Annotated in this window: 49 protein-coding genes and 2 pseudogenes (1 of these 51 running past the window's edge); 35 read left to right on the top strand and 16 right to left on the bottom strand. The window is 63.9% G+C overall.

All coding sequences use genetic code 11. The features are described from left to right. Positions 1-457 (bottom strand): SDR family NAD(P)-dependent oxidoreductase (locus tag DRF71_RS19120; RefSeq protein ID WP_157971168.1); only part of this gene is annotated, 457 nt, incomplete at its 3' end. A 95-nt stretch (positions 458-552) separates the two neighbouring features. On the opposite strand from DRF71_RS19120, the gene DRF71_RS19115 reads away from it, so the two are divergent. Further along, entirely contained in the window at positions 553-1,455 is a 903-nt protein-coding gene (locus tag DRF71_RS19115) for a LysR family transcriptional regulator (RefSeq protein ID WP_112312083.1), read from the top strand. A 41-nt stretch (positions 1,456-1,496) separates the two neighbouring features. Here the strand turns inward: DRF71_RS19115 and DRF71_RS28750 are convergent. Then, a pseudogene (locus tag DRF71_RS28750) lies at positions 1,497-1,971 on the bottom strand (IS5/IS1182 family transposase); the annotation flags it as partial. Between the two features lie 23 nt (positions 1,972-1,994). On the opposite strand from DRF71_RS28750, the gene DRF71_RS19110 reads away from it, so the two are divergent. Beyond that, entirely contained in the window at positions 1,995-2,375 is a 381-nt protein-coding gene (locus DRF71_RS19110) for a hypothetical protein (protein WP_112312082.1), read from the top strand. A 109-nt stretch (positions 2,376-2,484) separates the two neighbouring features. Here the strand turns inward: DRF71_RS19110 and DRF71_RS19105 are convergent, their stop codons facing one another. Next, on the bottom strand, positions 2,485-3,399 hold the full coding sequence (locus tag DRF71_RS19105) for a LysR family transcriptional regulator (protein WP_198672275.1): 915 nt from the start codon (positions 3,397-3,399) through the stop codon (positions 2,485-2,487). Positions 3,400-3,506: 107 nt separating this feature from the next. Between DRF71_RS19105 and DRF71_RS29500 the strand changes: the two genes are divergently transcribed. The 5 genes from DRF71_RS29500 (at position 3,507) to DRF71_RS19080 (ending at position 7,250) form a co-directional block, all read left to right on the top strand. Further along, a complete protein-coding gene (locus DRF71_RS29500; RefSeq protein WP_112312080.1) occupies positions 3,507-3,935 on the top strand; it encodes a transporter substrate-binding domain-containing protein in 429 nt (142 codons plus the stop codon). Between the two features lie 63 nt (positions 3,936-3,998). Next, positions 3,999-4,307: a substrate-binding periplasmic protein gene (locus tag DRF71_RS29495; RefSeq protein ID WP_157971165.1), complete on the top strand. Its 309-nt coding sequence runs from the start codon at positions 3,999-4,001 to the stop codon at positions 4,305-4,307. 1 nt (position 4,308) lies between these two features. Further along, on the top strand, positions 4,309-5,109 hold the full coding sequence (locus DRF71_RS19090; RefSeq protein ID WP_112312078.1) for an amino acid ABC transporter ATP-binding protein: 801 nt from the start codon (positions 4,309-4,311) through the stop codon (positions 5,107-5,109). Positions 5,110-5,111: 2 nt separating this feature from the next. Further along, the gene (locus tag DRF71_RS19085; protein ID WP_112312077.1) at positions 5,112-5,786 is read left to right on the top strand and encodes an amino acid ABC transporter permease; all 675 of its coding nucleotides are present in this window, start codon (positions 5,112-5,114) and stop codon (positions 5,784-5,786) included. Between the two features lie 3 nt (positions 5,787-5,789). Next, complete coding sequence (locus DRF71_RS19080) at positions 5,790-7,250, top strand: MmgE/PrpD family protein (protein ID WP_112312076.1); 1,461 nt, start codon at positions 5,790-5,792, stop codon at positions 7,248-7,250. 254 nt (positions 7,251-7,504) lie between these two features. Here the strand turns inward: DRF71_RS19080 and DRF71_RS29490 are convergent. Both DRF71_RS29490 and DRF71_RS19070 read right to left on the bottom strand, forming a co-directional pair. Next, a pseudogene (locus DRF71_RS29490) lies at positions 7,505-8,379 on the bottom strand (alcohol dehydrogenase catalytic domain-containing protein); the annotation flags it as partial. A gap of 80 nt (positions 8,380-8,459) precedes the next feature. Beyond that, a complete protein-coding gene (locus tag DRF71_RS19070; RefSeq protein WP_269814385.1) occupies positions 8,460-8,906 on the bottom strand; it encodes a transposase in 447 nt (148 codons plus the stop codon). Between the two features lie 4 nt (positions 8,907-8,910). Between DRF71_RS19070 and DRF71_RS29485 the strand changes: the two genes are divergently transcribed. From DRF71_RS29485 to DRF71_RS19050, 5 genes are all read left to right on the top strand, one after another. Then, the gene (locus tag DRF71_RS29485; RefSeq protein WP_408634552.1) at positions 8,911-9,141 is read left to right on the top strand and encodes an endonuclease toxin domain-containing protein; all 231 of its coding nucleotides are present in this window, start codon (positions 8,911-8,913) and stop codon (positions 9,139-9,141) included. Positions 9,142-9,176: 35 nt separating this feature from the next. Further along, on the top strand, positions 9,177-9,641 hold the full coding sequence (locus tag DRF71_RS19065; protein ID WP_112312074.1) for an ABC transporter permease subunit: 465 nt from the start codon (positions 9,177-9,179) through the stop codon (positions 9,639-9,641). Continuing rightward, the gene (locus DRF71_RS19060; protein ID WP_198672273.1) at positions 9,605-9,874 is read left to right on the top strand and encodes a hypothetical protein; all 270 of its coding nucleotides are present in this window, start codon (positions 9,605-9,607) and stop codon (positions 9,872-9,874) included. Before DRF71_RS19065 ends, DRF71_RS19060 begins: the two co-directional genes overlap by 37 nt. A 187-nt stretch (positions 9,875-10,061) precedes the next feature. After that, positions 10,062-10,994, top strand: coding sequence for an ABC transporter ATP-binding protein (locus DRF71_RS19055; RefSeq protein ID WP_112312176.1), 933 nt, complete (start codon positions 10,062-10,064; stop codon positions 10,992-10,994). Next, positions 10,949-11,476, top strand: a complete 528-nt coding sequence (locus DRF71_RS19050; protein WP_157971164.1) for a hypothetical protein — start codon at positions 10,949-10,951, stop codon at positions 11,474-11,476. The genes DRF71_RS19055 and DRF71_RS19050 overlap by 46 nt, the downstream gene beginning before the upstream one ends. Before the next feature lie 118 nt (positions 11,477-11,594). Here the strand turns inward: DRF71_RS19050 and DRF71_RS19045 are convergent, their stop codons facing one another. Further along, positions 11,595-14,384 carry a bifunctional aconitate hydratase 2/2-methylisocitrate dehydratase gene (locus DRF71_RS19045; protein ID WP_112312072.1) on the bottom strand — a complete coding sequence of 930 codons (2,790 nt, stop codon included), beginning with the start codon at positions 14,382-14,384 and terminating at the stop codon, positions 11,595-11,597. A gap of 266 nt (positions 14,385-14,650) precedes the next feature. Here DRF71_RS19045 and DRF71_RS19040 point away from each other — a divergent pair, with 266 nt between their 5' ends. The 13 genes from DRF71_RS19040 (at position 14,651) to DRF71_RS19005 (ending at position 22,342) form a co-directional block, all read left to right on the top strand. Beyond that, entirely contained in the window at positions 14,651-15,973 is a 1,323-nt protein-coding gene (locus tag DRF71_RS19040) for a 3-deoxy-D-manno-octulosonic acid transferase (RefSeq protein WP_157971163.1), read from the top strand. Next, the gene (locus tag DRF71_RS19035; protein ID WP_112312070.1) at positions 15,970-17,313 is read left to right on the top strand and encodes a 3-deoxy-D-manno-octulosonic acid transferase; all 1,344 of its coding nucleotides are present in this window, start codon (positions 15,970-15,972) and stop codon (positions 17,311-17,313) included. The genes DRF71_RS19040 and DRF71_RS19035 overlap by 4 nt, the downstream gene beginning before the upstream one ends. A gap of 282 nt (positions 17,314-17,595) precedes the next feature. After that, the gene (locus tag DRF71_RS19030; protein WP_112312069.1) at positions 17,596-17,886 is read left to right on the top strand and encodes a c-type cytochrome; all 291 of its coding nucleotides are present in this window, start codon (positions 17,596-17,598) and stop codon (positions 17,884-17,886) included. Continuing rightward, complete coding sequence (locus DRF71_RS28165; RefSeq protein ID WP_198672272.1) at positions 17,883-18,446, top strand: NAD(P)/FAD-dependent oxidoreductase; 564 nt, start codon at positions 17,883-17,885, stop codon at positions 18,444-18,446. The genes DRF71_RS19030 and DRF71_RS28165 overlap by 4 nt, the downstream gene beginning before the upstream one ends. Beyond that, entirely contained in the window at positions 18,430-19,119 is a 690-nt protein-coding gene (locus tag DRF71_RS28160; protein WP_198672271.1) for an FCSD flavin-binding domain-containing protein, read from the top strand. The genes DRF71_RS28165 and DRF71_RS28160 overlap by 17 nt, the downstream gene beginning before the upstream one ends. A 183-nt stretch (positions 19,120-19,302) precedes the next feature. Beyond that, the gene (locus DRF71_RS29085) at positions 19,303-19,704 is read left to right on the top strand and encodes a YeeE/YedE thiosulfate transporter family protein (protein WP_269814384.1); all 402 of its coding nucleotides are present in this window, start codon (positions 19,303-19,305) and stop codon (positions 19,702-19,704) included. After that, the gene (locus DRF71_RS29080) at positions 19,637-20,170 is read left to right on the top strand and encodes a YeeE/YedE thiosulfate transporter family protein (protein WP_198672282.1); all 534 of its coding nucleotides are present in this window, start codon (positions 19,637-19,639) and stop codon (positions 20,168-20,170) included. Before DRF71_RS29085 ends, DRF71_RS29080 begins: the two co-directional genes overlap by 68 nt. 143 nt (positions 20,171-20,313) lie before the next feature. After that, positions 20,314-20,445 (top strand): hypothetical protein, encoded by a 132-nt coding sequence (locus DRF71_RS29075; protein ID WP_269814383.1) that lies wholly within the window; start codon positions 20,314-20,316, stop codon positions 20,443-20,445. Between the two features lie 99 nt (positions 20,446-20,544). After that, a complete protein-coding gene (locus tag DRF71_RS28145; RefSeq protein WP_198672269.1) occupies positions 20,545-20,787 on the top strand; it encodes a hypothetical protein in 243 nt (80 codons plus the stop codon). Between the two features lie 65 nt (positions 20,788-20,852). Further along, positions 20,853-21,041, top strand: a complete 189-nt coding sequence (locus tag DRF71_RS28140; RefSeq protein ID WP_198672268.1) for a hypothetical protein — start codon at positions 20,853-20,855, stop codon at positions 21,039-21,041. Between the two features lie 33 nt (positions 21,042-21,074). After that, entirely contained in the window at positions 21,075-21,422 is a 348-nt protein-coding gene (locus DRF71_RS28135; protein WP_198672267.1) for a hypothetical protein, read from the top strand. 96 nt (positions 21,423-21,518) lie between these two features. After that, positions 21,519-22,004, top strand: a complete 486-nt coding sequence (locus DRF71_RS19010) for a thiosulfate oxidation carrier protein SoxY (protein WP_198672266.1) — start codon at positions 21,519-21,521, stop codon at positions 22,002-22,004. Between the two features lie 119 nt (positions 22,005-22,123). Next, positions 22,124-22,342, top strand: coding sequence for a hypothetical protein (locus DRF71_RS19005; protein ID WP_198672264.1), 219 nt, complete (start codon positions 22,124-22,126; stop codon positions 22,340-22,342). 98 nt (positions 22,343-22,440) lie between these two features. Here the strand turns inward: DRF71_RS19005 and DRF71_RS19000 are convergent, their stop codons facing one another. Both DRF71_RS19000 and DRF71_RS18995 read right to left on the bottom strand, forming a co-directional pair. Beyond that, positions 22,441-22,812 (bottom strand): HIT domain-containing protein, encoded by a 372-nt coding sequence (locus DRF71_RS19000; protein ID WP_112312067.1) that lies wholly within the window; start codon positions 22,810-22,812, stop codon positions 22,441-22,443. Between the two features lie 32 nt (positions 22,813-22,844). Next, positions 22,845-24,422: a DUF5928 domain-containing protein gene (locus tag DRF71_RS18995; RefSeq protein ID WP_112312066.1), complete on the bottom strand. Its 1,578-nt coding sequence runs from the start codon at positions 24,420-24,422 to the stop codon at positions 22,845-22,847. A gap of 233 nt (positions 24,423-24,655) precedes the next feature. On the opposite strand from DRF71_RS18995, the gene DRF71_RS18990 reads away from it, so the two are divergent. Both DRF71_RS18990 and DRF71_RS18985 read left to right on the top strand, forming a co-directional pair. Further along, positions 24,656-25,474, top strand: a complete 819-nt coding sequence (locus DRF71_RS18990) for a sulfotransferase family protein (RefSeq protein WP_112312065.1) — start codon at positions 24,656-24,658, stop codon at positions 25,472-25,474. Positions 25,475-25,506: 32 nt separating this feature from the next. After that, positions 25,507-26,517: a hypothetical protein gene (locus DRF71_RS18985; protein WP_112312064.1), complete on the top strand. Its 1,011-nt coding sequence runs from the start codon at positions 25,507-25,509 to the stop codon at positions 26,515-26,517. 35 nt (positions 26,518-26,552) lie between these two features. On the opposite strand, the gene DRF71_RS18980 is transcribed toward DRF71_RS18985, so the two are convergent. The 4 genes from DRF71_RS18980 to uraH all read right to left on the bottom strand — a co-directional run bounded on the left by DRF71_RS18980 (position 26,553) and on the right by uraH (position 31,364). Continuing rightward, positions 26,553-27,782 carry a hypothetical protein gene (locus DRF71_RS18980; protein WP_157971162.1) on the bottom strand — a complete coding sequence of 410 codons (1,230 nt, stop codon included), beginning with the start codon at positions 27,780-27,782 and terminating at the stop codon, positions 26,553-26,555. 121 nt (positions 27,783-27,903) lie between these two features. Next, positions 27,904-29,139 carry a urate hydroxylase PuuD gene (locus tag DRF71_RS18975; RefSeq protein ID WP_112312062.1) on the bottom strand — a complete coding sequence of 412 codons (1,236 nt, stop codon included), beginning with the start codon at positions 29,137-29,139 and terminating at the stop codon, positions 27,904-27,906. A 184-nt stretch (positions 29,140-29,323) separates the two neighbouring features. Continuing rightward, the gene (locus DRF71_RS18970) at positions 29,324-30,838 is read right to left on the bottom strand and encodes a DUF2125 domain-containing protein (RefSeq protein WP_112312061.1); all 1,515 of its coding nucleotides are present in this window, start codon (positions 30,836-30,838) and stop codon (positions 29,324-29,326) included. Between the two features lie 169 nt (positions 30,839-31,007). After that, a complete protein-coding gene (gene uraH, locus DRF71_RS18965; protein ID WP_112312060.1) occupies positions 31,008-31,364 on the bottom strand; it encodes a hydroxyisourate hydrolase in 357 nt (118 codons plus the stop codon). Between the two features lie 169 nt (positions 31,365-31,533). Here uraH and puuE point away from each other — a divergent pair, with 169 nt between their 5' ends. The 3 genes from puuE to DRF71_RS18950 all read left to right on the top strand — a co-directional run bounded on the left by puuE (position 31,534) and on the right by DRF71_RS18950 (position 34,399). After that, positions 31,534-32,949, top strand: coding sequence for an allantoinase PuuE (puuE, locus tag DRF71_RS18960; RefSeq protein ID WP_112312059.1), 1,416 nt, complete (start codon positions 31,534-31,536; stop codon positions 32,947-32,949). Beyond that, entirely contained in the window at positions 32,946-33,800 is an 855-nt protein-coding gene (locus DRF71_RS18955; RefSeq protein WP_112312058.1) for a bifunctional allantoicase/(S)-ureidoglycine aminohydrolase, read from the top strand. The genes puuE and DRF71_RS18955 overlap by 4 nt, the downstream gene beginning before the upstream one ends. Before the next feature lie 86 nt (positions 33,801-33,886). Continuing rightward, positions 33,887-34,399: an ureidoglycolate lyase gene (locus tag DRF71_RS18950; RefSeq protein WP_112312057.1), complete on the top strand. Its 513-nt coding sequence runs from the start codon at positions 33,887-33,889 to the stop codon at positions 34,397-34,399. 13 nt (positions 34,400-34,412) lie between these two features. Here DRF71_RS18950 and hisG read toward each other — a convergent pair whose 3' ends face one another. From hisG to hisS, 3 genes are read right to left on the bottom strand one after another with little or no spacing between them, the layout of a single operon-like run. After that, complete coding sequence (gene hisG / locus DRF71_RS18945; RefSeq protein WP_112312056.1) at positions 34,413-35,120, bottom strand: ATP phosphoribosyltransferase; 708 nt, start codon at positions 35,118-35,120, stop codon at positions 34,413-34,415. Next, on the bottom strand, positions 35,117-36,226 hold the full coding sequence (locus DRF71_RS18940) for an ATP phosphoribosyltransferase regulatory subunit (RefSeq protein WP_112312055.1): 1,110 nt from the start codon (positions 36,224-36,226) through the stop codon (positions 35,117-35,119). Before DRF71_RS18940 ends, hisG begins: the two co-directional genes overlap by 4 nt. Next, positions 36,223-37,707, bottom strand: coding sequence for a histidine--tRNA ligase (gene hisS / locus DRF71_RS18935; RefSeq protein WP_112312175.1), 1,485 nt, complete (start codon positions 37,705-37,707; stop codon positions 36,223-36,225). Before hisS ends, DRF71_RS18940 begins: the two co-directional genes overlap by 4 nt. Before the next feature lie 109 nt (positions 37,708-37,816). On the opposite strand from hisS, the gene DRF71_RS18930 reads away from it, so the two are divergent. The 4 genes from DRF71_RS18930 to DRF71_RS18915 all read left to right on the top strand — a co-directional run bounded on the left by DRF71_RS18930 (position 37,817) and on the right by DRF71_RS18915 (position 39,984). After that, on the top strand, positions 37,817-38,011 hold the full coding sequence (locus tag DRF71_RS18930) for a SlyX family protein (RefSeq protein ID WP_232831583.1): 195 nt from the start codon (positions 37,817-37,819) through the stop codon (positions 38,009-38,011). A 23-nt stretch (positions 38,012-38,034) separates the two neighbouring features. Further along, entirely contained in the window at positions 38,035-38,895 is an 861-nt protein-coding gene (locus tag DRF71_RS18925) for a hypothetical protein (RefSeq protein ID WP_157971161.1), read from the top strand. A gap of 193 nt (positions 38,896-39,088) precedes the next feature. Next, entirely contained in the window at positions 39,089-39,733 is a 645-nt protein-coding gene (locus tag DRF71_RS18920) for a hypothetical protein (protein ID WP_232831582.1), read from the top strand. Next, positions 39,706-39,984 carry a hypothetical protein gene (locus DRF71_RS18915; protein WP_112312051.1) on the top strand — a complete coding sequence of 93 codons (279 nt, stop codon included), beginning with the start codon at positions 39,706-39,708 and terminating at the stop codon, positions 39,982-39,984. Before DRF71_RS18920 ends, DRF71_RS18915 begins: the two co-directional genes overlap by 28 nt. Positions 39,985-39,987: 3 nt before the next feature. Here the strand turns inward: DRF71_RS18915 and dnaE are convergent, their stop codons facing one another. Further along, positions 39,988-43,488, bottom strand: coding sequence for a DNA polymerase III subunit alpha (gene dnaE, locus DRF71_RS18910; protein WP_112312050.1), 3,501 nt, complete (start codon positions 43,486-43,488; stop codon positions 39,988-39,990). A 252-nt stretch (positions 43,489-43,740) separates the two neighbouring features. On the opposite strand from dnaE, the gene xdhA reads away from it, so the two are divergent. Next, positions 43,741-45,016: the 5' portion of a xanthine dehydrogenase small subunit gene (gene xdhA, locus DRF71_RS18905; RefSeq protein WP_112312049.1), read on the top strand. The gene runs 131 nt beyond the window's last position; the window shows 1,276 of its 1,407 coding nt (coding positions 1-1,276); the start codon lies at positions 43,741-43,743; its stop codon lies off the right edge, out of view.

Below are 45,016 nucleotides of genomic sequence, written 5' to 3'. Positions count from 1 at the left end.
TATAGGCACCCAGCAGCGACGTCACGAGGGTGCAGATCGACCCGTTATCATTCACGGCCTTGCCCGCCTCTTTCAGGAAGAAGAAAGCCGCTTTGGCGTTCACCGCGCTCATCTCGTCATATTCGGCTTCCGAGATCGCGGCGATCGGCTTTTTCAGCACTTTACCCACGGTGTTGATCGCAATATCGGGGCGCCCGACGGCGGCAACAGCCTCTGCAAAGAGCCGCTCCACCGCGCCCGCGGTGGTCAGATCGGCCTGGATCGCAACGGCCTCGCTGCCCGCCGCCCTGACGGCGGCCAGGGTTGCCTCGGCATCCTTCGCGCTTGCCGCACTGTTATAGTGGATCACGATGGCCTTTGCGCCGAGGGATGCAAAGTCCCGCGCGAGCAGCCCGCCAAGGTTCTTGGCCCCACCCGCAATCAGGATGGTCTTCCCGGCAATGGTTCTACTGGTCATATCAACGGCTCCTCTTTGACAGGGCCTTGATATGTGTTCAGATCAGATCGAATAAATCCTTCCATTCTGACCTCACCTGTCGCACAGAACGAACAATGGATCAGATCACGCTTTATCGCATCTTCACCCGTGTCGTTGAGGCGCGCAGTTTCACCCGCGCGGCCGACACGCTGCAGATGCCGCGTTCCAGCGTCTCGACTGCAATCGCGGATATCGAGGCAAGGCTGGGCGTGCGGCTTCTGAACCGCACTACACGCGTGGTCGCGCCCACCGATGAGGGTGAAGAATTCTACGAGCGCTGTCTTTCCTGGCTGGCCGAGGGCGAGGAGATGGAGGCGATGTTCCGCAGCGCCAGCCACAGGGTCGAAGGCCGTATCCGGGTCGATCTGCCCGGTCGGATCGGTCGGCTGATCGTGGCGCCTGCCCTTCCGGAATTCCTGACGCTCTGGCCTGCGATCCGGGTGGAGTTGGGGATGACCGATCGCGCAGTCGATCTGCTGGGCGAAAGGGTGGACCTTGCTCTGCGGATCGGGCCGCTGGCCGATTCCGGCCTGAAGGCACGGCGCATTGGCGAGATCGCCCAGATCAATGTGGCAAGCCCGGCCTATCTGGCCCGGCACGGCACGCCCCTCACCCCGGCGGATATCGGCAAACATCTGCAGATCGCCTATGCCTCGCCCTCGACCGGTCGTGTCGCGGACTGGGAATGGCAGGAGGGCGGGCGGCTGCGCAGCTCCGCTGTCCCCTGGCGCGTCAGTGCCAACAGTGCCGAGGGCTATATCGCCTGCGCGCTGGCAGGATTGGGGCTGATCCAGATTCCGGCCTATGATGTTGCAAATCATCTGACACGGCACGAGCTGGTCGAGGTCATGCCCGATTACCGGCCGGCTCCGATGCCCATGACCCTGCTGTTTCCCGGAGCCCCCCGCATGCCGCGCCGCCTGACCGCCTTTGCGGACTGGATGGAGGATCTGCTGAAAAGGCGTATCTGCCGCTGATCGCCTGGTTGCGGGGCCCCATCCAGGCCATCCCGTGCGGGTCATGGTGACAAATGGCAGAGCCATATCCTGATACAGTCGATTGCAACGAAACCGGGAAACGGCCTGCGCTCTCGTCGTATCGGCTTGCCAGCCGACGGCTGTTCCTGAGCTTGCTGAAGCCGCGTTCAGCCCTATTTCTCAGGATGGAGATGGTCATGTCGCCCCCCTTGCGACCCTTTCGGATCTTGCGCATCGGTGTCATCGACAGGGTTTGTGTCTCTCATGTCTTCTCTGATTCTATCAGAACACAGCCCATGTCGGCGCCCATAACGATGGGCTGTGGCAGAGTGTCGGCCATCACCAGATCGTCGCCGGTATAGTCGCAATCCTGCCCCGGCGTGATCGCGGTCGCCATCGGGGGACCTGCGGCGTTGACGAAGGCCCCTGGTCGGGAACCCTCCTCCCGAACGGCCAGGAGCCTCTTGTCAGCAGCCTCCTTTTTGCGCCTGCCGAAGGATGATGGGGCCGAATCACCCTCACAGGTCTCGCCCGGGCCAATGGCGCTCGACCTGCCCGATATCGACAATCTGAAGCGTCTCGGGCGCAACGCCGGTATGGCTCACCACATCTCGGGTGCCGGTTTCATCCCAGATCGCCCAAATCCGGTGGTCCATGCCCGGTTCAACGCGGCCTGTGCTTTCGCCGCCGCGCTGGCGACAGGCGAAGTCCGCATCGCCACCTGCGCATCTGACAGGATCCGCGCCGCCGGCGCCGGTCTTGCGATGCGCCGCAATGCCCTGATTGATCCGGATATCAGCGGGACATGGATCGCGCCCGCAGGGATCGGCCTGCCCCTGCTGGATGGCAGCCGCCGCAAGCTTTCCCGCCGGCAATGCGTGTCCCGCCCGGGGATGATCCGATGCCGGAAGACGCGGTGACTGCCAATTTCCGCGCCGGTATCGTCTGGGGGGCGCGGCAGCCGGAGGCGGGTTTTGCAAGGCTCTGGCCCTGACCACTATGCGGCCCGCCTGGATCCGCACCCTGCCGTCAGCCGTTTTCGGCGGCCGGCGTCAGATCGGAACCCGGGAAAGGCACCGCTTTGATGATGTCGAGGATCTGCGCGACTTCGGGGCGCAGCGAGCGGATATCCGGCAGGGCAACCAGCAGCGAGACTTCCAGCGCGGGCGATAATGGCCGCCAGCACAGCCCCCGGCCCTCCTGGCCGAACATGGTGAATTCATCAACCAGCGTGACCCCAAGCCCCTGACGCACGAGGTTGATGGCAATATTGTAGCGGTTGGTCTCAAATCCGCGCGCAAAGCGGCTGTTGAAGACGGGGACATTGCCGGCAAGCATCGAAACGATCCCCAGATCGGTGGTGATCGCGATCAGGTCACGATTTTCAAGCTGTGCCGGTGAAACCTCTGCAAACCGGGCCAGCGGATCCGCCTCCTGAAAGACACAGACGATGCGGCCGCGCCTGATGGTCAGCGTATCAGGGGGTGGCTCTGCGCCCGCATGAACCATAAGCCCGATATCATATTGCCGCCGCGCAACAGCGGCGGCGATATCATGGTTCGGATGCATATCGAGGATAAAGCCCTGAGACCGCATCATTTTGCGATGCCGGCTGACGATCAGCGGCAGCAGCGACAGCGACAGAGACGGGGTCGAGGCCACCCGCACCACATTCGGCCGCAGCTGCCGGATCGCATCAATCTGACGGTCGAAACGGGCAAGTTCCTCATAGATCCTCGTGGCCTCGCCCACCAGTTGCTGCGCCGCCCCCGTGGCCACCAGCCGGCCCCGCCTGCGCTCGAAAAGCGCCATCCCGTGCCTGCGCTCGATCAGTGCAATCGCCTTGGAGACCGAGGGCTGTGCCATGTTCAGCGCCCGCGCCGCACCAGAGACGGATCCAAGCTGCATCACGGTCACGAAAACCTCGATCTCCCGGCGGTCCATGCATTCCCCGTGGCTATAGGTTTCGCAAAACAAAGCATTAGACAGCATGAATTCTGCAACCGCATAGTCAAGCGATAAAACCAATAAACTGTCCAACGGAGAGCCAAATGACCACGACCCTGAGCATTTCCCGGAGATCCCTGCTGATCAGCAGCGCTGCAGCTGCAATTGTGCCGACGCTGAGCCTTGCCGGTGACAGCACGGAATTTGACCGCATGATGGCAGAGAAGCGCATTCGCGCCGGTGCCGTCGAAGCCATGCCCTGGTTTGAGCGCGATTTCTCGACCGGCGAGTGGAGCGGCCTTGTCCCCGATATCCTGACCGCCATTTTCGAACCGCAAGGCATCCATGTGGAATATGTCGAGACCCAATGGGGCACGGCGGTGGCCGGTCTGCAATCGCAGCGGTTTGACCTGATGGGCGCCTATAATGAGACACCGGAACGCGCCGCGGCGATCGATTTCACTGATGAGATCGGCGGCTTGCAGCTTTCGATCCTGACGCTGAAAGGCAATGCCGAAAGTCTTGGAACCTGAGAGGCCATCAACACCCCGGATATCCGCCTTGCGGTGATCGACGGATCGGGGGCCGCGCGCATTTTGCAGCCCAGACTTCCCGATACCAATTGGGTGATCGTGCCGTCGAGCGATGCGATGTTTCTGGAACTGGAAAGCGGCCGGGCGGATGCCCTGGTGACCTCGGATGCGCAGATCGCCGACTATCTGAACAATCGCGGGCGTGGCACCATGATCATTCCCCAGCCGGTGGAACGGCAGCCGACCAATATCGGGCTGCGCAAATCGACCGATCAAAAGCTGCATGACTGGCTGGATGCAGAATTGCAGAAACTCGTGGCCAGCGGTGCCATGGATGAAATCTGGGCGCGCTATACGACCGTGGCCGGCTGAGATGGCCGGCCCTCAAAGCCCGATCCTGTCGATTCAGGATCTGAAGAAATCCTATGGCCCGGTCGAGGTGCTGAAAGGCATTTCCTTCGACGTCTTCCCCCGGCAGGTCGTTGGCCTGCTGGGGCGCAGCGGCTCGGGGAAATCGACGCTGCTGCGCTGCCTCAACTTCCTTGAGATCCCGAATTCGGGGCGGATCCTTCTGGAGAATGAAGAGGTCGGTGTTGACAGCAGCCAGGCCCGGCGCCGCCCGCATCCCGCCGGGGTTCTGGCCAGACAGCGCCGCCAGATGGCGATGGTGTTCCAGAATTTCAATCTCTGGCCCCATATGACCGTGATCGAAAATGTGATCGAGGGGCCGGTCAGGGTTCTTGGCCTGTCGCAGGAAGAGGCCCGCGCCGGGGCGATGCGGCTCTTGCGCGATGTCGGCATGGAGCACAAGGCAGATCAATATCCGATCCGCCTGTCCGGCGGTCAGCAGCAGCGGGTTGCCATCGCCCGCGCGCTGGCGATGCGCCCGAAGCTGATGTTGTTCGACGAGCCGACCTCGTCGCTTGATCCCGAGCTGGTCGCCGAGGTCTTGCGCGTGATGCGCGATCTGGCCGAAGCGGGAACCACCATGCTTGTCGTCACCCATGAAATGGCTTTCGCCCGCGATGTCTGTGACCGGGTGATGCTTTTGCATGAGGGCAGGCTGATCGAAGCCGGGCCGCCGCGTGAGGTGATGCTGGAATCGCAAAACCCGATTGCCGCCTCGTTCTTTGCCGGGCTGCGCGGTGAGGCCGCGATGTCCGAGGGAAGCTGATCATGGACTATGACTGGAATTTCGGCATCCTGTGGGAATATCGCGGGATGCTCTGGCAGGGCGTTCTGACGACCATGCGCATCGTTGGCCTCTCGGTGGTCCTGGGGATCGTGATCGGCATGTTGCTGACGCCGCTGCGGATGTCGGACCATGCGATCCTGCGCTGGCCCGCAACGGCCATCATCGAGGTCTTTCGCTCTGCGCCGCCGCTTGTGCTGGTGGTCTGGAGCTATTACTGCCTGCCGATCCTGACCGGCCTGACCCTGCCCGGATACTGGACCTCTGTGGTGGCGATTTCGCTCTATTCCGGGGTTTATTTCGCCGAGATCTTCCGCTCGGGGGTCCAGGCGGTGGACCGGGGCCTGATCGAGGCCGCCCATTCGGTCGGTATGTCGCGCCTCCTGATCCTGAAACGGATCATCATTCCGCTGGCCTTCCTGCGCATCATGCCGCCCTTTACCGGTCAGTGCATTATGGCGATCAAGAACTCGGTTCTGGGCAGCTATATTGCTGTCGGCGAGATTCTTTATGAGGGGCAAAGGCTCAGCACGCATACGTTCCGGCCGCTAGAGATCCTGACCTTTGTTGCGCTTTTCTTCATCTTCACCATCATGCCGCTATCCCTGGTTGCCGGTGCGATCGAGCGACGCGTCTACAGACGCTATTTCAGGCGCTGAGCCATGGCGGAAGACCTTGTGCCCTTTTCATCCTCTGATGTGACCGGGCGGATCGCTGCCTTCGCAGCCAGTGCAGGCCCTGGCGATATCCCCGAACCCGTGCGGGAGATCTGGCGCCAGCATATCGCCGATACCCTGGCCTGCGCAGCCGCAGGGGCGGCACTTCCCATCGCGGCAGAGCTGCGCCGGTTTGCTCTGGCCCATGGAAACCCCGGCGCCGGCGCGCCGGTGATCGGCAGCAATGCGACGACCTCGCCGATGCTCGCGGCGCTGAGCAATGCATTTGCGGCCAATGCGCTCGATTTCGATGACGGGTTTGAACGCGATGGCAAGGGCATGGGGCATCCCGGTGCCTCGCTGGTGGCGGCGGCGCTTGCTGCGCTTGGGGACAGTCCGGTCACCGGCGAGGCATTTCTTGCGGCGATCATCATCGGTGCAGAGGTGAACAACCGCCTGATCCTTTCGGTGCAGCCAAGCGCGGAACGCTTCCATGAGGTCTATGGCATAGGCCAGCATCAGTCGGTCGGCGCGGCCATTACCTATGCAAGGTTGCGCGGCCTGCCGGCGGAAGAGATGGAGAATGCCATCGGCCTTGCCGCCAGCCTGACCGCGATACCAAGCCTGCATAAGTATAACTGGTCTCATCGCCCGATCATCACCCTGAAGGATTTCGTCGCCCCGGCCGCCCAGGCCGGCGTCCAGGGGGTAGAGCTGGCTCTGCATGGCGTTCATGGCCCGCAGAGGGTTTTCGACGGACCTCAGGGCTATTGGCGCATGGTGGGCTCGGATCGCTTCGATCCCGTGCAAATGACCGCGACCCTCGGGACCGAATGGCTGGCCGCCGAGGGCGCGTTCAAGACCTATCCCGCCTGCCGCTGGATTGCGCCCGCTCTGGAGGCGTTCGAGATCGCCTGGCGCAAATCGGTCAGGGAACCCGCGCGCATCGAGAGGATCATCATTCACTCCTTTGCGGATGTGGGGGCGAAGATGGGACATTTCCCGCCGGCCAATGCGATTGATGCGCAGTTCAGCCTGCCGCATTTGCTGGGCTGTATCGCAACAGGGCGCACAGCCGGCGCGCCCTGGTTCGATGACCAGGCGCTCAGCGATGAAAAAATTCGCCACTTCGTGTCGCTGCTGTCCTTCGAAACCGATCCGGCGATGGATGCGGCGATGAAAGGAAGCCTCAGACGCCCCTCGGCAAGGGTTGAAATCTGCCAGACCGATGGGCGGAGAATATCGGCGATGGTTGAGTGCCCGCTTGGCGGGAGCAGAAGGCCGCTCCCGCCCGGGGCGATCTGGCAAAAAGTCGGGCTGCTGCTTGATCAGGCAGGGCTGGATCTTTCGGGAGAGCTTGAAGCGGCCTTGCGGCGCCCCGAGACCGAAACCGATCTTCGCAAGGCGCTCTCTGCACTGTTCCGGGACTATCGGTCCCGGAGAGCAAATGCTTCAGCGCGGAGTTAGGGAAATGGCGCAGCGGGGCCGCTCCCCCACGACGGGCCGGCCCCGGGTGGCTCTGTCGGGCCGGGAATGACAGGTGCGGAGACAGGCCAGTCCGGGCTCCGGCATCTGCCGCGCCCAGACCGATGGCGCAGCTGACGCAGCCTTTCCTGTTCTGGCGCAGAGGGCAACCCGGACCGGATCGCCATCTGGCCGGCAGCAGCGGCCAATGGCTCGTCAGCCGGCCTTTTCCTGCCTGGAGGCACCTGGCAGCCAGCGACCACTCGGCCCCTGATGCGCCCCTCAGGATCTCGGCCCCAGGGCTGGCAAATCGTTAAGCCGCGCCGGTTGTATCATCTCTTCAGGGAGACCCACGGGCAGATCGCGCGCGACCCGGCTCCATGCCTCGATACGGCGTGGCAGCGGGCACATGACGCAGTCGATCCCGGGGAGATCACCCCGCGCAGCAGGAAGGGGGATTACGGTTACACATCCGCCAGCCAGCCTCCACCGCTGCCACAGGGCCGCCATAGCCCATCTGCCCGAGCACCCGCACCAGAATCGGCCCGCCAACCGCATCCTCACAGCCCCGCCCGTGTCTCGCTTTCAGGCAGCCGCTTCACCGGCTCGGCGAAGTCGTCACGCGCAAGGATACGGCTTGCGCCCGGCCCGCGCAGACAGGCCTCGGTCCCGGCCCTGCCGGTCACGGAGGCGACCTCATGGCGAGGCCGCGACAGGATCGCCGTCGCGACCTGGCCTGTGCCGCCGGCCGCCGCCGCCACAGGCATAGGCCCCCCTGCCCCGGGTCAGCCCAGGCGCCTCAAGCGCCATCCCCCCGGCATCGCGGTAAAGTCTGAGGTTCCAACCGCCATCGCCTCACGGGTGCTCAGCCTTTCAGGCTGCGGAACCAGCCAGCCGGCCCTGTCCCTTGCGCGGGTGGCATAGCCACCCCACCGCCCCTCTCCGACGCGCCAGCCGGTCAGAACGCCCGGTCGCCCGGTTTGAAACCCGGATCTTCCGAATGTTCGACCCGGCCCGCGAAATCAATCCCCGGCACATGCGGATAAGTGCGGACCAGCTCACCGCCCGGCCCGCGACAAAGCCTGCCCTTGTAGTTCAGCGTCGAATATTCGACGGCGACCGTGAGATCCCCCCTCCGGCAGCGCCAAATCCGCCAGTTCCTGCAGCCAGGGCGACACACGCCATGCCGAAGAGAAAGAAGCACCCCGACCGTCAGAAGACGCCCGGGAGAACCCTGCCGCCGCCAGACCGGGCCAAATCCGGCATGCCGGGAACCTGTGGGATGTGGCAATGCGGCGGCAGCGGGACACCGCAGGCAAGCACCAGCCCGAGGGCCGGAAAGGCGTTGTGCCCGCCCAATGGTCCGAACCAGGCCCCGGCAAACCTCTGCCAGGCACGGCGTCTAGGGTGAATTGACCGCCCCCACCCTTGCCGTGCCGGCGCCCGCCATGCCGAAGCGTGGTTCGCTGGACCACCATGGGGCCGCGCGACAGCATCCTTCGTGGCACCCGGCCTCAAAGTCTCGGCCATGATCCGGGCCTTCGTCTCATCTGGCCATTTCCGGTTCGGGCGGCTCCGGGCATCTTGTCGATACGGGCGACCTTCGCCGGCTACGCGCCCCCTGTTGACCGAGGCCGCCCGGAGCCGCCGCCTTCCCACCGATGTGGACCGGGATACTGTCTCAAATCCAGGAATTCGCTGGGGTGTGCTGATCAGGGAACAGGGCGGACCCTGGCAGGATACTCCTGAACGGATGGGACATCTCGGGGAAAGGCGACCACCCAACTTCCAGACCTTCGATTTCTATGATCGCGCCCGAGAAATTGCCACCAGCGCGAAGACACTCGACAAAACGGCCCGGGGCTATGTGGATCCGCACCTATCTCGGCACTGATGCCTAACTGCTGGCCGGGGCCGCCTGATGGACTGGTGCGCATTTCTCTTGCCGTCGAGGTCGCGGTGGGCGGGGTGCTTTCGGGGGTGATGTCTGCCCTGGTCGCGATTGGTTTCGTACTGATCTGCAAGACCTCGGACGTGCTGAATTTCGCGCAAGGGGCGACGGCGCTTTTCACCGCGCTGACCTTTGTGCGCCTTGTCGAGCATGGGGTGCCCTTTGCGGTCGCGCGGATGATCACCCTGGGGATCATGGGGCTTCTGGGCCTTGTGACAGGGTGCGCGGTGCTGCGACCGCTGGCCAATCGCGCGACGATGACCTTGTTCATGGCGACACCGGGCCTTGCCCCGATGATCGAGGGCGGCGCACAGCTGATACGCGGCAGCCAGGTCCATGCGCTGGATCCTGGGTTTCCAACGCGCTCTTCGAGATCGACGGCCTTTTCATCTCGAATTTCGACCTGGTGGCCGCCGCCGCGCTGGCGCTGGTGGTGCTGCTGACCAGCTTCTTCCGCTTTACCCGCACGGGGCTCTCGTTCCGCGCGGCGATCCGCATCGCCCAGGCCAAATTCAGCAACCGGACACTCACCGGCGACGAGGTCCGCAGGGGCTTTGAACATCTGCAACTGAGCCCCGAACGGGTGAAGAAACCGGGCGCCGAGGGACTCTTCCACTCGATCAAGGCCCCCTGGGGCAACCATGAGTGTGAAGGCTGGGTCACCTTCCAGCAATGAGATGGCAGGAAGTGGAACGTGGTCTCCGACTGGATCGCGCCGGATCATCGAGGCATCGTCCGTGGCCTATGCCGCCGAGAAAGGCATTGCCATCCGCATCGAGGCTGATCGACACCGTTATCGGCCCGAACTGACCCCAAAGCGACCCCGGATCAGCCCGGGGTCGCCTGTCCCGAAAGGTGGCGCCATGTCAGACCCTATCCTGCAATTCGAAGATGTGTCGATGCGCTGTCCCGGCTCGATCACCACGCTGAGCGGGATCAGCCTGACCGTCCATAAGGGCGAGATCGCGGCGCTGCCAGGTGCCAATGGGGCGGGGAAGACGACGCTTCTGAATGCGGCCTTGAACCTGCTGCCTGCCGGGCGCGGCCGCATCACCTTCCGCGGTGAGGATGTCACGAGGAAATGCCCCGATGACCCTATCCGCAAGGGCCTGGTGCCGGTGCCGGAGGGGCGCCGGATGTTCCGCTCGCTGACCATCGAAGAGAACCTGATCGCGGGCGGCATCGGTGCCGGGTTGCACCAGGCCGAAATCCGGCGCGGGCTGGACCCGGTCTATGACGTCTTCCTCCGCCTGCGCGCGCGTCGCCAGTCGCGGGCCGGGCTGACCTCGGGGGGCGAACAGCAGAGGGCGGCGATCGGGCGCGGGCTGATGGCCAATCCTTTGGGTTTCCTGCCGGATCAGCCCTCGATAGGCCTTGCGCCGCTGGTGGAGGCCGAGATTTTCGCAACCCTGGCACGGCTCAACCGTGAGACCGGGCTGACGATCCTGGTGGCGGAACAGAATTCTTCGGGGGCGCTGAAACAGGCGCTGCATGCGGTGGTGATCGGGAACGGGCGCCCGACCCTCGCAGGCCTCGCCGCCGATCTGGCCAGCCGCGAGGCCTGCGAGGCCTGTCCGGGCGGCGCGGCCCCGGTTTCCCGACCGCCAGGACAGGCCCGGAGGCAAGCTGCGTCGGTTCCTGCCACCGGCGACCCGCAAAATCTCCCGGATCGCGGGGCACATGCGCAATTTCGGATGACAGCCGCCCGCCAGCGTCTACTCTGGACGGATCAGGCAAGAGAGAGAGCAGAATGCCCCATATACCCCGCCGTCGCGTCTCTGGTTTTGCGGCCATAGTCGCATTTGGCGCGCTCCTTGCCGGCCAGGCAGCGGCGTTTGACATGCGCGATTGCCCGCTCGACCGGGTCATTTTCGTCGATGCCTGGAGCAAGACCCGGTTCGCCCCGGAACGGATCGGTCTTGACGTCTATTACGCCTGCGGCCCGCAAGAGGCGTTGCAGGATGACAGCCCCGGCGTTCGCAGCGATTGCTATGGCCCCTATGGCAATATCATATTGCAAGGCAGCTATCCGGAAAACGGCGATGAAGGCCATTTCACAGCGGTCTATTCCTTGCTCAAGGGCACCTCTCCCTGCTGCGGCTGGAGCGTTTACCCCACTGCCGAGGCCGGTGAAATCGAGGCCGCCACCACCTGGCTGAACCCCGGAGAGGCGCCAAAGCTGGGGGACTGGCCCTTTGGCGGCATCACCAATGCCTGGGGCAGCAGCGAGGCGCTTGATGGCCTTGTCGCCCTGATCTGCCGGCCCGAGATCAGCTGACCGGAAGGCAAGGGAAAAGGGCAGAACCGGCGGCCGGTCCTGCCCTTCCCTGTATCATCCGGCCCGTCGGACGAAGGGCCCCTCGATCAAAAGGCCTGTCGGTCGAACGGTCGGCCGATCAGAAATGCACCGAGCGCGCGAGGCCCGGCTTTTCCAGCGGCGGGGCGAACCGGGTCAGGTCGATGCCTTCCACCGCCTCTTTATATTCCTCGGCCGAAGGGGTGCGGCCAAGGATCGCCGAAAGCACCACAACCGGGGTCGAGGCGAGCAGGCTCTCGCCCTTCTTCTCGGCGGTGTCCTCCACCACGCGGCCCTGGAAGAGACGGGTCGAGGTGGCCAGCACCGTATCGCCTTTTTCCGCCTTTTCCTGGTTCCCCATGCAGAGGTTGCAGCCCGGCCGTTCGAGATAGAGGATATTCTCATACTCGGTGCGGGCTTTGTTCTTGGGCAGCAGATCGTCGAATTCAAAGCCGGAATAGCGCTGGAGGATCTCCCAGTCGCCCTCGGCTTTCAGCTCGTCGATGATGTTATAGGTGGGGGCCGCGACGACCAGCGGCGCCCTGAACTCAACCTTACCCTTTGTTTTCTCGACGTTTTTCAGCATCTGAGCGACGATCTTCATATCGCCCTTATGCACCATGCAGGAGCCGACAAAGCCCAGATCCACCTTTTTCGTGCCGCCGTAATAGGAAACCGGGCGGATGGTGTCATGGGTATAGCGGCGCGAGACATCGGCATTGTTCACGTCGGGGTCGGCGATCATCGGCTCGTCGATGATATCCAGATCGACCAGCACCTCGGCGAAATATTTCGCATTATCGTCCGGGGTCAGCGCCGGTTTCTCGCCCGAGCGGATCTCGGCAATCCGCGCATCGGCCTTGTCGATCAGACCCTGCAGGACCTTGTTCGCATTATCCATGCCCTTGTCGATCATAATGCCGATGCGGTGCTTGGCGATCTCAAGGCTCTCGATCAGGGTCTCGTCCTGGCTGATGCAGATCGAGGCTTTCGCCTTCATCTCGGCGGTCCAGTCGGTGAAGGTAAAGGCCTGGTCGGCCAGCAGCGTGCCGATATGCACCTCGATGATGCGGCCCTGGAAGACATTGTCGCCATGCTGTTTCAGCATCTGCGCCTGGGTCGCATGGACCACATCGCGGAAATCCATCCAGGGCTTCATCTTGCCCCTGAAGGTCACCTTGACCGATTGCGGGATCGGCATCGTCGCCTCGCCGGTCGCCAGCGCCAGCGCCACGGTGCCGCTGTCCGCACCGAAAGCCACGCCTTTCGACATCCGCGTATGACTGTCGCCGCCGATGATGATCGCCCAGTCATCCACGGTGATATCGTTCAGCACCTTATGGATCACGTCGGTCATCGAATGATAGACGCCCTTCGGGTCACGCGCGGTGATCACCCCGAAATTGTTCATAAACTTCATCAGCTTCGGAATGTTCTCCTGGGCCTTTTTGTCCCAGACGGATGCGGTATGGCAGCCCGACTGATAGGCGCCATCGACCAGCGGCGAGATCACGGTGGCGGCCATCGCCTCCAACTCCTGCGCGGTCATCAGGCCTGTGGTGTCCTGGGAGCCGACGATATTCACCGTAACCCGCACATCCGATCCGGCATGCAGGATCTTGCCGGGGCTTACACCCACCGCGTTGCGATTGAAGATCTTTTCCACCGCCGTCAGGCCCTGGCCCTCGATGCTGATCTCTTTGTTCGGGGCGAAAACCGGCACCGCCTCGACCCCGAGCGTCTGGGCCGCGAAGGTCTGCAATTTTTTGCCGAACACGATGGCATAGGACGAGCCCGCCTTCATAAACTCCATCTTTTGCGGCGTGAAGGAACCCGCCACATCGACCAGCTCTTCCCCGGATTCCGAGCGCAGCTTCTTGTTCTTCACGTCGATTTTCAGAACCGTGCCGGTCTCGACCGAATAGGCCTGTTCCAGGATCGGATTGCCGTCATTGTTGAGGATCGGCTTGCCATCCTGATCGGTCTTTTTCACCCAGTTTTTCAGGTTGATGCCGATACCGCCGGTCACATCGACCGTGGTGGCGAAGATCGGCGAGATGCCGTTGGTGCCGGCAACGACCGGCGCGAAATTGACAAAAGGCACATAGGGGCTGGATTGCTTGCCCGTCCACAGCGCCACATTGTTCACACCCGACATCCGCGAGGAGCCAACGCCCATCGTGCCCTTCTCGGCGATCATCATCACGCGCTTATCGGGATGCGCCTTTTGCAGCGCGACAATTTCGGCCTGCGCCGCCGGGGTGATCATGCACTGGCCATGCAGCTCGCGGTCGGAACGCGAATGCGCCTGGTTGCCCGGCGACAGGAGGTCGGTCGAGATATCGCCCTCGGCCGCGATAAAGGTCACGACGCCGATCTCATCCTCGACCGGCGGCAGTTTGGTGAAGAACTCGGCCTTCGCATAGCTTTCCAGCACCGATTTCGCGACCGGATTGCCGGCCTTACAGGCATCGCGCAGCCGGAACATATCGGCGTCATACAGGAAGACCTGGGTTTTCAGCACCGCGCCCGCTTGCGCGGCAATGGCGGCATCCGCGCCCAAAGCGACATCCAGCAACACCTCGACCGAAGGCCCGCCCTTCATATGGGACAGCAGCTCAAGCGCGAAATCCGGGGTGATTTCGGGAACCACCGTCGTACCGGTCACAATCTTTTTCAGGAAAGCCGCCTTAACCCCCGCCGCGCTCGTGGTGCCGGGCAGCGTGTTGTAGATGAAGAATTTCAGCGCATCGTCGCGATACGCATTCCCGGCCTCTTCGATCCGGGCGATCAGCTCGGCCACCAGCGCACCATCATCAATGGGCCTGGGGTGCAGGCCTTCGGTTTTGCGGGTTTCGATTTCGGTTAGGTAGTCTGTGTACAAGCTCATGACGATCCCTGCGATTCCGTGCTGCGACAAGCTGAAACACCGAAGCTTGAGGAGTTCTTTCGGAAACTCTGGCAGGCGGCGGCGCGCTCATTGTATGCAATTGTATGCCGAAACCGGAGCGGTTTCAAGACGTGTTATTCTGCCAGTGCGAAAGGCGGTTCCGCAAGGGCAGTATGGGCCGGGCAGGCCGGATGCGGCGGATTGCTGGCACTGGCGGCGGCGTTATGCCAAAGCTGTGACCAGAACAGAGCCCGGACCCCCGTTTGATGCCCGATACCCAGGACAAAAAGCCCAAGGCGTGCGGCTGGCAGCTGCGGCTCTGGCTCTGGCTGAGACCGCTCTTGCAGCCACTGATGCGCCGGGTTCTCAGCCGGCGGCTGGCGCAGGGGCGCGAGGATCCGGCACGGATGGGCGAAAAGCTGGGCGAGGCCACCCTGCCCCGCCCCGACGGGCGGCTGGTCTGGCTGCATGCGGTGGGTCTGGGCGAGGTGATGGCGCTGCGCCCGCTGATCGCGCAGATGCAGGCGCAGGCGCCGGATCTGCGCTTTCTGATCACCTCGACCGCGCGCTCCTCCGCCGGGGTGATCGCGCAGAACCTGCCCGAAGGCGCGCTGCATCAGTTCCTGCCGCTGGACGGGCCGGATTTCGTGGCGAAGTTCCTCGATCACTGGCGACCTGCGCTGTCGGTGTGGTCCGAGCAGGATCTCTGGCCCGGGGTGATCTGCGACACGGCGCGGCGCGGCATCCCGCTGGCCTGGGTCAATGCAAGGATGAACGCTGAGAGCCTCCGGAAACGCAAGCGCCTCAGCGGCCTTTACCGCGATGTGATGGCGCGCTTCTCTCTTATCGAGGCGCAGGATCGCGACAGCGCCCTGAACCTGCGCAGTCTTGGCGCCCAGGCGGTGCGCGAAGGCCGTTCGCTGAAACCCGCGGCCGAGCCGCTGGGGGCCGACACCGCGCAATGCGCCCTCATGCACGAGAGGCTGGCGGGGCGCGCGGTGATCACCGCCGCCTCCACCCATCCGGCGGATGAGGCGGTGCTGATCCCGGCCTTCCGCGCCATCGTGGCGCGCGATCCGGGGGCGCTGCTGATCCTCGTGCCGCGCCTGCCCGCGCGGGCGCCCGGGATCGCAACGGCGCTGGAGGCCGCCGGTCTCAGCCATATCCGCCGCAGCCAGGGCGGCCTGCCCGGCCCGGATACAAACGTCTGGCTGGCGGATAGCTTTGGCGAACTGGGTCTCTGGTATCGCCTCGCCTCGCGCGCTTTTGTCGGCGGGGCCATGGGCGAGACCGGCGGCCATAATCCGTGGGAGGCAGTCTGCCTTGGCCTTTCTGTCCTTCACGGGCCGAATGTCGCGAATTTCGCCCGCGACTATGCCGATCTGACGGCAGCGGGCCTCGCGCAGGCTATCCCCCCGGACCCGACCGTACTGGAAGCCGCGTTGAGCGCCCCCCCGTCCGGCAGCCGCGAAAAGGCAGAGGCGCTGGTTTCGAGCGCCCGTGCCGCCCTGCAACCGCTGGCGGGCGATCTGGTCGCCCTGATCAAAGCGCCCGCGATCAAAGCGCCCGTGACCGGAGGCCAGCCGTGATCCTGCATCTCTTCCTGATCCTCTGGCGGCTGTTATGGATCCCGCTTTTGCCGCTTGTGCTGATCTATCTCTGGCGCAGGGGCCGCAAGGATCCCGATTACACAAGCCACCTGGCCGAACGCTTCGGCTTTTACCGCCGCCCGCTGCCGAAAGGCGCGATCTGGTTCCACGCCGTCAGCCTTGGCGAGACACGCTCGGCCACCGCGCTGATCCGCATGTGCCTCGCGCGGGGGGATCAGGTGATCCTGACCCATTTCACCCCCGCCGGGCGCCGCGAATCCGCGCGGCTTTTCGCGCCCGAGATCGCCTCGGGGCAGCTGGCCGCGATCTGGGTGCCGCTGGATATGTTCTGGTGCTGGCGGCGGTTCTTCCGCGCCTCTCGCCCCCGCATCGGACTGACGCTGGAGATCGAGATATGGCCCGCCATGATCTTCGCCGCCCGCCGCGCCAGCATGCCCCTGTTCATGTGCAATGCGCAATATCCCTCCCCCTCGCTGGCCAGAGACAGCAAGGGCCTCAGGCTGCGGCAAAGGGTGATCCGGGGGCTGGCGGGCGCCTTCGTGAAATCGGGCCTGCAAAAGGCGCGGTTTGAGGGGATCGGGCTGGAGAACATCACCGTCACCGGCGAATTGCGCTTTGATCAGCCGCTGCCGGCCGGACTTGATACGGCAGCAGGCGCGATCCGTCACTGGCTGGCGCCCGAGGGCCAGATCATCACCATCGCAAGCGGGGTCGAGGTCGAAGAGCCGATCTATGCCACCGTGATCCGCGACATGCGCGACGCGGCGCAGGCGCAGGGCCTGGCCCCGCCGCTGTTCATCTATGTTCCCCGTGCGCCCGAACGCTTCGATGCGGTTTATGACGGGCTGGTCGCGCAGGGGCTGCGGGTACTGCGCCGCAGCACCGCCCTGCCACCGGGCCTTGCCGGATTTACCGCGCACCCCGACAGCGATCACACATTGGGCGACACCGATGTCCTTCTTGGCGACAGCCTTGGCGAGATGTTCTTCTACCTCTCCCCCGCCGACCGGGTGGTGGTCGGAGGCGGCCTCAACCCGCGCGGCGCCCATAATATTTCCGAGGCGCTGATGCTGATGAAGCCGGTGATCACCGGCCCCTGGACCTGGACCATCGAATTCCCCTTTGAAGAGGCGCGCGAGGCCGGTGTGGCGCTGAGCCTGGCGGATAAGACCGATCTGCCCGGCGCGCTGACAGCGGCACTGATGCAGCCCGGGACCGTCAGCCCGGCGCAGATCCAGGCCTTTCTCGACAGCCAGCAGGGCGCCAGCGCCCGCACCCTTGCGGCAATGGACCGCGCCATGGCGGCGCGGGGACGCTGATACCTCCATCACGGAAAAACCCGGCCCGGGATGGAATTCTTCCGCGCCGCACCGGGTCAGCAGTGGATTTTCTCTGCCTGGCCCCACCAATCCGCCCGAGATGTTTCCTTGCGCCATCCCCCCGGCCCGCAAAGATCTGCGAGGCGCTGCGCTGAGGGGCGCGTCACCGCACCCAAACCAAGCCAGCTGGCCGGGAAAGATGCCCCGGCCATGCCCCCGCCCCGCCCGATATTTCGCCGCCGGGCGCCTGCCATTGCCCTGACCGCAGCCCGGACAACTGCCTTGACCGCAGCCCTGAGCATCGCCAGCCCCGGCGCCGCTTTTGCCCAGACAACGGTGAGCGAGGCGCAGATCCGGGCCGGGTCCTGTGCCGCCTGTCACGGGCCCGCGGGCCATTCGCCGGGCGCGACCCCCTCGATTGCCGGCCTTTCCGAGGTCGACCTGCTGGCGAAACTGACCGCGTTTCGCGACGCAGCCCCGGCCGGCACCACGGTGATGGGGCGGCATATGAAGGGCTATGACGATGCCCGGATCGCAGCACCGGCGGTATTCTTTGCCAAGGCAGATCAATGAAAACGACCCGCAGAACCCTTCCGGCCGGCCTCGGCGCCGGCGCCACCAGCTTCGCGGCCACCCTCGCCCTGCCGGGGCTGGTCCGGGCGCAAAATGCCTCGGCCCATGTCGTGGTGGTCTGTGGCGGCTTTGGCGGCGCCACAGCGGCGGGCTATCTCAGCCGCTACAATCCGGCGCTGAAGATCACCCTGATCGAGCCCGCGGCGACATTCGCCACCTGCCCGTTCTCGAACCTTTATCTCGGTGGGCTGAGAACCCGGGACAGCATCACCCGCAGCTGTGACGCGCTGCGCGCCGCCGGGATCGCGGTGATCCAGGCCTCGACCGGGCAGATCGACGGCGTGGCGCGGAAGGTGACACTCTCGGAGGGCACGGTGCCGGATTACGACCGGCTGTGTCACCGGGCATCGACATCAGATGGGGCGCGCTGGAGGGCTATGACGAGGCCGCCGCAGCGCTTGCCCCCATGCCTGGAAAGCCGGGCCGCAGACGCAGCTTCTGAAAGCGCCGCTGGAAGCGATGACGGATGGCGGCACCTTCGTGATGTCGATCACCGATAGCGCCTACCGCTGCCCGCCCGGGCCCTATGAGCGCGCCTCGATGGGGGCGCATTATCTGAAAACCAACAAACCGAGATCGAAGATCCTGCTTCTCGACAGCAAGGAGACCTTTTCGAAACAGGGTCTGTTCCGTCAGGGCTGGGAGGCGCTTTACGGCGATATGATCGAATGGATCAGCGCCGATAATGACGGCAAGGTCGCCAAGGTCGAGGCGGGTGCGCTGACGGCGGAGACCGCCTTTGGTGTGAACCATAAGGCAGATGTACTGAATGTGGTGGTGCCGCAAAAGGCAGGCTGGATCGCGGACCGGGCAGGCGTCACCAATGAGACCGGCTGGGTGCCGGTCAAAGGCAACACCTTCGAATCCGCCCGGGTGCCGGGGATCTATGTGGCCGGAGACGCCACCATCGCCGCACCGATGCCGAAATCGGGCTTCTGCGCCACTGCCCGGGGCAAGGTCGCAGCCGTCGCGATCATCGCAGATCTTGCAGGCACCGAACCCGCCCCGGCGAGTTTCGTGAACACCTGCTACAGCCTCGTCGGCCCCGACTGGGGCATCTCGGTCGCCGGGATCTGTTATTTCGACGGCGGGAAACTGGCGGGGCGCGCGGGGTCCGGCGGAATCAGCCCGATTGGCGCGGATGCCGCCTTCCGCGAGGCAGAGGCGGTCTAAGGCGCCGGCTGGTATGCCTCGATCAGGACCGATATCCGGGGAACCGCATAGGGACAGGCTCGATGGATGCAGTCACGCCTGGTCCTGGCCTTGGCATTGTTTTCGGGGTCGCGGCCATGGCGGGGAAATTCTGCCTCCTGCGCGGGATGAAAGACTCGATGGGCGGGGGGATCTCTCGCCCCTTTGCGCATTCGCGCTGGCGCTGGCGGTGGCGATTATCGGCACGCAGGCGCTGAACCATCTTGGGCTGACCGATCTGTCACGCGCGCGGCCACTGCGGGGGTCTTTTGCGGTCGGAAGGCTGTCTATCGGCGGGCGATTTTTGGCCTCGGCATGGTGCTGGCCAATGCCTGCGGCGCCCGCTCGCTGGTTTTGCTGGCGGGGGGCAATCTGCGCGCGCTGCTGGTCTTGTTGTGCCTCGGGCTGGCGGCCCAGGCCAGTCTGACCGGGGTGCTGGCGCCCCTGCGTCAGGCGCTGCAACTGGGCCAGATCAGCCCGAAGGCGCTGAGCCTGACCGATCTGCGGGCCGGCGCCGGGCTGTCGCCACCCCCCGCGCGGCTCATGGCGCCGGCATTCCGGTGCTGATCCTTGGTTCGCCAAACCGCTGCGCGCCCGCCGGATCAAGGCGATCACGGCCATAATTATCGGGCTTTGCATCACCGCCGGCTGGTGGATCAGCTTTGCGACCGACGACCCCTTCGACCCGAAAGGTCTGTCCTCGATCAGCTTTGTCGCACCGCTCGGCGAGGGGCTGTTATGGCTGATGCTGTCTCCGGGGCGGGCGGTGACCCTTGGCCTTGCCATTGTCGGCGGCCCCCTGGCCGGCGCCTTCCTCACCGTGCTTGCAACCCGCAGCTTCACGCTGGAAACCTTCGGATCGGGAAGCCATTCCCTTATCGCCGCCACCGGAGGAATTTTGATGGGCTTTGGCGGCGTTCTTGCGCTGGGGTGTTCTGCCGGGCAAGCTTTAATCGGTGTCTCGACGCTTTCGCTGGCCAGTCTGGCCGCAAGCACCGGTATTCTCGCGGGGATTGTGGAGGTCTGGCTGTGATGCGCCAGACAACTTTCGGGAGGAGCGCCAGCCAATGATTACGACCCCGTATTTTAGCCGCCGCGCCCTCGCTGGCGCTTTTGACCGGGATCGCAGGCACCGCCCCCGCCGCTCCTCAGGGTCTGACCTCGTAAACGCTCCTGATGTCGCGCTCGGGCAAGGGCCCGAGGATCGTGATCTGCGGCGGCTGGGGCGGGCTTTCCGCCGCGCGGCACCTGAACGGAGAACTTCCCGAAGCCGATATCATCGTGCCGGAGCGGAACCCGATCTTCTGATCCTGCCCGATGTCGAATAAATGGCTGATCGACCCGGTCGATACCGCCTTTCCGACCCAGGATCTGCTGCGGCCGGTGCAGAAATAGGGGGTAAGCGCCGTGCAATGCGAGGTGACGAATATCGACCGGGCGGCGAAAACCGTCCACAGGTCAAAGGGGAAGGTGGATCGCGATTTCCTGATCCTGGCCGGCGGCATCCGCAACACCTGTGAGGCCTCGGTCGGCGAGGCCCTTCAGGCCGCCGAAGATACCCCCCAGAATTTCGGCTCGGCCTATATCCCGAATGCCGGGCACCTGGCGCGGAAGAACAAGATCCTCAACTTCAAGGCGGCACCATCGTGATGACCCTGCCGCCGCCGCCGCATCGCTGACCGCCCTCGCCCTCGCCCTGTGAGCGCGCCTGTGTCATGGCCTGGCATTTCAAGGTCAACAAGATCCCGGCAAAGATCATCATCCTTGATCCGAAACCGAAAATCGCCCCGATCGGCGAGAGCTACCGCGCCGCCTTTGCCGAGCTTTACCCCGACATCATCACCCATGTCTTGAATACGAAGGTGAAAGAGGTCGATCCTTACAACAAGCGGATTATGACCTAAGCGGGGGATTTCAACTTTGACGATGCGGTCTTCATGCCGCCGCATCAGGCGTCAGACATGGTCTGGTATGCCGATCTGATCGGCCGGAACAAGGATGGCAAGCCAACCGGCTGGGCCGATATGGATCCGCGTTACTTCACCGCGCGGGGCGATGACAGCGTCTGTATCCTTGAAGGCTCTATGGGGGCCCTCTCCCCCCATTTCGGCCATTGCCCGAAATCGGGCCATGGCGCGAATTACATTGGCCGGATCGCGGCGGGGAATATCGGCCAGCGGGTGCGGGGCGAGGATGTGGTGGCGGATCTGCAGGACAATCTGTGCTATATGCTGGTGAATGGCTCACCGCATAGGCGATCCCGGTCGGGTTCACCTATGCGGTGAGCCAGGACGGGCTGGTGCATCAGACGCAGATCGACATGGATGTCAGGACGCCCGATCTGCTGACCGGGGATTTTGTATGGATTGATGGGAGGTTCAATGACTTCCTGCCCTGAGATCAACCGCCGTCAGCTTATGATCCTGGGGGCGGCGCTTGGCGCCTCCCCGCTTCTGAGAGGCCCCGCCGGTGCCCAAAGCCCGACCTCAGCGGCGCGGGCGGATACCGCCGAATCCGACCGGCTCGCGGCGGAGTTTATCGGCGGGGCGACACCGCTGACTGAGGGGCTGGCGCTCGAGCTGCCGGCGCCTGGCGACAATCCGGCGGTGGTGCCGGTCAGGGCCCGGCTGACCGAAGAGAGCACCGATACCAGCTGGTGCGAAGAGCTGATCGTGCTGGCCGGGTGGAACCCGATGCCGCTTGCCTGCCGGTTCCGCTTTTCCGCCGCCAGTGGCCAGGCCGATGTGGCGGTCCGGCTGCGGCTTATCGAGACCATGCCTGTGCGGGCACGGGCGCGGATGAGTGACGGGCGGGTGCTTGACGCGCGCGGCCAGATCACCGTCGCCGCCGGCAGCTGCGGTTTGTGAGAGGGACCGAACATGGCAAATCCCCCGCATCTGGCTGAACAATGAGATACCCGCAAAGGATGAGATCGTCCGCGTCCGCGCCCAGGTCGTGCATATCATGGAAAGTGGGCTGAGACTGGATGAGACCGGCCAGCCAATCCCCCCGCGACACGCTGGAGCGGTCTGAGGCAAGGCTTGGTGAAAGCCTGATCCTGGAATGGCTGCCGGAAACGGCCATCGCGCAGAACCTCTATATCGAATTCACCTTCCGTGCCCGTGAAAGCGCCGTGCTGAAAATGATATGGAGCGGTCAGCGCCGGGTCCTGGCCAAGGCGGAACAGCAGATCACCCTGTCCTGACGCCGCGCCCCTCGCGACGCCGGTTTCTGAACAGAAACCGGCCCGGAATTTTTGAAAATTCCGGGCGCGTAAAACTTCCGGACGTGCGGGTGGTGGGGTTATGCTTTTTCCACCAGCCGGCCAAGGACGCGGCCACCGAGGATATGCAGGTGGTAATGCGGCACTTCCTGCATGCCGGAGGTGCCGGCATTGGTGATGGCGCGGTAGCCTTCGGGGCCAGAGAGCCCCAGATCCGCGATCACTTGCGCAAGCGTGCGGTGGAAGTCGATGATTTCGGCCGCAGACGCCTCGGCGGCGAAGTGATCGAGATTGACATAGGCGCCTTTCGGAATGGCCAGCACATGCACCGGCGCATGCGGCGCAATATCGTGAAAGACCAGCGTATGCGCGCTTTCGGCCACCGTCTTGTTCGGGATCTCACCGCGCAGGATGCGGGCGAAGATGTTTTGCGGGTCGTAATTCCAGTTCATATGCGGACTCCGGGAGGGTGGGGATGTGGCGCTCAGTCCACAAAGAGATAGGATGTGCCGGCGATTTCCTCTGCCTCACCCAGCGGGATGCCGAAAAACTCCTGCAAGACCTGGGCGTTATCGGCCGGGGTGGCGCGTTGCCGGATACGGTGGAATTCCGGAAAATCATTCTCGCGGATGCGGTCGCTTTCGAATTTCACATCATAGCGGATGGTCGGCAACAGGCGCTCCAGCGTCTCGCGCGGGGTGCCGCCACCGGCCAGCCCCACCCGTTTCGCATGGCCGATCAGATAGTCATCGGTGAAGTCGCATTCGATCTCGAGCAGCTTCACCTTGGCCTTGTCATTGTAGAAATCCTGCATCAGATCAACCGAGGCCGGGTCGATGCAAAAGACCAGCCGCTCGGTCTGCCAGTAATCATAAAGCATCCTGACCAGCGCCCGGCGATGGCGGGTGCGCTTTTCCAGCGTGGTCTGGATACCGCCCAGATCCGGCAGCGGCGTGCTGTCTTCGTTGAAGAGGTAATCCACCGCCTGCAGGCTGCTTACATTCCTGACCCGGTCGACCAGCCGCTTTGCCACATGCCACTTCTTGCAGGTCACCATCATCAGCGTGCGCTCACGCCCGAGGCTGGTCTCGGTCTCCCAGAAGCGTTGCGCATAGCGCCGCCCCACCCTGCCCCGCGCGGTCAGGAACCTGAACAGGCTGCGCCCCTCATCCGAGATATGGAACCGCTTGCCCTTTTGCGCATAGAGATCGCCGAGCCGTGTCTTCAGATCCACCGCCTCGGGGCTGACCTTGCGCGCGAAGAGATAATCCTGGCTGAGCAGAAGGTCATAATGGTCGTTATAGAAGACGACCGGCATCCCGTAATCTGTGAACAGAAGGAAGGTCAGCGTGCGGGTGCGGATCTCGTTTTCCGGCACGATATGATGCACCAGCGTCTGGAAAAACGTCTCATCCGGGATCCAGGTCGTGCGGAAAAACCGCATCACATCGCGGCGTCTCTGGATGAAATCCAGCAATGCCTCGACGGTGCGGCGGCGCAGGCACCACCACTGGCTGCCGATCCTCATCACCAGATCGGCCGGGATCTTGCGCTCCAGCCCAAAGCGTTTCTGCCATTCCATCGAGCGGTAGAACCAGGCCTTGTTGCTGCGCTCATTGAACCAGTGTCGATAGATCAGCCGCTCTTCCTTGATGCCGGTCTTGATCCAGTCGGAGCGGAAGAAATCGAAGCTCTCGATGTAATCCACATCATCGCGGCCGAGAAAATTATGGGCATATTCCGCCGTCTTGACCGGCATGCAATCACCCGAAAGCATGTAGAAATGGGTCGCACGCGGAAAGGCCCCGGCCGCCGCACGCAAAGCGAGCAGCGTCGCCTCGACAAGGCTCCATTCCCCCCAGCCGCAGCGGATCCGCCGTTTCGCAAAGACAACCCGCGTGTTTCCGGCCAGCGCGGTCTTTATCCGGTCGAAATCGGCCTGGGGTGAACTCGCGTCGAAATGGATGGCGATACAGTCTCCGGCCGCGGTCAGACGCTCGGCCTGGGCGATGATCCCGGCGGGATCCTTGTGACATAACAGGATATAGGCAATCGTCGCCATGGTTCTCGTCTTACTCCACCGCCGGCTTTGCGGCCGGTGGCACGCTCTTACCAGACTATCTGATAAAGGGCTTCATACTTCCTTGAAAAGGTCGGATTTCTTTGCTTTTTCCGGGCGACACTCTTGTGTTACACCCCCTTGCCTGGCGTTTGCCGCGCGGGCGGGGTATTTGGTGTGCAGGCAGCCCGGCGGAACCGGTCCGGGCGCTGCGAGTCGGACAAAGGATGAAGTGAATGGGCTTTCCCGGCACCTGGATGACCGAAAGCGAAAGCGTGGTTTACCGCGTGGTGCCGAAATGCGCCTGCTCGACCATCGGCCAGATCATGTTCTATTCCGATCATGGCCGCTTTTTCGACGGCGATATCCATGATGCCACCGCCGATATGCATAAATGGGCGATGGCCGAAAGCCAGCCAAAGATCGAGGCCAATGTGAAGGCGCATTCCAGCTATGCCTTCACCTGTGTCAGGAACCCCTATACCCGTATCCTCTCGTCGTTCTTCGACAAGATCTGTGGCATCCAGCGGAATGGCCGCCGCTATCGCGGCAATCTGGTGCCGATGCTGGTGCAGAAATACGGGGTCGAGGTCGGCGGCGAGGACGGCAAGCAGGATTTCGACCAGATCAGGGCCTTCCGTCGCTTCCTGCTGTTTGCGAGGGATACCATCCGCTGGAAAAAACCGATGGAGCCCGACATTCACTGGTCGGCCATGGCCGGGCATATCTCGACCTTCATCGTGAATGGCGGCCGTTATGACCGCATCTTCTTTACCGAGAAATTCAATGAGGGCATGCAGACGGTGCTCGACAATATCACCGTCGCGCATCCGGTCGATCTGAAGACGATCCCGCGTTTCAACGAATCCGAAGGCCATGGCCCGAAACGCCTGCATCCGGTCGAGGATTATTTCGACGATCTCTCGATGCATCTGATGTGGGAAATCTACAGGCGCGACTTCCAGCTCTTCCGCTACGATTTCGACAATCCCGGCAACAAGATGCCCAAAGGCGAGGTCGATCTGGACGAGGTTCACGCCAAGCTGGGGAAATAAGGCGTGTCACGAGGGGGCCAGAGGGGGCGGGTTTGTACGATTTCAGCATCCTCACCGCACTCTGGCTTTTGCTGCGGACGCTGCCCTTTCTGATCCTGCGCAGCCTCGTGTCGCTGGCCTTCCTCGGGCTGATGATCGGCGCGCTTTATGGCCTGGTCAGCCTGATCGGCGGCCCCAACCCTGCCGCCATGAAGGGCTATTCCGGGCTTGTAATGCTGATTGCCGTGCTGATCGGCTTTGCTGCGCTGTTTTTCGCGCTCAGATGGGCGCGGAGATGGGTGCTCTATCTGATCCGCGCCGCCCATATCGCGGTGCTGACCGAGCTGGTCCAGGGCCGCAAACTGCCGGCGGGGGAATGGCAGCCTGGCTATGGTCACCGCATGGTGCGGGCACGGTTTGGCGAGGCATCCGCGCTTTTCGTTCTGGATGAGCTGATCCGCCTTGTGCTGCGTGGTCTCTCACGGCTCAGCCAGGGGCTGCTGGCCATTCTGCCCGAGAGGACCGCCGCGCAGGTTTCGGGCCTGTTCCGGACGCTCCTGTGGTTTTGCTTTGGCTATATGGACGAGATCATCCTGGCGCATGCGATCAGCCAGCGCTCAGACGATCCCTGGGGCTCGGCGCGCAATGCCCTGGTTCTCTATGGTCAGAACTGGCGCATCATCCTGAAAAACGCATTCTGGCTGACCCTGATGGTGACGGTCCTTCTGGTGCCGGTCTGGCTTTGGCTGATCGGGCCGCTCGGGGCAGAATACCTGGCCGACAAACGCCCCGAAACGGCCTTGCCGCTGATCGCGGCGATCATCGTGACACTGCTCTTTCTGTCTGCGGTGTTCGAGCCCTTCGCGCTGATCTGCCTGATGCAGGTCTGGTTCCGCCAGATCAGCACCGAACCCCTCTCGCAAGAGTGGAGCGCGACCGTCACCCGCCTCGCGCCGCAGCTGAGCCGTCACCGCCAGGCGGGCGACCATGAGCAACGGCTGAACGCGGCTGAGGCGCGCGGGCGCGATCCTGGCGGCACAATGCGCAACGGCGACCTGGTGTAAGGCCCCCTTACCGCCCGGTTTTCAAAGCCCGATTTTCACGGCCCGGTTTTCAGGAAATCGCCGCCGATCATCACAGTGCCAGAGCTGTCCTGGAAGATCATTTGCACCACATCCGGACTGCCATCGTCAAAGCTGCGGATGACGGTGCCATTCGCGACCCGGTAGCGGCCCGATTTCGCGGTAGTGCTGCCGCCAGCATAGCCCCCGGTCTCGAAACTGACGCTGGCACCGCCGAAGCTGTCATAGCTCCAGCGCCCGTCCGGCGCGTAATAAAGCGTGCTGGAAAAGGTCGTGCCGCCCGAGAGGCCGCTGTTCGGGGAAAAGCCGGTATGGATGAAACTCTCGATCCGGCCATTGATCTTCGTGCCATCGGGCATCGGTTTCACCATGTTGCAGGTGGCGCTGTCGGTGCAGTCAAAGCCCTGCGCGATACCGCCCTGGCCGAGTTTGCGCGCGTCGCTTTGCCCGTCGGCGTAAGACAATATGAGCCGGCCGCCCTCGATCCGGTAATTGCCAAAGGACATATCCCCCGAACGCAGCGCCGCCACGCGATCAAAGGGCGCGATGCCGGTGGGGGGCGTGCCGTCGTAGAAAGTGCCGTCCTCCCAAAAGACGAAAAGCTCACTGACGAGATCCATTTTCATCATCATGTCGATGCCCAGCGACCAGCGGGTGCCGGTGCCCTGCCAGACGCCGCTGACCCCGCCGGGGATGGGAGGACCCAGCACCGGGCGCACGCCTTCGGTCAGATAGCGGGCGGTCAGGATCATCGGGACGATGTCGCGGGCAAAAACCTCCAGGCTCTCTGCGATCTTCTGCTCATCGCGGCTGTCGGCCTCGAACCCGTAGAATTCGGTGCGGTCGGCGATTTCGACCGCCAGCAGGATCTGCACATCGCGCCCCGATTTCAGCGCCTGCATCGCCACCTTATGGCGCCCCTCCTGCGAGACCGAGACCTCGCCGATCAGCTCGGGATCCGGCTCGTCGGCGTCCAGAAACAGCCGCAGATTGCGGGCAAGAAGCCTTTCCGGCGCGCCGGTCTTCACCTGTGAGCGGGCGATCCAGACCCGGCAGAATTCGCATTCATCCTCTTTGAGCCGCGGCAGGATGATCAGCGTGCCATTCTCCTCGCGCCGACCGGTGTACCAGCCTTCGGGCAGGGTGAAGACGGTATTGCCATGCTGGCGCAGCTCTGCCCGCGCAGAGGCTGGCATAATAAGGGCTGGCAGGATCAGGGCGGCAGCGATCAGAAAGGATTTCAGCACCATCGGACACCGGATGTCAGGCAGGGATGCCGCAAGTCTCGGGCCAGGGGCGGGTTTTGTCGAGACGGGAATCCCCGGCCCGGCCCCGCCCCGGCCCTCGCCCCTGCCGCATCGGCGAAAGTCAGGCCGGATCCGGCAATGCCCCGGCTGCGCGATACCAGTCGATGATCTGGCGGCGCTCGCCCTCCTCCATAAAACTCAGATTTCCCGGCGGCATCGCATGGGTCACCCCGGCCTGAAGGTAGATCCGCCGCGCCTCATGCGCGATCTGCGCCTCGCTTTCCAGCACAACGGCTTTCGGCGGCCAGAGCATCCCCTCCCAGGCCGGTTCCGCCGCATGGCACATCGAACAGCGCCCCTGCACGATCGAGACCACCCCCTCAAACCCCGGCGCGCTCGCATAGCGCAGCGCCTCGCCTTTCAGCGCGGTTTCCGCAGGTTGCAGCCGCATCGGCGCGGTCGAGAGCCAGGCGATGATCAGGAAGAGAACCACCGTCACCCCCCAGGTCCAGTGCGGGTTGCCCGTGCCGGCATGGCGGGTGTTGAACCAGTGGCGGATGGTGACGCCCATCAGGAAAACCAGGCTCGCGATGATCCAGTTATAGTCGGTGGCAAAGGCCAGCGGGTAATGGTTCGACAGCATCAGGAACAAAACCGGCAGCGTCAGGTAATTGTTATGCGTGCTGCGCTGCTTGGCGATGCGGCCATATTTCGGATCGGGGGTCCGGCCGGCCTTGAGATCGGCCACCACGATCTTCTGGTTCGGGATGATCACCAGAAAGACATTGGCCGACATGATCGTCGCGGTAAACGCCCCCAGATGCAAAAGCGCCGCACGGCCAGAGAAGACCGAGGCGTAGAAATACGACATCCCCACCAGGACGCCGAACAAAGCCACCATGACAAGGCTTTGATTCGCCTTGACAAAAAATCGGCAGATCCGGTCATAGACCAGCCAGCCGAAGGCGAGCGATCCGACCGAGATCGCCACCGCCTGCCAGACCGTGAGCTCCATCACCTGGGGATCGATCAGGAACAGCTCGGCGCCCGCGTAATAGACCAGCACCAGCATCAGAAAGCCGGAAAGCCAGGTCGCGTAGCTTTCCCATTTGAACCAGATCAGGTGTTCGGGCAGGCGCTCGGGCGCGACGAGGTATTTCTGGATATGGTAGAAACCGCCGCCATGGACCTGCCATTCCTCGCCATAAGCGCCGGGCGGCAGATCGGGGGATTTCCTCAGGCCCAGATCCAGCGCGACGAAGTAAAAGCTCGACCCGATCCAGGCGATGGCGGTGATGACATGCAGCCAGCGCGCCGCCAGCTGCATCCAGTCCCAAAGGACAGTGAAATCATACATGAGGCGCCCCCCTTCCCGGCCAGCCTATACCGGCTGGGGCGGCGCTGTGAATCCGCTTCTTGCAGCATTGCGATCGGGTGGGCTTACGGAAGGGCCGGCGCTTACGAAACGGGCGGGGACGGTCTGACAAAGAAAAACGCGGCCCCGAAGGGCCGCGTCTGGTCATTTCCGGCCGAAAGCCAGCTTATTGCAGCTGCTGCCCATTGGCGAAGATGCTGAAGCCTTCCTTGAACTCGACTTTCGAGGTCAGGCTGTCGGGCTCGGAGCCGGGCACCATGAAGGCCCCCATCATCATCCGCACGCCCATCGCATCCTCTTCCGAGATGATGCCGGTGGCGATCAGGCCGGTGATCAGCTGCTCAGCGCCCGAGACATTGACATTCACCTCGCCCAGCGGTGCCGGGAAGCCGAGGCTGTTGTCGAAGGTCAGCGCGCCGGTCGCGTCCAGCGCGGCACCGGCCAGTTTCAGCGCGGCCTGGGTGATGTTCAGCGATTCCGGCTGCGGGATCACCGGCTGGCCGCCGGCTTCATCGGCAACCGCCATCGCGATCCAGTCGACCTTTGCCTTGCCGTTCAGGTCAAGCGCCAGGTCGAAAGGCTCGCGCTTCAGCGCGCCTTGCGGGTCGAAGAGAGCCCAGCTCTCATCGTTCAGCGTCAGCTGGCCGAGGATCAGTTTCGCGCCGTAATCCGCCGCGGTATCGCCCGACATCACCGGCGAAAGCAGGTTCATCTCGACATCGGCCATGGTGATCTTCGCCGGGGCGGGCAGCCCTTCGGAGGTGACATTGATCTCCAGACCGCCCTCGCCTTTCGAGGTCAGGCTGAACACATCTTTGTTGAACAGCAGATCCGCAACGGCCGGACCGGCTTTCATATCCATATCCAGCGAGAAGAACATCGACTTCTCAGAGGATTTGCCCGTCGATTCGCCATTGGTGGTGTTGAGTTTCAGCTGGAGACCCTGCTGCAGCGCGGTGCCGAAATCGGCCGCCGACTGGATCTCGCCCAGGGTGATCGTGCTCGGCAGGGTGAATTCCGAATTCAGCACCAGATTGACGGATTCGCTGTTCGACGTGCTTTTGGTCTCGAAGGAAGGCTGGTCGGAATTGATCGCATAGACCAGTTTCGCGGCCTCAAGCGCCACGGCGAAAACACGGTTGGTGCCGGGCGTGTCGCTGTAGCTGCCTTTCAGCCCTTCAAAGCTGAACGAGCCGTTATCCTTGCCCGGGGCCGGGGTCTCGCCTTCGTTCGCAGCATAGCCCGGGGTGGTGAAGTCATAGGCGATGTCGAGCTTATTGGCGCTGTAATCATAGACGATGCCGCCATTATCGCCTTCGCGGGCGATGATCGACAGCCCGTCATGGGTCAGTTTGGCCGAGCCACCGTCTTCGGCGGAGCCGGTCTGCAGACCGATCGCGTCGCCGGGGGTGATGGTCACAGTGCCATCGCCATTCTCGGTCAGGGTCAGGGCTGAGACGGTCAGCGGATCGGGCGCGCCTTCGGGGGCGATGCTCAGACCGTTCAGCGTCAGGGTGCCGCCCGAATTGGCCTCGGTCGCGACGGTGATGGTCAGACCGACCAGACCCGCGCCATCTTTCCAGGACTGCCACACCTGATCAGCGGTCAGCGCCGCATGGGCGCTTCCGCTCATCAGAACGACCATTGCGGGAACGGCAAAGCCATACCTCAGAAACGCCATGTGATCTCTCCGGAACAATGCATTTACGGGCGTGACATGCCCAGGTTGGCGAAAGACTGCAAGTCAGCCTTTCCAGACCGGCGGAATTCTACGCGTTTTGTACCGCAAAGCCAGCGCGAAGCGGAGCCGGCGGCGGATCCCCTGCAAGTCCCGCGAAAACCGCCCCCGATCAGCTTCCCCGGTAGGTTGAATAGGCAAAGGGGCTCAGCAGCAGCGGCACATGGTAATGCTGGCCGGCATCACCAATGCCGAAGCGGATAGGGATCAGATCAAGAAACGCATTGTCTCCGGAAATCTGACCGCTTGCCCTGAGATAATCGCCGGCCGCAAAGACCAGCTCATACTCGCCGGGCTGCATGGCCTCGCCCGACAGGAGCGGCGCATCGCTGCGGCCATCGGCATTGGTCACCAGCTGCACCAGCAAGGTGCGGCTCTCGCCCCCGATGCGCCACAGGCTGATCGCCAGACCCGCCGCCGGCCGGCCCCGCGCCGTATCCAGCACATGTGTCGTCAGCCTGCCAGCCATCCGGCGCCCTCCCCTGATCTGTGGCCTCCAGCAAAGCACGGCGCGCGCCGCAGAGAAAGGGGGCCTGCGGCAGGGTCCCACGTCAAAGGGCGTCACAGGGCAGAGAAATGCCTTGCCCTCTCCGCCCGGCTGATCTTCTCTGAACGGGAGAGTGCCGGAGCCTGACCCCATGACCCGTTACCCCCGTGATTTCCGAGGCTATGGCCCCACCCCTCCCGATGCCGCCTGGCCGGGCGGCGCGAAGATCGCCATCTCGCTGGTGCTGAACTATGAAGAGGGCGGCGAGAACAACATCCTGCATGGCGATGCCGGATCAGAGGCCTTTCTCTCGGATATCGCGGGCGCGCAAGCCTGGCCCGGTCAGCGCCACTGGAACATGGAATCGCTTTACGATTACGGCGCCAGGGCCGGGTTCTGGCGGCTCCACCGCCTGTTCACCGCGCAAGGCATCCCGGTCACCGTTTACGGCGTCGCCACTGCCCTGGCGAGAAACCCCGAACAGCTGGCTGCGATGCAGGATTCCGGCTGGGAAATCGCCAGCCACGGGCTGAAATGGATCGACCACCGCGAGATGCCCGAGACAGAGGAGGCCGCGCAGATCGCCGAGGCCTTCCGCCTGCATGAAGAGGTGACGGGTGCGCCGCCCTCCGGCTGGTATACCGGCCGCTGCTCGATGAACACCCTGCGGCTGACGGCAGAGACAGGCCGGCTGGCCTGGATTTCGGACATCTATGACGACGATCTGCCTTACTGGCTGCGGATCGGAGGGCATGACCAGCTGGTCATCCCCTATACGCTTGAGGCCAATGACATGCGCTTTGCCACCGCGCCGGGCTATATCACCGGCGAGCAGTTCTTCACCTATCTGAGGGACACGTTCGATGTGCTTTATGCCGAGGGCGCTGCCGGGCGCGCGAAGATGTTCTCCATCGGGCTGCATAACCGGCTGATCGGCCGGCCGGGCAAGATCGCCGGGCTGATGCGGTTCCTTGATTATGCGCAAGGGCATGAGGGCGTCTGGTTCCCCCGCCGCATCGACATCGCGGATCACTGGCGCCGGGTGCATCCGCCGGCCGCACCGGAACGCCCCTCGCAAATGTCGCAAACCGCCTTTGTCGCCCGCTTTGGCGGTATTTACGAGCATTCCCCCTGGGTGGCCGAGCGCACCTGGGGGCTCGAGCTGGGGCCCGCCCATGACAGCGCGACGGGCCTCGCCAATGCCATGGCCCGCGCCTTCCGCCGCGCCACTCCGGAGGAACGTCTCGCAGTGCTGCGCGCCCATCCCGATCTCGCCGGCAAGCTGGCTTTGGCAAAGCGGCTGACGGCGGAAAGCACGGCGGAACAGGCCTCGGCGGCGCTTGACGCGCTGACCGATGCGGAACGCGCGGAATTCCAGCGGCTCAATGCCGAATACACCGCCCGCCACGGCTTTCCCTTCATCATCGCGGTCCGCGACAATACCAAAGCTTCGATTCTCGCGGGTTTCAGAACCCGCATCGCCAATGACAGCGAGACCGAGCTCAGAACCGCCTGCTCCCAGGTGGAACGCATCGCCACCCTTCGCCTGAAAGACCTCCTGCCATGACGACACGCAGCTATTACGCGCCCGAAGGCGGGTTGCCGCCCCAGACGAGGCTGATGACCGGCCGCGCGGTGTTCACCGAGGCCTATGCGGTGATCCCTAAGGGCTGTTTCTCGGATATCCTCACCAGTTTCCTGCCCGGCTGGGCGAAAACCAAACTCTGGCTGATCGCCCGCCCGATGAGCGGTTTCGCGGAAACCTTCAGCCAATATGTGATGGAGGTCTCCCCCGGTGGCGGCTCGGCCACCCCCGAACCCGAGCCCGGCGCCGAAGGCTGGCTCTTCTTTACGGGCGGCCTCGCCACCCTGACCCTGAACGGCACCGGCTATGAGATGGAGGCAGGCTCCTACGCCTATCTCCCGCCCGGCACCTCCTGGACCCTCTTCGCCGAAGGCACGGCCCCCGCCCGCTTCCACTGGATCCGCAAACTCTGGGAGCCCGCGCCCGGCCTCACGCCTCCCGATGCAATCGTGATCAACGAACGCGACATCGCGCCGACAGCGATGCCCGACACGGGCGGCGCCTGGGCCACCACCCGCTTTGTCCCCCCCGAAGACCTGCGCCATGATGGTCATGTCACCATCGTGACCTTCCAGCCCGGCGGCGTGATCCCCTTCGAGGAAACCCATGTCATGGAACACGGCCTCTATGTGCTGGAGGGCAAAGCCGTCTACAAACTCAACCAGGACTGGGTCGAGGTCGAGGCCGGCGATTTCATGTGGCTGCGCGCCTATTGCCCGCAAGCCTGCTATGCCGGCGGCCCCGGCCCCTTCCGCTACCTCCTCTATAAAGACGTGAACCGCCACGCGAAACTGCGCGGCCCCGGCGCCTTTGGCAGCCTTTCCGGGCGCTGACTGCCGCCCATTCATCTGTCCTCAAATATCCTCGGGGGTCCGGGGGCGGAAAGCCCCCGGCGCTCTCCACCAGCGCAAAGGCCGCCATGGACATCCACCCCGAACCGCTGACAGCCGAAGCCTTCGCCCCTTTCGGAGAGGTGATCGAGGCAACCGGCCCCTTCCGCCTGATCAATGACGGCCTGTGTCAGCGTCATCACGATCGTGCCCGCCTCGATTTCGGCACCGACACCACCCCGCCCGGCCGCGCTGGCATCTCGGTCTTCAGCGCCACGCCGCGCGCCCTGCCCTATGAATTTGACCTGATCGAGCGCCATCCCGACGGCTCGCAAGCCTTTCTCCCACTGTCGGAGCACCCGTTTCTGGTGATCGTGTCCGACGGTCCCGACGCGGTGCCGCGTGCGTTCCTGACCAATGGTGCCCAGGGTGTGAACCTGCATCGCGGCATCTGGCACGGGGTGCTGACGCCGCTCAGCCCGCCGGGGCTGTTTGCGGTGGTGGACCGGATCGGCGAGAGCCGCAATCTTGAGGAATACCGCTACCCGCGTCTTTGGCGGGTGGTGGAGGCGGGGTTCCACCCCGCACCCCGAAGTATTTAAGTCAAGAGGAAGATCAGAGCCGGGGGACGGGAAGACCCAGTTTTTCGGCAACGGATTGGAGGGTTGCGGCTTTCTTTGGGCTCCAATCCGCCTTGCGGGCGAGAAAGAGCGTGGCCTGGCTTTGATGGATCAGCCCGTCCGAAAGGATTTTGAGGTGATTGGCGTGCAAAGTCTCGCCCGAGGAGGTGATGTCGGCAATCGCCTCGGCGGTGAGGTTCTTCACCGTGCCCTCGGTTGCGCCCTGGCTGTCGACAAGCGCGTAATCGGCGACGCCGTTGGCGGTCAGGAATTCGCGCACGAGTCGGTGATATTTGGTCGCAATCCGCAGGCGGAAACCGTGCTGCGCGCGGAAAGCGCTCGCCGCCGCATCGAGATCGTCCAGCGTATCGACATCGACCCAGGCCTGCGGCACCGCGATCACCAGATCGGCATGGCCAAAGCCAAGCGCCTGCCAGTCGGTCACCCGCGCCTGCCATCCCGCCAGCTTGTCGCGCACGAGATCTGAGCCGGTGACGCCCAGATGAATCCGCCCTGCCGTCAGTTCGCGCGGGATCTCTCCGGCGGACAGCATCACCAGCTCCACCCCCTCGATCCCGTCGATGCGGCCCGAATATTCCCGTTCATTGCCGGTCTTCACCATCGCCAGCCCGCGCGCCCCGAACCAGTCGAAGGTTTTCTCCATCAGCCGGCCCTTGGAGGGCACCCCGATCTTCAGCATCAGATTTCCCCCCTGAGGCGCGCGACCAGTTCGGGGCGGATGATCCCCCCCACCGCCGGGATCGAGCCGCTTTGGCCCAGATGTGCCGTCAACGCATCATAGCGCCCGCCTGAGGCCACTGCCGGCAGGTCCGGATCGGCTGCAGCAAGGGTGAAAACGAAACCGTCGTAATATTCCAGCGTGGTGCGACCGTGGCTCGCCTCGAAAGGCAGGCTTTCGACATCAATGCCACGCGCCTTCAGCGCATCGAGCCGCGCCGCGAAAGCGTCAATCGCCGGGGTGATCGCGGGCAGCATCGGCGCAATGCCGCGCAAATGCGCCAGCGCCGCCAGCGAGGGTGCCTGGAGCGTCAACAGATCGTAAAGCAGCGCCGCCTCTGTCGCCGCAATCGGCGGGGTGGCCGCATCCTCCAGCAGTGCCGCCGCCCGTTCCGCGATGTCTTCGGCCGAGCGCAGGCCGACCAGCGGGCCCGCTGCGGCGATCAGCGCCCCCGGCGCGTCGGATTTCAGCCGGTCGAGCAAGGCGGCCCGGGCCGGCGATGGCACGGCACGGCCGGCAAAACGGTCGAGCAGGGCGCGAAAACGCTTCGGGCGCCAGATATGGCGCAAGAGCGCCGCCTTGCGCCGGCCCGGGGTCGAAAGCCCCCGCACTGCTGCCATCAGAATGCCGATATCGCCGGTGGCAGGGCGCAGGTTCAACGGCGCCAGCAGGCTGGAAAACAGCGCGAAAACCTCGGCATCGGCCTCGGGGGCTGCGCGGTCGAACACCTCGAAACCCACCTGGAGATATTCGCGGGCGCGGGCATCGGGGTCTTCCTGGCGGCGGAAAACCTCGCCCATATAGGCATATCGCGCAGGCTCGGCACCGTCGCGCATATGCGCCTCGACCACCGGCACGGTGAAATCGGGGCGCAGCATCATCTCACCAAGGCCCGGATCGGCAGTCACATAGGCGCGGGCGCGGATATCCTCACCGTAAAGGTCGAGAAGCGTGCCGGCGGGCTGCAGGATCTCGGTCTCGACCGCCACCGCACCAGCCGCGAGCAACTGGCCATAAAGCGCTTCGGCAACGGCGCGGATGCTGGCCTTGTTGCTGGCAGACAGCGTCATTGCGCGAGCATCTTGCGGAGCGCCGCGACAAGCTCGCCGCGCGGGGTTTCGACCTGGGCGGGGCGGTCCTTCCATTCCTCAAGCGTGGCATTCTCGGCGATCTTCGCGCCAAGGATCAGGTCTTTCAGCACCACGACGCCGCGCGCCGCCTCGTCCGAACCCTGGATCACCGCGACCGGGCTGTGACGTTTATCCGCATATTTCAGCTGGTTGCCGAAGTTTTTCGGATTGCCGAGATAGACCTCGGCGCGGATGCCCGCATTCCTGAGATCCGCGACCATGGACATGTAATCAGCCATGCGGTCGCGATCCATCACCGTGACGACCACAGGCCCGGTGGTGTCCGCTGCGACCCGCCCCTTGGCATGCAGCGCCGCAAGCAGCCGGTCAACCCCGATGGAAATTCCGGTTGCAGGCACTGCCTGGCCGGTGAAACGCTTCACGAGATCATCATAGCGCCCGCCGCCCGCCACGCTGCCGAACTGGCGCTTGCGGCCTTTTTCGTCAAGGATCTCAAAGGTCAGCTCGGCCTCGAAAACCGGGCCGGTATAATAGCCAAGGCCGCGCACGACGCCCGGATCCAGCACGATCCGGTCAGACCCATAGCCGCCCGCATCCAGCAGCGCCGCGATGGTTTCCAGCTCATTGACGCCTTCGGCTCCCAGTAGCGAGGCGCCGACCAGTTCGCGCAGCCGCGCGACGGTCGCAGCCCCGCTGTCGCGTTTGGCAGAGACGAAGCCCATCACCACTTCGGCCTGTTCAGAAGACAGGCCAGCACCTTTGGTGAAATCGCCGGACTCGTCCTTGCGGCCCTCGCCCAAGAGCGCCCGCACACCCGCATCGCCCAGCCGGTCGATCTTGTCGATGGCACGCAAGACGATGCCGCGCTCGGCCTCGAACCGCGCGGCGTCGGAGGGATCGAGAACGCCCGCGACCTCCATCACCCCGTTGAGAACCTTGCGGTTATTGACCTTGACCACATAATCGCCGCGCGGGATGCCAACGGTCTCCAGCGCGTCCGACAGCATGGCGCAGATCTCGGCATCGGCGGCCACCGAGCCGGTGCCGACTGTATCGGCGTCGCATTGATAGAACTGGCGGAAACGGCCGGGCCCCGGCTTTTCATTCCTCCAGACCGGCCCCATCGCATAGCGGCGGTAAGGCGAGGGCAAGTCGTTCCTGTACTGCGCCGCGACGCGCGCCAGCGGCGCGGTCAGGTCGTAGCGCAGGGCCATCCAGGCCTCATCCTCATCCTGCCAGGCGAAAACGCCTTCATTCGGGCGGTCCACATCGGGGAGGAATTTGCCCAAAGCCTCGACGGTTTCCACCGCAGAGGTCTCAAGCGCCTCGAACCCGTAGCGATGATAGACCCCGGCAATGGCGTCGAGCATCGCCTTCCTCTCGGTCACTTCAGCGCCGAAATAATCGCGGAAACCCTTGGGGGTCTCGGCCCGGGGGCGGCGGATCTTGCCTTCGGACATGGGTTCTGCCTTCGGATAGGGGGTTTTCCCCGATGCATTGCAGCCTGGCGGCACTTGCTGCATCCTCTAGCGGATGGGGCAAGAGGCGACAAGCGGGGGATGAATGGCCATGGCGGAAGCACTGGAAGAGCGGATCGCCCATCTGATCCGGGCGGTGGATGACCTCTCGGATGTGGTGGCGCGCCAGGACCGCGAGATCACACAGCTGTCGCGCCGCGTACAGATGCTGATGGAGCGCGAGGCCGATCGCGAGATGATGGCAAGCGAGGCGCCGGCGGCGAACCAGCCGCCGCCGCATTGGTGAAACCGCTGAAAGCGGCCCTGGACATGATCCGCCTTCGCCTGTGTACCCTTGTCGCAGCGGTGTTTCTGACGCTGCTGCCCGCATCTGGGCAGACCGATATCGCCATCCCCTCCGGCCCGCGCGAGACGCTGGGCCTGATGCAGGACGCCATGACCAGGGCCGCCCCTGACCTGCCCGTCACGCTGGATGAAACCGATCTGAGCCTTGCGGTGACGCTGCCAGGGGGCGAGACGACAACGCTTTATCCCGACAATCTCGACATGGCGCTGCGGGCCGAACCCGATGCCACCCGCCGACAGGAGATTTTCGACCGCCATATGGCGGCGGTCATCGCCTCATTTGACGAGACCGGCGCCGAAAGCGAGGTTGATCCGGCCAGCGTGATGCCGGTGATCCGCGACAGGCTGAGGCTGGCCGCTGCTTTGCCAGAGGAGCCGCCCTTGCTGCCCTTTGCCGGCGGCCTGATCCAGTATTGGGTGGTGGACCAGCCGGAATGGACCGCTTCGCTTGACAAGGATATGATGAAGGTGCTGGCGCTGGACCCCGATGGCCTTGCCTCGCTGAGCCAGAGCAACCTTGCCGCGCGGCTGAAAGAAATGACCATCTCGCAAACCGGCCCCTATTATCAGGTCAGGCTGGACGGCTATTACGAATCCTCGCTCCTGCTGATCTCCGCGCTGTGGGAGGAGCGGGCAAAGGGCCATCAGAGCCTGATCGCCGCCATCCCCACCCGCGACACCCTGATCTGGATCGCCGATGGCAGCCCGGATGACATCGCCGCCCTGCGCGGGCTGGCCGGAACCAGCTGGGAAAGCGGGGCCTATGCGGTCAGCCCCGATCTCTTCAGCTGGACAGGCGAGGGCTGGGTGGTGCTGGCAGAGTAATCCCCGGTGCAGTCCTTCGCGATGCGGGGCAAAACTTTGCCGTTTTGTCGCGGTAGCGCGGCAGGAAAGTCTTCCGGTGATTTTAACCATGATACGCCCAGTTTCCCTTTGCCTCTCGCTTCTTCTCGGCGCCCTGTCCGCCCCGGGCTTCGCCGATCTGCCGCGCCCGCTGGATGACCGGCACACCCTCCGCATGGTGCTGGACGCGCTGCAAATCCAGGATCCGGCCCTTGCAGCGCGTTACGCCGGCAACAGGGGCGGAGCATGGGCGCGCCAAGGCACACCCATCCTCGGGCTGCCGGATCTGACCGAAAGCCTGCGCGAGACAAAGAGCGGCGCCGGGCGCGAGCAGCTGGTCCAGGACTTCGTTGCGCACCTGGTGCAACGACATCAGGAGACTACGGCAAAAAACAACGCCCCCCGGACCGTAAAACCGCCACAGCCCGAGCTGATCGTGCCCCGGATTATGATGCCGCGTGACATCAACGACGAGGACGCGAAGCCCTGGAGGAAAAATCAGGGCGTCAGCACGACCCTGACCGACGCGTTTCAGGTTCATTGGGGGATATGGGAGGAGAGGTTTTCGAACAACCACGTCTTTACGCCCGGCTGCCTGGAAAGGAGCGTGGGTCATTCCGCCTGTGACCGCAGGGAAACCATCAGCGCCGGGCTGGCCAATCTGCCGGCAATGACCGCCGGGCTGCACCCTGAACGGCTGCAAGGCGGGCGGATTCAGATGGTGATGGGGGCGGATGCCTGGACATTTCTGTGCAGGACACCTTCTGGCAGGATCAGACGAAGGCGCGGATCGTGGCGGCCATCCCCCGTACCGACCTGATCCTCTGGGCCAGCGATCCCGGGGATGCGGAAATCGCCATTCTGAGACAGCTGGCCGAATGGGCGATACGCTATCCCGACGTCAAAACCATCAGGGCACGGTTTTCGTCAGATGTCCGGCTGCCCCATGAGACATTCCCGGTCCTCTCCCCGCTGCGGCTGGCCGAGCCCCGGCCCCTCGCCAGCGACCTGTTGCTCCGCACCGGCCCGCAACTCTGGCATGATACCGGCTGGACGGTGCTGGAAGAATAGGGATCAGACCTCTTCGACCATCACCACGCCCTGCATCGCCTTGATAGCGCCCCGGATCTGCGGGCTGACCGGGTAAGGATCGGGCAGCAACAGGTCGATCTCGCGCCCCTCTTCGTCGGGGACGCAAAGCGTGACGCGCCCGCGCATCCTGCCCTCGGATTTGCCGAGCAGCATCGCGATGGAATTCACCGCCTCGGGCCGGTCGATATGGATGCGGATATCGGCGGCCTCGGCCTTTGCCGCCACCTGGTCAATCGGCTGGACGCCATTGGCAAGCAGCTTGACGCCCTCGCCCTCCGGATCGACCTTGACGGTGAGGACCACATTGCTGCCGGGTTCGAGGAATTCGCGGCAGGCCTCCAGCACATCCGAGAAGCAGGTGACCTCGTAAAGCCCGGTCGGGTCGGAAAGCGAGACAAAGGCGAAACGGTTGCCTTTCGCCGATTTCCGCTCTTGCCGCGCCGAGACCGAGCCGGCGATTTTGGCCACCATCGGGCCTTTGGCCAGCGCTTTGCGGGTGATCTCGGCCAGGGTCTCGACCTTCTGCCGTTTCAGCGCCGGCATGTAATCGTCAAGCGGATGGCCCGAGAGGTAGAACCCCACCGCCTGATGCTCATGCCCCAGCCGTTCCACCGGCAGCCAGTCATCGCGGTAGGGCATGCGCGGCTCGGGAATATCGGCGCCCGTCTCGCCAAAAAGCGAGACCTGGTTCGAGGCCGCCGCCTCATGCACCGCCGCCGAATAAGCCACCAGCCCGTCCAGAGCCTCGAACACCCGGGCGCGGTTGGGGTCAAGCTGATCAAAGGCGCCGGCACGGGCCAGCATCTCCATCGGGCGTTTGCCGATCCTTTTCAGATCCACCCTGCGGGCAAAATCGAAAAGCGTGGCGAAGGGCTTCTCGCTGCCATTGATCCGGCGCGCCTCGACGATCGAGCGCATCGCCTCGACACCGACATTTTTCAGCGCACCAAGGCCATAGACCAGTTTCTGATCCCTGACCGAGAACACCGCGAGGCTGCGGTTGACGCAAGGCGGCACCACCTGGACCTCCATCCGGTCCAGCTCGCGTTTGTAGACCGCCAGCTTGTCGGTGAGATGGATATCGCAATTCATCACGCCGGACATGAATTCGACCGGGTGGTTCGCTTTCATCCAGCCGGTCTGGTAGCTGACGACCGCATAGGCGGCTGCGTGCGATTTGTTGAAGCCGTAATTCGCGAATTTCTCCAGGAGGTCAAAGACCTCGCCGGATTTCTTGGTGTCGATCTGGTGGGTGGCGGTGCAGCCCTCGATGAATTTGGGCCGCTCCTTCGCCATTTCCTCGGCGATCTTTTTCCCCATCGCGCGGCGCAGAAGATCGGCGCCGCCAAGCGAATAGCCCGCCATCACCTGGGCGATCTGCATCACCTGTTCCTGGTAGACGATGATGCCCTGCGTCTCTTTCAGGATATGGTCGATGGTTGGATGGATCGATTCCAGCGGCTTCGTGCCGTTCTTCACCTCGCAATAGGTCGGGATATTCTCCATTGGGCCGGGGCGATACAGCGCCACCAGCGCCACGATATCCTCGATACAGGTGGGTTTCATGCGCCGGAGCGCATCCATCATCCCCGAGCTTTCCACCTGGAAGACCGCTACCGTGCGCGCCGCCGAGTAAAGCTCATAGGTCGCTTTGTCATCCAGCGGGATATGCCCGATATCGTTCTCGGCACCCTTCGGCGGATCGTAAAGCCGGATGCCATCGGGGCCGATATGCAAGGGCCGCCCCGCCTCCAGCACCTGGCGGATCGCGTCCTTGATCACGGTCAGGGTCTTGAGGCCAAGGAAGTCGAATTTCACCAGCCCCGCCGCCTCGACCCATTTCATGTTGAACTGGGTGGCCGGCGTATCCGAGCGCGGATCCTGATACAGCGGCACCAGCTCATCCAGCGGCCGGTCGCCGATCACCACCCCGGCGGCATGGGTGCCGGCAGAGCGGTAAAGCCCCTCGACCTGTTCGGCATATTTCAGAAGCCGCCCGACCACCTCTTCCTTCGCCGCCTCGCGCAGGCGCGGCTCATCCGCCAGCGCCTTGGTGATCGAGACCGGCTTGACGCCTTCGACCGGGATCATCTTGGCCAGACGGTCGACCTGGCCATAAGACATTTGCAGGACGCGCCCCACATCGCGCACCGCCATTTTCGACAGCAAAGCGCCGAAGGTGATGATCTGCGCAACCTTGTCGCGACCATATTTGTCCTGGACATACTGGATCACCTCCTCGCGGCGATCCATGCAGAAGTCGATATCGAAGTCGGGCATCGAGACCCGTTCGGGGTTCAGGAACCGCTCGAACAGCAGCGCATAGCGCAAAGGGTCAAGGTCGGTGATCGTCAGCACATAGGCGACCAGCGACCCCGCCCCCGAACCCCGCCCCGGCCCGACCGGAATATCGTGGTCTTTTGCCCATTTGATGAAATCGGCCACGATCAGAAAATAGCCCGGGAAGCCCATCCGCTCGATGATCGAAAGTTCGAATTTCAGCCGTTCCTCGTATTCCTCGCGCGGAGCCGCCAGGGGGATCACAGTCAGACGCGCCTCCAGCCCCTCCCAGGCCTGACGGCGCAGTTCCTCAACCTCGTCTTCCGCGAAGATCGGCAGGATCGGCTTCCTCTTATAGGCCATGAAGGCGCAGCGGCGCGCGATCTCGACCGAGTTTTCCAGCGCCTCTGGCAGGTCGGCAAACAGCGCGCACATCTCTGCTTCCGATTTCAGATAATGCTGTGGCGTCAGCCGGCGGCGCGGCTCCAGCTGGTCGACATAGGCGCCCTCGGCAATACAGATCAGCGCGTCATGCGCCTCATACATGTCGGATTTCGGGAAATAGACGTCATTCGTCGCCACCAGCGGCAGGTTCAGCGCGTAAGCCAGCTCGATATGGCCACGCTCGGACGAAGCCTCCGCATGCGGCAGCCGCCCACCCTCGCCCGGATGGCGCTGCAACTCGACATAAAGCCGGTCCGGGTAGATCGCGGCAAGCCGCTGCACCAGCGCCCGCGCTTTCGGCTCCTGCCCGCCCTGCAACAGCCGGCCCAGAGGCCCGTCCGGCCCGCCGGTCAGGCAGATCACCCCCCCCGAATGCGCCGCCAGCTGATCGACCGTCACCTGCACCAGCTGCCCCGCCTTGCCGAGATAGAGGCAGGAGTTCAGCTTCATCAGATTCTCGTAGCCCGCCTCGGACTGTGCCAGCAGCACAACCGAAGCCGGCAGGCGCGGCTTTTCCCCCGGCGCCGCCGGATCATAATCCAGCGCCACCTGGCAGCCGATGATCGGCTGCAGCCCGGCATCCTTGCAATGGCTGGAAAATTCCAGCGCGCAGAACATGTTGTTGGAATCGGTGACCGCGATCGCCGGCATCTCTGCCGCCGCCGCCAGCTTGACCAGTTTCTTCACCGGCACCGCACCTTCCAGCAGCGAATGTTCGGTATGGGTCCGCAGATGGATGAATTTCAAAGCGCCTGACATGCCCCCAATCTAGCCCCTGCCCCCCGCCGGCGAAAGGCCGAAACCCGCTTTGCCCGCACAGGTGGCAGCCGGCCGCCCCGATCGTGCCTTTCCGTCACCCGATTGATATTTCCTCTTGCCAGCCCAGCCCCGCCCCGGCTTGATGAAACCATAAGCAAAGGGGCAAACCGCCGGCCCTACGCCGCATCGGGCCGGCAGGCACAGGAGTGACGATCTGGCCCCGCCACAGGGAGTATCGCGGCGGATAACCGAATGACCGGCATCAGTTTCTGGCTGAACGGAAGCGAGACCCATATCCCGGCCGGCGAAAGCCCGACCCGAACCCTGCTGGACTGGCTGCGCGAGGTGCGCGGGCTGAAAGGCACCAAAGAGGGCTGCAATGAGGGTGATTGCGGCGCCTGCACGGTGATCCTGCGCGATAAAACCGGCGCCCGTGCGGTCAATTCCTGCATCCTCTTCCTGCCGCAGCTCGACGGCAGGGCGATCCGCACCGTCGAAGGCATCACCAGTCCGAATGGCCAGATGCACCCCGTCCAGCAGGCCATGATCAGCCATCACGGCAGCCAATGCGGCTTTTGCACCCCGGGCTTCATCGCCTCGATGACCGCCGCCCATCTGAACGGCGACACCGCCCATGACGACACGCTTGCCGGCAATCTCTGCCGCTGCACCGGCTATGCCCCGATCATCCGTGCAGCCATGGCCGCTGAATCCGCGCCCATCCCCGACTGGCTCGAAAAAGATGTCGATTTCATCTGTCCGAAAATATCCTCGGGGGGTGAGGCCGAAGGCCGAGGGGGGCAGACAGCCCCCCTGCGCCCGCGAAACACCGATGCGCTCGCCGCGCTTTACGCCGCCACCCCCGAGGCCACTCTGATCGCGGGCGCCACCGATATCGGGCTCTGGGTCACCAAACAGCTGCGCGCACTGAACCCGGTGATCTTCCTAAACGGCATCCCGGACCTGCAGGAGATCACCGAAAGCGAAACCGGCCTCCGGCTCGGCGCCATGGTCACCATCGCCCGGCTGCGCGAGGCGGTGCAGCACAGCCACCCGGCCCTCGCGGAACTCTTGCGCCGCTTTGCTTCGGCCCAGATCCGCAATACGGCGACGATCGGCGGCAATATCGCCAATGGCTCCCCGATCGGAGACAGCCCGCCCGCGCTGATTGCCGCCGGCGCCACCCTGCATCTGCGGCGCGGCGCGGAAAGGCGCGCCCTGCCGCTGGAGGATTTCTTCCTCGATTACCGCAAACAGGACCGCCGCCCCGGCGAATTTGTCGAGGCAATCACCCTTCCTCCGGCGCCCGATCTCAGCTGTTACAAGCTCTCGAAACGCTTCGATCAGGATATTTCCGCGCTTTGTGGCTGTTTCAACATCACGGTGACCGATGGCCGTATCACTGCCGCCCGCATCGCCTTTGGCGGCATGGCCGGTATCCCGAAACGCGCCCCCGCCACCGAAGCCGCTCTGACCGGCAGCCTCTGGAGCGAGGCCACGATCCGCGTTGCGATGGGCGCCCTCGCAA

The sequence above is a fragment of the Pseudogemmobacter bohemicus genome (genome assembly GCF_003290025.1).
GTDB lineage: Bacteria > Pseudomonadota > Alphaproteobacteria > Rhodobacterales > Rhodobacteraceae > Pseudogemmobacter > Pseudogemmobacter bohemicus.
The sequence above is the reverse complement of the archived record's forward strand: the minus strand, read 5'-3'. Positions and strand labels throughout refer to the sequence as shown.

Coding starts and splice junctions, on each gene's coding strand:
- DRF71_RS19115 (WP_112312083.1), top strand. CDS start 553: ATGGATCAGATCACGCTTTATCGCATCTTCACCCGTGTCGTTGAGGCG.
- DRF71_RS19110 (WP_112312082.1), top strand. CDS start 1,995: ATGGCGCTCGACCTGCCCGATATCGACAATCTGAAGCGTCTCGGGCGC.
- DRF71_RS19105 (WP_198672275.1), bottom strand. CDS start 3,399: ATGGACCGCCGGGAGATCGAGGTTTTCGTGACCGTGATGCAGCTTGGA.
- DRF71_RS29500 (WP_112312080.1), top strand. CDS start 3,507: ATGACCACGACCCTGAGCATTTCCCGGAGATCCCTGCTGATCAGCAGC.
- DRF71_RS19090 (WP_112312078.1), top strand. CDS start 4,309: ATGGCCGGCCCTCAAAGCCCGATCCTGTCGATTCAGGATCTGAAGAAA.
- DRF71_RS19085 (WP_112312077.1), top strand. CDS start 5,112: ATGGACTATGACTGGAATTTCGGCATCCTGTGGGAATATCGCGGGATG.
- DRF71_RS19080 (WP_112312076.1), top strand. CDS start 5,790: ATGGCGGAAGACCTTGTGCCCTTTTCATCCTCTGATGTGACCGGGCGG.
- DRF71_RS19055 (WP_112312176.1), top strand. CDS start 10,062: ATGTCAGACCCTATCCTGCAATTCGAAGATGTGTCGATGCGCTGTCCC.
- DRF71_RS19050 (WP_157971164.1), top strand. CDS start 10,949: ATGCCCCATATACCCCGCCGTCGCGTCTCTGGTTTTGCGGCCATAGTC.
- DRF71_RS19045 (WP_112312072.1), bottom strand. CDS start 14,384: ATGAGCTTGTACACAGACTACCTAACCGAAATCGAAACCCGCAAAACC.
- DRF71_RS19040 (WP_157971163.1), top strand. CDS start 14,651: ATGCCCGATACCCAGGACAAAAAGCCCAAGGCGTGCGGCTGGCAGCTG.
- DRF71_RS28165 (WP_198672272.1), top strand. CDS start 17,883: ATGAAAACGACCCGCAGAACCCTTCCGGCCGGCCTCGGCGCCGGCGCC.
- DRF71_RS28160 (WP_198672271.1), top strand. CDS start 18,430: ATGTCGATCACCGATAGCGCCTACCGCTGCCCGCCCGGGCCCTATGAG.
- DRF71_RS29075 (WP_269814383.1), top strand. CDS start 20,314: ATGTCGCGCTCGGGCAAGGGCCCGAGGATCGTGATCTGCGGCGGCTGG.
- DRF71_RS28140 (WP_198672268.1), top strand. CDS start 20,853: ATGGCCTGGCATTTCAAGGTCAACAAGATCCCGGCAAAGATCATCATC.
- DRF71_RS28135 (WP_198672267.1), top strand. CDS start 21,075: ATGCCGCCGCATCAGGCGTCAGACATGGTCTGGTATGCCGATCTGATC.
- DRF71_RS19010 (WP_198672266.1), top strand. CDS start 21,519: ATGACTTCCTGCCCTGAGATCAACCGCCGTCAGCTTATGATCCTGGGG.
- DRF71_RS19005 (WP_198672264.1), top strand. CDS start 22,124: ATGAGACCGGCCAGCCAATCCCCCCGCGACACGCTGGAGCGGTCTGAG.
- DRF71_RS19000 (WP_112312067.1), bottom strand. CDS start 22,812: ATGAACTGGAATTACGACCCGCAAAACATCTTCGCCCGCATCCTGCGC.
- DRF71_RS18995 (WP_112312066.1), bottom strand. CDS start 24,422: ATGGCGACGATTGCCTATATCCTGTTATGTCACAAGGATCCCGCCGGG.
- DRF71_RS18990 (WP_112312065.1), top strand. CDS start 24,656: ATGGGCTTTCCCGGCACCTGGATGACCGAAAGCGAAAGCGTGGTTTAC.
- DRF71_RS18975 (WP_112312062.1), bottom strand. CDS start 29,139: ATGTATGATTTCACTGTCCTTTGGGACTGGATGCAGCTGGCGGCGCGC.
- DRF71_RS18970 (WP_112312061.1), bottom strand. CDS start 30,838: ATGGCGTTTCTGAGGTATGGCTTTGCCGTTCCCGCAATGGTCGTTCTG.
- uraH (WP_112312060.1), bottom strand. CDS start 31,364: ATGGCTGGCAGGCTGACGACACATGTGCTGGATACGGCGCGGGGCCGG.
- puuE (WP_112312059.1), top strand. CDS start 31,534: ATGACCCGTTACCCCCGTGATTTCCGAGGCTATGGCCCCACCCCTCCC.
- DRF71_RS18955 (WP_112312058.1), top strand. CDS start 32,946: ATGACGACACGCAGCTATTACGCGCCCGAAGGCGGGTTGCCGCCCCAG.
- DRF71_RS18950 (WP_112312057.1), top strand. CDS start 33,887: ATGGACATCCACCCCGAACCGCTGACAGCCGAAGCCTTCGCCCCTTTC.
- DRF71_RS18940 (WP_112312055.1), bottom strand. CDS start 36,226: ATGACGCTGTCTGCCAGCAACAAGGCCAGCATCCGCGCCGTTGCCGAA.
- hisS (WP_112312175.1), bottom strand. CDS start 37,707: ATGTCCGAAGGCAAGATCCGCCGCCCCCGGGCCGAGACCCCCAAGGGT.
- DRF71_RS18930 (WP_232831583.1), top strand. CDS start 37,817: ATGGCGGAAGCACTGGAAGAGCGGATCGCCCATCTGATCCGGGCGGTG.
- DRF71_RS18925 (WP_157971161.1), top strand. CDS start 38,035: ATGATCCGCCTTCGCCTGTGTACCCTTGTCGCAGCGGTGTTTCTGACG.
- DRF71_RS18920 (WP_232831582.1), top strand. CDS start 39,089: ATGGTGCTGGACGCGCTGCAAATCCAGGATCCGGCCCTTGCAGCGCGT.
- dnaE (WP_112312050.1), bottom strand. CDS start 43,488: ATGTCAGGCGCTTTGAAATTCATCCATCTGCGGACCCATACCGAACAT.